Raw genomic sequence first — 56968 nt, 5'->3', positions numbered from 1 at the left:
TCGATATCAATGTCGCCATCGATATCGGCGATGTCCAGGAGTTCTTCCAGGTAGTCGGCGGCAACATCGCCTTCTTCCTCAAGGCGGCTGGCAGCCGATCCTTTCGGGGAAGTGGCATCAGTCACGGACTCGTCGCGATCTTCGGTGACCTCGTCGGAAAGGGCGTGTTCGGTGCTCTCGGCTGACATTACTTCTTCTTCCTGTTCTTACGCTGTGGCTGGTTGCGCTGGCCCTTGGCCTCGATGATTGCCGCTGCCGCGGCGGCCTCTGCTTCCGCGTCCGCCTTCTTGCCTCCCAGAATGGGGAGGACCGGCAGGCCCTTGGCGGCACGGCGTTCGGCCAGTGCCTTGGCGGCGGGGGATCCCGGCGTCGGCATGCGGCGGATGACGAAGAACTGCTGGCCCATGGTCCAGAGGTTGGTGGTAGTCCAGTAGATCAGCACGCCGATGGGGAAGTTGATGCCACCCACACCGAATACCAGCGGCAGGATGTAGAGCATCATTTTCTGCTGGCGCATGAACGGGCTGGCCATGGCCTCTTCGGACATGTTCTTGGCCATGATCTGCTTCTGCGTGATGAACTGCGACGCCGTCATCGCGAGGATCATGACGATCGACAGGATCCACACGGACATCTGGTTGCCGCCGCCGCCATGAAGCAGCGAGGCCGACAGCGGAGCGCCGAAGATGCTCGAGGAGTCGAACTGAACCACCTGCTCATGGCTCATGGCTCCGATGCCCTTGCCCTGGTCCTTCGCGGCGGTGATACCGGAAAGCACCTGGAACAGGGCAAAGAAGAACGGCATCTGGATCAGCATGGGGAGGCAGGCCGAGAACGGGTTGGTCCCGTGCTTCTTGTACATGGCCATCTGTTCCTGCGCCATGGCCTGGCGGGACAGCTGGTCGGTCTTGCCCTTGTACTTGTCCTGGAGCTTCTTCAGGTCCGGCTGCAGCAGCTGCATGCCGCGCTGGGCCTTGATCTGCTTGACGAACACGGGAATCAGGGCGGCACGGATGACCAGCACCAGCCCGATGATGGACAGCGTCCACGTCCAGCCGTTCGCGGCAGGCAGGCCAATGGCGCTCAGGCCGTCATGGAAGCCCACCATAATGACGGAAACCAGCCACTTGAACGGAAACATGATTGTTTCAAAGAAGTCCATACGATATCCCTACTCGTCAGGCCGCAAGGCGGCCTTCTCCATCAGTCTGAGCAGCCAGGTACTTGTCCGGGTTGTTCAGCACAACAATTGTGGGGGTCCGGTTTTCAGGCCATTCCCGGTGGCCGGCGGGGACATGGTCCACACCGCCGGCATTCCATGGGTGGCAGCGCGCGAGGCGGCGGACGGCAAGCCAGCTCCCCTTGACGGCACCATGGACGGTGATCGCTTCAAGGGCATACGCCGAGCATGAAGGGAAAAAGCGGCATACCTGGCCGTACAAGGGGGAAATCACCTTGCGGTAGGCCATAAGCAGCAGAATGAGGATATTGCGGGGCAGGTTCCAGACGGCCTTGCCCAGGGTGACGGCAACAGGCTGGAGGAAATGGACGACGGCGGCAGTCACGTTATGCACGCTGTGTCCCTTCCTGTGTTGTGCCGGTTGAACCGATAACAGCAGCCCGCGGAAGGCGGCTGCCCAACCGGCTCATGGTCGATTCCAGCGCGGCGTTATAGTCTGCCGACAACTGATCCCAGCTCGCGGCCGCAGACGCAGGCAGAGCCCGGACCACTATGGCGAACCCTGTGCCGTACTCGCGCAGCGAGGCAGCACCGGCTTCCCTCAGTCTCCTCTTAACGAGGTTCCTGACCACAGCGTTCCCGACACCTTTGGAAACGATGAACCCGATCCGGCTGGGTTCGTCGGCAGCAATAGCTGCCGCATATAACACTACGTTCCGGCGTCCATTGCGGACACCGGAACGTACGGTTGTTGAAAAATCGGATGCAGTCCTCAAACGGTTGCGGGTGGCCAGCACCTTAAACTCGCAAAGAAATGTAAACCGACGAGTCAGTTATTTAGGCCGACAGTTCGGTGCGGCCCTTGCCACGACGGGCTGCCAGGATGGCACGGCCGGCACGGGTACGCATACGAAGGCGGAAGCCGTGCTTCTTGGCTCGACGGCGGTTATTCGGCTGAAAAGTCCGCTTGCTCACGTTAGTTACTCCAGTGGATCAAAGGTGCGCCCACCCGATCAAAAAAGGGGAAGAACTGGCCGACGCTAAGTTTTGTATGTGCACTCGCTTCCCCCGGCTGCTCGAACGCGGTGCGTTTGAGAGATTCAGATGGGGCCAAAAAGCGGACACAAAGGACTTCACAACGTTAGGGCAAATTAAGCCCCTGAGTCAAACCGGGACGGCGCGCGGTCCTTGTCCCCAGCTGTGGTTAACCGTCCCCACCAGCCTGTGGATGAAGTGCCTCACAGGCCCGGTTTCAGAACCACAACGGTGTAATTATCCACAAGCTACTTCCCAGCTATCTTCTGGCGTTTTGATCCCCTAGAGTGGCTCAGTAGCCGATTATCCACGGACTGTGCATAACCCTGTGGATGAAGCTGGACCAGCATCCTGGTTCCGGACTTGGGGCTGCAGGTAATGCAGGCAAAGCAAGTTTTGAGGAACTGATTGATGACAGTAGACGAAGCCAACCACGCCAATACTGTCGGAAGTTCCTGGCGGCGCGTTGTCAGCCTGCTGGAACAGGACGACCGCGTTTCACCACGGCAGCGGGGCTTCGTCATCCTGGCCCAGGCCCAGGGCCTGATCGGTTCCACCCTGCTGGTGGCCGTTCCCAACGAACTCACCCGCGAAGTCCTGCAGACGCAGGTCAAGGACGCCCTGGACGACGCCCTCCACAACGTCTTCTCCGAAGACATCCGCTGCGCCATCGATGTCGACACCGATCTGGTGCCCATCCATGAAGAGCCGGAGCTCGTCGTCGAACCGTCCTTCAGCTCGGACCAGCTGATCGAGCAGAAGCCGCAGCCCATGCTGCCCAGCACCTCCCACGAATTCGGCCGGCTGAACCCCAAATACGTCTTTGACACCTTCGTCATCGGCTCCTCCAACCGGTTTGCCCACGCGGCCGCGGTGGCAGTGGCCGAAGCGCCCGCCAAGGCCTACAACCCGCTCTTCATCTACGGCGACTCCGGTCTGGGAAAAACCCACCTCCTGCACGCCATCGGCCACTACGCCCGCCGCCTCTACAGCGGCATCCGCGTCCGGTACGTGAACTCCGAAGAATTCACCAACGACTTCATCAACTCCATCCGCGACGACGAGGGCGCCAGCTTCAAGACCACGTACCGCAATGTTGATGTGCTGCTGATCGACGACATCCAGTTCCTGGCCGGCAAGGACCGGACGCTGGAGGAGTTCTTCCACACGTTCAATTCCCTGCACAACAACAACAAGCAGGTTGTCATCACCTCGGACCAGCCGCCCAAGCTCCTGGCGGGTTTCGAGGACCGGATGAAATCACGCTTTGAGTGGGGCCTGCTTACCGACATCCAGCCGCCCGAACTGGAGACCCGCATCGCCATTCTCCGAAAGAAGGCCCTCAGCGAAGGCCTCTCCGCCCCGGACGACGCGCTGGAATACATCGCGTCCAAGATCTCCAGCAACATCCGCGAACTTGAAGGCGCCCTCATCCGGGTCACGGCATTCGCCAGCCTGAACCGCCAGCCCGTCGACGTCGCCCTGGCCGAGATGGTGCTTAAGGACCTCATCACCGACGACGGCGCCCAGGAGATCACCTCCAGCCAGATCCTCACGCAGACGGCCGAGTACTTCAAGCTCAGCATGGAAGAACTCTGCAGCAAGTCACGCACCCGGACCCTGGTGACCGCCCGCCAGATCGCCATGTACCTCTGCCGTGAACTCACGGACATGTCGCTTCCCAAGATCGGCCAGGAGCTCGGCGGCCGCGACCACACCACCGTGATCCACGCGGACCGCAAGATCCGCGAGCTGATGGCCGAGCGCCGTGTGATCTACAACCAGGTCACGGAGCTCACAAACCGGATCAAGCAGCAGCAGCGCGACTCCTGACCCGCCGCCTCTATACCTTATTAACAGGTGCATGTGGATAACCCTGTGGGCAGTTAAGGGGACAAGTGCGGTTAATGGGCTTAAAACCCTTAAGCCGCCTGTGGATCAGCGAAACCGCCAAAATTCTTATCCCCATCCACACCCTGTTTAAAACCTGCGTCGCCCACAGTCCATGAACAGGGCTTAACCGCCGGATCCTGCGGCGAAACAGGGTTATCCACAGTTTCCACAGCAGTTATTAACACTACTAATCCCAAAAAATTGAATTCCCTCAAACAACAATCTCGATCCGCACGACGAACCTGCCAGGGGCCGGCGGCCCCGGAGGGCCGGGATCCTTGCCGGGGATGGGTTAATCCCGGATCTTCCGGCTAAGCTGTCAGCAGCGCTCCCATCCCTGGGTTTCTTTGTGGTTCAGCAAGCACGGACCATGCAGGTTCAGGAGTTTGGGGCACCCACTTTTGGAACTCCACGATGGAGTTTCCGGTTCAGACATGGCAGCAGCAATGAAAGGCGGCACCCTTCCGTGAAGTTCAGAGTCGATCGGGACGTCCTGGCAGAAGCCGTCACCTGGACAGCCCGGTCGTTGTCTCCGCGGCCGCCCGTACCGGTCCTTTCCGGCCTGCTCCTCAAGGCTGAAGCCGGCACCGTAAGCCTTTCGAGCTTTGACTACGAGACCTCGGCAAGGCTTGAAATCCCGGCCGATATCGCCGTCGAAGGAACCATCCTGGTATCGGGCCGTCTCCTGGCCGACATCTGCCGCAGCCTGCCTTCCGCACCCGTGGAAGTCGAAACCGACGGCAACAAAGTCACGCTCACCTGCCGCCGCAGCAGTTTCCACCTGGCCACCATGCCGGAAGCGGAGTACCCGCCCCTGCCGGCATTGCCCACCATCAGCGGCACCGTCCCTGGTGATGCCTTCGCACAGGCCGTTTCCCAGGTGATCATCGCCGCCAGCAAGGACGACACCCTGCCCATCCTGACCGGCGTCAGGATGGAGATCGAGGACGACCTCATCACCCTCCTTGCCACCGACCGGTACCGGCTGGCCATGCGTGAAGTGCCCTGGAAGCCCGTCACTCCCGGAATCTCCACCAGCGCCCTGGTCAAGGCCAAGACCCTCAACGAGGTCGCCAAGACCCTGGGCAACAGCGGCGACATCAACCTGGCCCTGGCGGATGACGACAGCCGCCTGATTGGCTTCGAAAGCGGCGGACGCACCACCACCTCCCTGCTGGTGGACGGTGACTACCCCAAGATCCGTTCGCTGTTCCCCGACAGCACCCCCATCCACGCCACCGTGCAGACACAGGAACTGGTCGAGGCCGTGCGCCGCGTGTCGCTGGTTGCCGAACGCAACACTCCGGTGCGCCTCGCGTTCACCGACGGACAGCTGCACCTCGACGCCGGCACCGGCGAGGATGCCCAGGCCTCCGAAGAGCTTGAAGCGCAGCTCTCCGGTGAAGACATCACGGTTGCGTTCAACCCGCACTATCTCGTGGAAGGGCTGAGCGTCATTGAAACCAAGTACGTCCGGTTCTCCTTCACCACAGCGCCCAAGCCAGCGATGATCACCGCCCAGGCTGATATCGATGGCGAAGACCAGGACGACTACCGCTACCTGGTGATGCCCGTCCGCCTGCCCAACTAGTCCCCGCCGGCTCCACGGCCAGGGAATCCTGGCGGCGTGGGCCCAGACAGCTGTTGTCGTTCTGGGCCGGCCATGATGACACCCGCTCCCCCGCGCAGAAAAGAGTTCCACCGTGCATATCGGACTGATCGGCCTTGGCAAAATGGGTTTCAACATGCGCGAACGCCTGCGCAAGGGTGGAATCGAGGTCACCGGCTTCGACCGGAACCCGGACATCACCGATGTCTCGTCCATGGACGAACTGATCGCCGCCGTTCCGGCACCCCGGCTCATCTGGGTCATGGTCCCGTCCGGAGACATCACGGATGCCGTCATCACTGAGCTCGGGAACAAGCTCGACGCCGGCGACCTGGTGATCGACGGCGGCAACTCCCGTTTCACCGAGGACCAGAAACACGGTGCCGCGCTGGCCGAAAAAGACATCCGGTTCGCCGACTGTGGTGTTTCCGGCGGTGTGTGGGGCCTCCAGAACGGCTACGGCCTGATGGCCGGCGGCGATGCAGCCGACATTGAACGCGCCCTCCCGGTCTTCGACGCCCTTCGCCCGGAAGGTGAACGGGCCGACAGCTTTGTGCACGTGGGCGGAGTCGGTGCCGGACACTACGCCAAGATGGTCCACAACGGCATCGAGTACGGGCTGATGCAGGCCTACGCCGAAGGCTACGAACTGCTTGCTGCCAAGGACATCGTCAACGATCTTCCCGGCACCTTCCGTGCCTGGCAAAAGGGAACGGTTGTCCGGTCCTGGCTTCTGGACCTGATGGTGAAGGCACTGGATGAGGATCCCGGCCTGGCCACCATTGACGACTACGTCGAGGATTCCGGTGAAGGCCGCTGGACGGTGGAAGAGGCGATCGCCAACGCGGTGCCGGCTCCCGCCATCACGGCGGCACTTTTTGCCCGCTTCTCCTCGCGGGAAGACAATTCCCCTGCCATGAAGATGGTTTCCGCGCTGCGCCACCAGTTCGGCGGGCATGCCACCCGTCCTGCCAAGTAGCACCAATCCCCGAGACCCGCGGGTCCCGAGAAACCTGAAGACCGCGTGTACCTAGAACACCTCTCGCTGACTGACTTCCGCAGCTACGCCCAGGTTGACCTTGCCCTGGAACCCGGCGTTACGGTGCTGGTGGGATCGAACGGAATCGGCAAGACCAACATGATGGAAGCCATCGGCTACCTTGCGACGCTCAGCTCGCACCGTGTCAGTGCGGACGGCCCGCTGCTGCGGTTCGGCACCGACCGGGCGCTGGTCCGGGCCCGGCTGGTCCGCGGCGGGCAGACCACCGTCCTCGAACTGGAAATCAATGCCAGCCGGGCAAACCGCGGCCGCATCAACCGCAGCAATCCGGTGCGTGCCCGCGATCTGCTGGGGATCTGCCAGACCGTACTCTTTGCGCCCGAAGACCTGGCCCTGGTCAAGGGAGATCCGTCCAACCGGAGACGGTTCCTGGATGAACTGCTCGTCAGCCTGATCCCGCGGCACGCGGCAACCCGCAGCGACTACGACCGCGTCCTGAAACAGCGCAATGCCTTGCTGAAATCTGCCCGGACTGGAAAATTCACGGCCGGTCATGAGGCCACCCTGGATGTGTGGGACCAGCACATGGCCCGCGCCGGCGCCGAACTGCTGCACGCACGGCTGGAACTGGTGGAACGGCTGCGCCCGCACCTGGCCGGCGCGTACGCCCAGCTCACCGACGGGTCAAAGGCTGCCGATGCGGCCTACCGCTCAAGCCTCCAGAACATGCTGGACGACGACGGCGGCGCGGCACCGGGTGCAGCCCTTCCGTCCTCCGACGGCGAACCTGCCCAGGAGGATCTCCGGACGCTGAGCGTCCAGGAACTCACGGACGCGTATGTCCGGGCTTTCGCCGCCTCCCGCCGGAAGGAACTGGAACGGGGCATTTCGCTGGTGGGCCCGCACCGGGACGAACTGGAACTCGTCCTGGGCGAAGCGCCGGCCAAGGGATATGCCTCGCACGGCGAAACATGGTCCATGTGCCTGTCCCTGCGGCTGGCGTCCTACTACGTGATGCTCGACGACGCCCGGACCGGCGGATCAGCTCCCATCCTGATCCTGGATGACGTTTTTGCCGAACTCGATGTCCAACGGCGGCGTAAACTGGCGGCAATAGTCTCCGGCGCGGAACAGGTCCTGGTGACCGCCGCCGTCGACGCCGATATTCCGGAGGAACTCTCCGGCCGGCGGGTGAAGGTCATCCCGGGAGGAATCGATGAATAAGGACGAAAACGGCGGGCTTCAGCCCGGCCGGGATCCTGACAGCATCGACGCGCCCCAGGCCGCGCTGAACCGGATGCGCGAAGCCGCGGCCGCCCGCGGCGAAATCCGCCGCAAGGCACCGCCCGCCGCCGGTGCCGGCAAGAAAAAACGGGGAATCAGCGATACCCGGGGCTTCAGCCAGTTCCACTCCACCGGCCGGGACCCGCTGGGACTTGGCAAGGTCGTGGGACGCCTGGTGGCCGAACGCGGATGGACGTCCCCGGTGGCCGTCGGATCTGTGATGGCCGAATGGGCCACCCTGGTTGGCCCCGAGATCTCCGCGCACTGCACCCCGGAAAGCTTCACCGACACCACGCTCCATGTCCGTACGGATTCAACCGCATGGGCCACGCAGCTTCGGCTGCTGAGCATCAGCCTGCTGGAAAAATTCCGCACCGAACTCGGCGACGGCGTGGTCACCAGCATCCAGGTGCTGGGGCCCTCGGCCCCCAGTTGGCGCAAGGGCGGCCGGACCGTGAACGGCCGGGGCCCCCGCGACACCTACGGGTAACCGCGACAGCCCGGGACGCCGCCGTCGGACTCTTGAATATTCGCCCAACGGCGTGTAGGGCGCTGTAACGCCCCGCGGGCGTATAGGAACCCAAAGACCGGACCGCTGGGGCGCCCTAGGCGGGGTCAATGGCCTCACATGGGCACATTCGGTGCCGCCGAGGGCCCTGGAATGCGGGTTTACGCCCTGATTCACGATAGAATCACATCAGATAACTGGGCGCCGGTGAAACGTTGACTGAGTCCGTTTTCCGCACGCTGACAGCCGAGCGGAACGCGGTTCCGCATGTCTTCCTACTCGCCAGCGCCATCAGTTTGTGCCTGTTGGCCGAGGCAATTCCTTGCGGAACTGCCTCGGCCGGCCATCATCGAAAACAGAGGAGTCGACAGCGCCTGTGGCTAACGACAATACAGATATCCAGGCAGTGGAACCCGCAGTTGAGGATGCCCGTACCCCCGACACCCCGGCAGACGCTGCGACGCCCCGTGAATACGGTGCAAGCGACATCACCGTCCTCGAGGGCCTGGAAGCCGTACGGAAACGTCCCGGCATGTACATCGGCTCGACCGGTCCCCGCGGACTCCACCACCTTGTCTATGAAGTGGTGGACAACTCTGTTGATGAGGCCCTGGCCGGATACTGCACGCACATCGAGGTAGTGCTGCAGGCCGACGGCGGCGTCAAGGTGGTTGATGACGGCCGCGGAATCCCCGTGGACATGCACCCCACCGAGCACAAGCCCACTGTCGAAGTTGTCATGACCATCCTCCACGCCGGCGGCAAGTTCGGCGGCGGCGGCTATGCCGTGTCCGGCGGCCTGCATGGTGTGGGCATCTCCGTGGTGAACGCGCTCTCCAGCCGCGTTGACACCGAAGTCCGGCGCCAGGGACACGTCTGGCGCATGTCCTTCGCCGACGGCGGCAAGCCCCAGGGCGGCCTGCTCCAGGGCGAGGCAACCGACCGCACGGGAACCACCCAGACGTTCTACCCGGATGCCGGCATCTTCGAAAGCACCGATTTCGACTTTGAGACGCTGCGCGCCCGCTTCCAGCAGATGGCGTTCCTGAACAAGGGCCTGCGCATCACCCTGACCGATGAGCGAACCTCCGTTGCGGACAACGACGGCGACCTCGACCTGGATGCCGTGGTCACCGAAGGTGAAGTCACCGCTGAGCACCGCACCGTGGTCTACCAGTACGACGACGGCCTGCTGGACTACGTGAAGCACCTGAACTCGGGCAAGAAAGTGGATGTGGTCCACGAGGACGTCATCGCCTTCGAGACCGAGGACAAGGACCGCCGCATCGCCCTCGAAATGGCCATGCAGTGGACCAATGCGTATTCCGAAAGCGTCCACACGTACGCCAACACCATCAACACCCATGAGGGCGGAACGCACGAAGAGGGCTTCCGCGCCGCCATGACGTCGCTCATCAACCGTTACGCGCGGGAGAAGAGCATCATCAAGGAAAAGGACGACAACCTCACCGGTGACGACATCCGCGAAGGTTTGACCGCCGTGATCTCGGTCAAGCTCGCCGAGCCGCAGTTCGAGGGCCAGACCAAAACCAAGCTGGGCAACTCCGAGGTCAAGGGCTTCGTCCAGCGCGTGGTCACCGACGGGCTGGGTGACTGGCTGGAAAGAAACCCCGGACCCGCACGCGACGTCATCCGTAAGGCCATTTCCGCCGCCCAGGCGCGCATGGCTGCCCGCAAGGCCCGCGACAACGCGCGCCGCAAGAGCCCACTGGAATCCTTCGGCATGCCGGGCAAGTTGTCGGACTGCTCCTCCAAGGACCCGGCCAAGTGCGAGGTGTACCTCGTGGAGGGTGACTCCGCCGGCGGTTCCGCCAAGCGCGGCCGTAATCCCGAAACCCAGGCCATCCTGCCCCTCCGCGGCAAGATCCTGAACGTGGAACGGGCACGCCTGGACAAGGCCCTGGGTAACGCCGAGGTCCAGTCCATGATCACCGCCTTCGGTACCGGCATCGGCGAGGACTTCGACCTCAGCAAACTGAGGTACCACAAGATCGTCCTCATGGCCGATGCCGACGTCGACGGCCAGCACATCACCACGCTGCTGATGACGCTCCTCTTCCGCTACATGCGGCCGCTCATCGAGAACGGCTACGTCTACCTGGCGCAGCCGCCGCTGTACCGGATCAAGTGGTCCAACGCCCCGCACGACTACGTTTTCAGTGACAAGCAGCGCGATGCCATGCTGATTTCCGGCCAGGCTGCGGGCCGCCGCATTCCCAAGGACAACGGCATCCAGCGGTACAAGGGCCTCGGCGAGATGGACTACACGGAACTGTGGGACACCACCATGGATCCGGACCACCGCACCCTCCTGCAGGTCACCATGGACGACGCCCTGGCAGCCGACCAGATCTTCTCTGTCCTGATGGGCGAGGACGTGGAATCGCGCCGAAACTTCATCCAGCAGAACGCCAAGGACGTCAGGTTCCTGGATATCTAGACGGTTTCCCCCGACTGATATTCCACAACTGACATATACCTGAAACGGAAAATATAGACGATGAGTGACGAGACACCAGAGAACCAGGCGGAATCCGCCGATCTTCCGGAAACCGTACTTGAAGGCGATGTGCTGGTAGACCGTGTGGAGCAGGTGGACCTGCAGACGGAAATGCAGCGCTCCTACCTGGACTACGCGATGGCCGTTATTGTGGGCCGCGCCCTTCCCGACGTGCGCGACGGACTCAAGCCCGTCCACCGCCGGGTGCTGTACGCGATGTTCGACGGCGGCTACCGCCCGGACCGCTCGTTCAACAAGTGCGCCCGCGTGGTGGGCGAAGTCATGGGCCAGTACCACCCCCACGGCGACACCGCCATCTACGACGCCCTGGTCCGCCTGATCCAGGACTGGACCATGCGCTACCCGCTGGCGCTTGGACAGGGAAACTTCGGCTCCCCGGGCAATGACGGCGCGGCCGCCCCGCGTTACACCGAAACCAAAATGGCCCACCTCGCCATGGAGATGGTCCGGGACATCGACGAGGAAACCGTCGACTTCCAGGACAACTACGACGGCAAGAACCAGGAACCCACCATCCTGCCGGCACGCTTCCCCAACCTGCTGGTCAACGGTTCCTCCGGCATCGCCGTCGGCATGGCCACCAACATCCCGCCGCACAACCTCCGCGAAGTGGCTGATGGCGTCCAGTGGTACCTGGCCAACCCGACCGCCACCCGCGAGGAACTGCTGGAAGAGCTGCTGCTCCGCATCAAGGGACCCGATTTCCCGACCGGGGCAACCATCCTGGGGCACAAGGGCATCGAGGATGCGTACCGGACCGGCCGCGGCTCCGTCACGATGCGTGCAGTGGTCAACGTGGAGGAACTCCAGGGCCGCACCTGCCTGGTGGTCACTGAACTGCCGTACCAGGCCAACCCGGACAACCTGGCCATCAAGATCGCCGAACTGGTCAAGGACGGCAAGATCTCCGGCATCGCCGACCTCCGCGACGAGACCTCCGGCCGCACGGGCCAGCGCCTGGTCATCGTGCTCAAGCGCGACGCCGTGGCCAAGGTAGTGCTGAACAACCTCTACAAGCACACGGAGCTGCAGAGCAACTTCTCCGCCAACATGCTGGCCATCGTGGACGGCGTTCCCCGGACGCTGAGCCTGGACGCCTTCATCCGGCACTGGGTCACCCACCAGTTGGACGTCATCGCCCGGCGCACCCGGTACCGCCTCCGCAAGGCTGAAGAAGAAGCGCACATCCTGCGCGCGCTGCTCAAGGCACTGGACATGCTGGACGAGGTCATTGCCCTCATCCGGGCGTCCAACACCACCGAAGCGGCCCGCGACGGACTGATGCAGCTGCTGGACATCGACGAACTGCAGGCCCGGGCCATCCTGGACATGCAGCTGCGCCGCCTGGCCGCTCTGGAACGCCAGAAGATCCAGGACCGGCACTCCGAACTTGAGGCCCTGATCGCCGAGTACAACTCGATCCTCGCCTCAGAGGAGCGCCAGCGCGAGATCATCAGCACCGAACTGGCGGAGATCGTGGCGAAGCACGGCGACGACCGCCGCACCAAGATCCTGATGGGCTTCGACGGCGACATGTCCATGGAGGACCTGATCCCCGAAGAGGAAATGGTTGTCACCATCACCCGCGGCGGCTACGTCAAGCGGACCCGCAGCGACAACTACCGTTCGCAGCAGCGCGGCGGCAAGGGCATCAAGGGTGCCCAGCTGCGCGGCGACGACGTCGTGGAGCACTTCTTTGTGACCACCACCCACCACTGGCTGCTGTTCTTCACCAACCTGGGCAGGGTCTACCGGGCAAAGGCCTACGAGCTGGTCGAAGCCGGCCGTGACGCCAAGGGCCAGCACGTCGCCAACCTGATGGCCTTCCAGCCGGACGAGCACATCGCCCAGGTACTGGACCTCAAGGACTACCAGCACGCGCCGTACCTCGTCCTCGCCACCAAACGCGGCCTGGTCAAGAAGACCCGGCTGGAGGACTACGACACCAACCGCTCCGCCGGCGTCATCGCCATCAACCTGCGTGATGAAGACGAGCTGGTGTCTGCGCAGCTGGTCTCGGAGACGGACGACATGCTGCTCGTGTCCCGGAAGGGCCAGTCCATCCGGTTCACCGCCACCGATGACGCGCTGCGGCCGATGGGCCGGGCCACGTCCGGCGTCACCGGCATGAAGTTCAGGGAAGACGACGAACTGCTGGCCGCCAACGTGGTGACCGACGGTTCCTTTGTCTTCATCGTGACCGAGGGCGGCTACGCCAAGCGCACAGCCGTGGAGGAATACCGGCTCCAGGGCCGCGGCGGCCTCGGCATCAAGGTCGCCAAGCTGGCAGAGGAACGCGGAGACCTGGTGGGCGCACTGATCGTCCAGGAGGAAGACGAAGTCCTGGTGGTCATGGAAGGCGGCAAGGTGGTCCGTTCCTCCGTGTCGGGCGTCCCCGCCAAGGGTCGCGACACCATGGGCGTCATCTTCGCGAAACCGGACAAGAACGACCGGATCATCGAAGTGGCCCGGAACAGCGAACGCGGACTTGAGGGCGATGAATCCCTGGAGGATGACGTAACGTTGGCTGAAGAGGCTGGATCCGCCGAGGGTTCCGCAGGGTCAGAAGAAGTGGCAGAGACAGCACCGGCCGTTGAGTCAGAGGACGCCTCCGGCGACGCTGAGCCGAACGAAGACTACACCGGAGGTAACGAGTGAGTAATCCCGACTCATATCCCAAGCAGAACAGCAATGTTCCAGGTGGAACTGGCCAGCCCGCGGCCGCTCCCCGGGTGAACGCCCCCGTTCGTCCCCAGCAGCGTCCGGCGGCTCCGGCGGGCCTGCCCGGCCAGCGCCCCGCCGCAGCAGGCCAGCGTCCGCAGGTCCAGCCCGGACAGGGCCAGCGGCCTGCCAGCGCGGGCCAGCGTCCCGCACAGGGCGGCCCCGGGCTGGTCAAGCCCGCCCCCAAAGCCAAGGTCAGGCGGGCGCGCCTGCTGGTCAGCAAGGTCGATCCCTGGTCCGTCCTGAAAATGGCGTTCCTGCTCTCCGTAGCTCTGGGAATTGTCACAGTCGTTGCGGCCATCGTCCTCTGGACTGTCCTGGACCTCACCGGCATCTTTGACCAGGTGGACAGCCTCCTCGGAACCCTCGCGGGGTCCGAAGGCGGCGGGTTTGAGCTCAAGAAGGTCGCTTCGCTGGGACAGGTGGCCTCCTTTGCCACCATCATCGCGGTGGTGAACGTGGTCCTGCTGACGGCCCTGTCCATGCTGTCCGCCGTGCTGTACAACATCTCGGCCACCCTCGTGGGCGGCATCGGCGTTACCCTGACGGACGACTGAAAATCCCATATTTCCGGCGGAAATTTCCGCCGGAGGGCCTCGATTTGAGATCGGGCCGGGATGTGCTGTAAAGTCATGTCTCGGCCCGATGAGGCATCGGGGCGTATAGCTCAGGCGGTTAGAGCGCTTCGCTGATAACGAAGAGGTCCCAGGTTCAAGTCCTGGTACGCCCACGGAACCTGTGCAGGTTCCAGTAAAGGTCCAGCCCGGCTGGCCCGGAACGGGGTGCATGTGAAGAAGTTGCTGGTTCTTGCAGCTGCGATCGCAGGCGTCCTGCTCTACCGGAAAGCACAGGAATCCGAGGCCCGGAAAACGGTCTGGAGCGAGTCAACCGATACGGTTGATTAGCCCGGATTCCCGGAGCGGGAGCTGGCAAAAGGCTTCCCGGTTCTAGGGTATGATTGACGGGTTGCTTCTTATGGGGGCATGGCGCAATTGGTAGCGCACCTGCTTTGCAAGCAGGGGGTTCGGGGTTCGAGTCCCCGTGCCTCCACCATAAGGAAGGTCCCGGACAGCGGAAACGCTGTCCGGGACTTTTTGGTTAAGTTGCCACAGTAGGGTTTGGACAGTGAACTTCTTCATCGCGGCACTCGGTGTGCTGGGCGTTGCCTCATCCGGTCCGCTGATCGCCGCCACCCTGGGTGCCACCACGGTCAGCGCCCTGGCCATCGCCTTCTGGCGCAACGCCATCGGTGCCGCGGTCATGGCGACCCCCACCCTGGTGCGCGAGCCGCGTCAATTCGGTCAGGTCTCCTGGCGGGAGTTCCGCTGGTCCGCGCTGGCCGCCGGCGCCCTGGCCCTGCACTTCGCCTGCTTCATCACCTCGCTCCAGCTGACCTCCGTGGCCGCCGCCACGGCCCTCGTGTGCCTCCAGTCCGGCTGGATCGCCGTCTTCCAGCTCTTTCGCGGCACCAGGCACCGCTGGCCGGTGCTCGCCGGCTTAGGCATCGCTTTCGGCGGCGTGGTGGCCATCACCGGGTTTGATATGGGAAGCTCGCCCGGTGCGCTCCTCGGCGACGTACTGGCGGTCGCCGGCGGAGCGCTGGCGGGACTGTATACCCTGGCGGGCGGCAAGGCCCGTCAAAGCATGACCACAGGGACCTACACCACGCTGTGCTACGGAATGTGCGCCGCCCTGGTGGCTGTCCTGGCAGTGTTCAGCGGCCAGCCATTAACAGGTTTCGACGCCGGCGGCTGGCTGGGCATTACCGCCATCACCGTCTGCGCGCAGCTGGTGGGCCACACGGCGTTCAACCACCTGCTGGCCACGATGAGCCCGCTGCTGGTCTCGATGATCATCCTGCTGGAGATCCCTGGCGCCGCCCTGTTGGCGGCCGTCTTCCTGAACGAGACCCTGCCCGTGGGAACCTATGCCGGACTGGCGCTGATCCTGGTGGGACTCGCCGTCGTTGTCCTGGGGCAGCGGTCAGGCTCTAAAAGGAAGCAGCGTGAGGCCTCAGCGGCGGGCACCCGTGGGGACGAACCGCCGTCGGACCGCCTCGCGGAGCTGGGGACTGACTGAACGCTGCTACTGGCCGCCGCGGCGGACCGGCTGGGCCGTGTTGACCGTGTGGATCGCCCGCAGCAGCTTGGCCGGGAAGTAGACGGAGAAGAAGACCACCATCGGGGCCTTGAGGGCCATTTTCTTTACGTTGTGGGCCTTGTACGTCCGGTCGAAGCGCGTGACGTAGTAGCGGTAATCCCGGGGTGAATCCTCGAGCCGTCGCGCGGACATTCCGGACACCATCTGTGGCCAGTACTGCACCTTGAGCTCGTGGTCGGCAAGGTGAAGGGAAAGATCGATGTCCTCATGCATCTCATCCTTCTCGTCACGGCACGTCTCGGACCGGATGGTTTTCCAGGCCGAAGCACGCAGGGCCATGTTGGAGCCAAAGAGGAAATGGTACTGGTGCTTGGCGAGCTTCAGCATCAGCTGGCGCATCTTGTCGTCGGCCTTCAGGCCAAAGCGGCGCATGGGCATGTCGTAATAGACAACGGGTCCGGTGGCGGCCTGGACTGACTGGTCCGCGAACGCCTTCTGGACTTGCTCCACCCAGTCCGGCTCCACGACGGAATCGGCGTCGATCCGGCCCAGGACATCACCGGTGGCGTGGTTAAGGCCAAAGTTCCGGGTGGGGATCAGTCCCTGGTCGCGGTCCTGGCTCAGCAGGATGATGGGGCTTTCCGGGTACTCCAGCTGCATCTGCTGCACGATGGCTGCGGTGCGGTCTGTGGAGAGGTTGTCCACCACGATGATTTCGTGTGCCGGGACCGACTGGTAGACGGCAGCGATGAGGCACTGCCGGATCACACTTTCCTCGTTGTACGCCGGGATGACAATGGACACGCGCGGCAGCTGAGCTGCGTCGTTCAAGGCATCCCCGGAGGATTTATCGGCTGACATCAGTTCAAATTTAGCACCGATCGGTGTCCGCCCTGCTGGGAGGCGGCGGGAGTCCGGACAAACACTGGGAAAACACTGAAGGGGCCCCGCACCAGGCGGAACCCCTTCAGCTGACGGCGCAAAGCGCCTGGAACTGCTAGACGCTGTCCTTGTCCGCGGATCCGTTCATGTTCGATGCGATGTTCTTCATCGCGGTCTTGGCATCCGTTGCAGCCTTCGCAGCGGCGTCCTTGGCATCCTCGGCGACATGCTTGGCCGTCTCGGCTGCGTCTCCAACAGCCTCCTTGGCATCCGATGCGACATCCTTGGCCTTGTCCGCGACGGCGCCCGCAGCGGACGAGGCAGCAGCTGCCGCGTTGCTGACGGCGTCGGCCGCGGTTTCCTTGATGTCGTTCACCGTGGTGGCGGGAACCGGGGCGGGAGTGGGCGTCACCGGGGAAGGGGTCTTCCACGGATCTTCAACCGGCTTGGACGCCTTCCACGCGGCAACACCTGCAGCCACGGCGGCGGCAATGATGCCGAAGACCAGCCAGCCGCGCTTCTTGGGCTTCTCGGGCTGGGCAATCTGCACGCCCACGGCCTTGCCTGCTTCATGGGCTGCTGCCTTGAGCTGGGTGCCTGCGGTGTGGGCCTGTTCCTGGATGGAGTGCACTACGCCGGAATCGGCAAGCCTCTGGGCTACGGCGTCCACGTGGGACGGAGCATTTTCCAGGGTGCGGTGAACCGCCTCCGAAGCCTGGCCGATCTGGTCCGAGAGGCGCGGCAGGTACTCCACGACGACCCGGTCGCGGGCGTTGAGGATGACCGGTGTGGCTTTGTCCAGCGCTTCGTGGAGGCGCGGGGTGGTGCCCTCAACAGCGTCATGGATCTTCGGAGCAAGGTGGGCCAGGCCATCCTGGATGCGCGGCGTTACCGTGGCGACGCCGTCGGCGAGGTTGTGGGCGGCACTCTTGAGCCCCTCCTGGATCCTGGGAGAAGCGGTATCCAGGCCATGCTGCAGGCGGGGAACTGCCCAGTCCACGGCTGCTTCCACGCGGGGGGCTGCCCAGTCCTTGGCGTTCTCTACCGCGCTGTTGACTGACTGCTCAAGGTCACGGGCAATACGATCCGATTTCTTCACAACTACCTCCCGATTAATGTGACGGTTCTATTGGTAGCCTACGTGGATTGACCTTCACCGGCTATTCTCCGCCCGGAATTCAGGCTGATTTCACCCAGCGCGGAACTGCCGTCCACACCAGTTCCGCTTTGGCCGGCCATGAAAGAATGGGCGGTATGACTGCCATCGCAACCGCAAAAGCAACCATCCACACCAGCCTCGGCGACATCGTCGTGAACCTCTTCGGGAACCACGCCCCCAAGACGGTCAAGAACTTTGTCGGCCTCGCCACCGGCGAGCAGGCCTGGACCCACCCGGAGACCGGCGAGGACAAGACGGGAACGCCGCTGTACAACGGCACCATCTTCCACCGGATCATCAAGGACTTCATGATCCAGGCCGGCGATCCCCTGGGCCGCGGCATCGGCGGACCGGGCTACAAGTTCGACGACGAAATCCACCCCGAGCTCAGCTTCAACCAGCCCTACAAGCTGGCCATGGCCAACGCAGGCATCCAGATGGGCAAGGGCACCAACGGCTCCCAGTTCTTCATCACCACGATCCCCACCGACTGGCTGCAGGGCAAGCACAGCATCTTTGGCGAGGTGGCTGACGAGGACTCCAAGAAGGTTGTCGACGCCATCGAGGGCGTACGCACCGGCATGGGTGACCGCCCCGTCGAGGACGTCACCATCAACAGCATCGACATCGAGCAGCTCTAGCCACAACGCATGAGTTACGGAATCCCGGCGGCGGAGCCGTCCGCGCAAATTCCGGTCTGCCCCAGGCACCCGGACCGGCCCTCCTATGTGCGGTGCCAGCGCTGCGGGCGCCCTGCGTGCCCCGACTGCCAGCGGGCGGCCGCCGTCGGGTTCCAGTGTGTTGACTGCGTCAACGAAGCAGCGCGTTCGACGCCGGCAGTACGGACCGTCTATGGCGGTGCCGTAACTACCGGCAAGCCCGTCATCACCTACGGCATCATTGCGGCGTGCGTATTGATATACGTGCTGCAATTGCTGGTGCCGAATGAGGCCGTTTTTCAGAACCTCGCCTTTGCCAATGTTTACGCTGAGCCGCGCTGGGGGGAGCTTGAGCCCTGGCGGATGTTGACAGCTGCTTTCCTGCACTCGCAAGGTTCCTACCTCCACATCATCTTGAATATGTACACGTTGTGGATTTTCGGGCAGGCTCTTGAGCCGCTCTTGGGCCGTGTCAAGTTCCTGGCGCTTTACCTGATTTCCGCCGTTGGGGGCTCCGTTGGTTACCTCATACTCACGCCGCTTTATGTCCCCGGCCAGCAGTTGGCCGGCGTCGTCGGCGCTTCGGGTGCCATCTTTGGACTCTTCGGCGCGATGCTCCTGGTCCAGCGGCACCGTGGCGGGGAAACCCGCCAGCTGTGGGTCCTGATAGCCATCAACGGCGTTATCGGCTTCCTGATCCCCCAGATCGCCTGGCAGGCCCACCTCGGCGGCCTTATCACCGGTGCTCTGTGCGCTGCGGTGGTGGCGTACACTCCGCGCGGACCGCGGCAGGGACTGCTGCAGGCTGCAGGATTGGCTGCCGTCTTTGCCCTGCTGGTGCTGGTGAGCTGGATCAGGGTTTCTGCGGGCTGATTCCAGGCGCTGTAACCACACATACTTAGACCCCGGTGTCTCTCTGGACACCGGGGTCTTTTGTGTCTCCGGAAGGCTCCCGGGTTTCCTTCGTAGGGTACTGAAAGTTTTCCACAGGGGTTATCCACATTGTTGGTAACTTACATGGCTGTAGTTCGAAGACGGCATCGGGCGCAGGCCCGCAAACGCGGCGCTGTTTGAATGAGGAGGCGGCCGGTGTCCACAATTGTGGATAACTCCTGGGGATGGCCCTGTGGTTAAGTGGACAAACACGGCGATTATGTCTTCAGCTGTGGATATCCCTGTCGTTTCACTGCCAAACAGGCTCCCAGAGGCTGTCAGACCCGGGATTTCAACATGGTTATTCACAGTGTTAATAACTTTCAACCGTGTAGTTCAAGGACCGTCGGGGGCCCTGCTGTGCCGATGCAGCGGATTATCCGCGTGTACCGGCGCGTGTTGTCCACAACTGTGGATAAGTTGTGGGTAGTCGTGTGTTAGCAAGTGGATAACCGTTCGGATCGGCAGCCGGATTCAGTACAGCGCCGATGCCAGCCAGAATGCAGGAGGACTCATGAGCGCCACCACGGAAAACATCTTCCTTGATAAACAGCACCCGGCCATGTGGCGGTCGCTGAACGGCCTGGGGCTCAAGGCACGCGAAGCCGCGGCAGCGGCCGGCGTGGAGGGCACCATCATTGAGCTGATGTACGTCAGGATTTCCCAGATCAACGGCTGCGCATACTGCCTCGATCTGCACGTGGGCGACGCCGTGGCCAATGGCGAATCCCCGCAGCGGCTGGCGGTGCTTCCCGCGTGGCGTGACACGGCACTTTTCACGGACAGGGAGCGTGCGGCGCTTGCGCTGGCCGAGAGCATCACGGAACTGCCGGACCAGCGCTCACGGGAGCGCGAGGAGGGCTACGCCCGGAGGCACCTCACCGCAGACGAATTCTCGGCTGTCAGCTGGCTGGCGATCACCATGAACGCTTTCAACCGCGTTTCCATCACCAGCCACCATCCGGTGCGGCGCCAGGAGTGAGCATGGGGCGGCGGTCACCGGGGGGCCGGCAGGCTGCTAAACGTGCAGTCCAACGGGGCAGTCCAAACGTGCAATGGAACCGTTCAGGCCTTTATCCACAGGTAATCCACACTGTTAATAACTGCCGCCAAAACCACGCCGTCCACAAAGGCCCTGATTCCGGGCATCTAAGGGCCACCGAAGGCGAATCGCGGGACAGTAGTTATGCACATTGTGGATAACTTTAAGAACAGCTGGGGAGAACCCGGGCGGGACTCAGGCTCCGGCCGCCGGCCACACCCCTGACGTTCCGCGGCGGTGGCTGTCCACAAGGTGGGTATCCACCATGCCGATCGCTTCCATGAGCGCGAACATCGTGGTGGGCCCGACGAAGGAGAAACCTTTTTTTCGCAGGGCCTTGGACAGGGCCACCGATTCGGGCGATTGCGTGGGGATATCGGCATGCAGGAGCGGCTGGGGCGTGTCAGCGGGCTGGAAGCTCCACACAAAGTCCACGAGGCCGCCCTCGCTGCGCAGGGCGATCACAGCTTTGGCGTTGGTGATGGCGGCACGGATCTTCAGCCGGTTGCGGATGATGCCCGGATCCTGGAGGAGGCGCTCCACGTCGGCTTCGGTAAAGTCGGCCACGATGTCCGGGTTGAAATTGTGGAAAGCTTCACGGAAGGCAGGGCGCTTGCGCAGGATGGTGGCCCAGGACAGGCCGGCCTGGAAACCCTCCAGGCTGATGCGCTCGTAGAGGCCCTGTTCATCCCGGACGGGCAGGCCCCACTCCGTGTCGTAATACTCGCGCAGGAGCGGATCGGCGGATGCCCACGGCGGACGGGCGAGGCCGTCGTCGCCCAGAACGGTGCCGTTGGCGCCGGGGATCATGCGCCGTGGCTAGGAACGCCAGCGGGTGGTCATCAGGAAGCCAACAATGGCTATGCCAAAACCGGCCACGATGTTCCAGGATTCCCAGGCCTGGACGGGAAGCCGGCCTTCACTGATGTAGAAGGTGATGATCCACAGCAGGCCGATGATCATGAGGCCGAACATGACGGGCTTGAACCACACAGGATTGGGCTTGTAGGCCTGCGTTGACGCAGCCGGCTGGGCCGAGATGGAAGTCTTCTTGCGTGGCTTGGACTCGGGCACGTGCTCTCCTTGGCGGCTGAGGCAAGCTCGGCGACCCGGGCTTGATATCCTGCAAGAAGGAAATTGCCAGCGGTCTGCGCGATCTTGGTCAAATCTGGATTCTTACTAGCAGCCAATTCTAGCCGTAGTTCAGGGCCAACCAGCGCCCATGGTGACCGCCCCGGAGGAGAACGCGTGGTATTGCAGGAGAAGGCGAGGGCCGGCACTGCGCCGGGCCCCGGCGTCGTGATTCTGCGTGGAACTGTCCAGGTGCTCGGCGAGCTCCTCATCACGGCGGGCATCATCCTGCTGCTTTTTGTGGGCTGGCAGCTCTGGTGGACCAACGTGGAATCGGACGCCAAACAGAGCGCCATCATCAAGGAATTCGCCCAGGACCTCGGCACGCCGGCCCCCAGCCCTGAGCCCACCGGAACCGCCGCCACGCCTGGTGCCCCCGTGGACTACGGCCCACCCGTGGTGTCCGCCGCGCCCGGGCACGCGGGAACCATCGGCATCATGTACATTCCGCGGTTCGGCCCAAACTACACCCGGCCCATCGTCCAGGGCACCACCGGGGATGTGCTGGACACCCTGGGGCTGGGCCATTACAGCAACACCGCCATGCCCGGCGCGGTAGGTAACTTTGCGGTCGCCGGCCACCGGCAGACCCACGGTGCCGTGTTGGACAACATCCACACCCTGGTCCCCGGAGACAAAATCTACGTCCAGACCAGGGACGGCTTCTACGTCTACGTTTTCCGGAACAACCAGATTGTGCTGCCGTCCCGGACCGATGTGCTGGAGCCGGTGCCTACCCGGCCCGGTGTCACTCCCACGGAAAGCTTCCTCACGATGACCAGCTGCAACCCGCGTTTCGGTTCCCAGGAACGGATCATTGCCTATGCGCTGCTGGAAGGCTGGCAGCCTGCCTCCGCCGGTCCGCCGGCTGAAATAGCGGCCCAGGTGGCCGCCGCAACCGGAGGGAGCTAACGATGTACGGCTGGATATTCCGGCACCTGCCGGGCCCCTTGTGGCTTCGGATCCTTACGTCCGCGGTCCTGATCTCCGCTGCCCTGGTCCTGATGGTCCAGTTCCTGTTCCCCTGGATGTCCACTTTTACCCAATTCACCGACTCAACGATTGGTTCCGCAACCCAGCCATGACCACAACCAAGATCCTGGTCGTAGACAACTACGACAGCTTTGTATACACCCTGGTGGGCTACCTCCAGGAGCTCGGCGCCGAAACCACGGTGGTACGCAACGACGACGTCACGCTGGCCGAAGCGACGGAGATGGCAGGAACGCGCGACGGCGTACTGATCTCGCCCGGGCCCGGCAACCCTGCGGAGGCCGGTGTCTGCATCGAGCTGATCAAGTGGTGCGGGGACAACAGCAAGCCCATGTTTGGCGTCTGCCTGGGCCACCAGGCGTTGGCCGAGGCCTATGGCGGCACCGTGACCCACGCACCCGAGCTGATGCACGGCAAGACCTCACTGGTGGAGCACCACGGAACGAGTGTTTTCCAGGGCCTCCCCTCCCCCGTCACCGCTACGCGCTACCACTCGCTGGCGGCCGTCCGGGACACCATCCCGGAGGTCCTGGAGATCACGGCCGAAACGTCCACCGGTGTGGTGATGGGCCTGCAGCACCGGACGGCCCCGCTGTGCGGCGTGCAGTTCCACCCGGAGTCCGTGCTCACCGAAGGCGGCTACCAGATGCTGGGCAACTGGCTCGAATCACTGGGAATGGCCGGTGCCGCATCGCGGGCCTCGAAGCTGAGCCCGCTCATCCAGCACTGAGGCGCCTGCCTGGCCCTCAGCCCTTTTTGGTGGCTGTCGGGGTGGGTGTCGGCGTGGGGGTCACCGGCGGGGCCGGCTCTTTGGCCACCACAATGTTGATGGTCTTGCCCTGTTCGACGGCGGCGTTAACGGGATCGCTCTGATCCGTGACCCGGCCTGCCTCCACCTGGGAGTTCTCCACTTCCTGGACGTTCGGGACGAGGCCCAGTTCCTTCAGCGCCGCCTCGGCCTCGGCGCGGGTGCGGCCGCGCAGCTCCGGCATGGCCACCTTTCCGGTGGACACCACGATCTCCACGGTGCTGCCCGGGGCCACCATCTGGCCGGGGGCCGGGCTGGTGGTGATCACAATTCCGCCGGGTACGGTGGAGCTGTTGGCCATGGTGGTGGTCGGAGCACCCACAAGGCCATTTTGGCGCAGTACGTCCCGGGCAGCGGCTTCAGTCTTGCCGGGCAGGCTCTCCGGCACCTTGACGGCACTGGGGCCCTCGGAAATGTTCAGGACAACTTCGGAATTGGGATCCAGCGACGTTCCGGCGGCGGGGTCGGTTCCGATGGCTGTCCCTTTGGGAACCGTGTCGTGTTGGGCACGCTTGATCTGCGGGCGCAGGTTGGCACCATAAAGTTCCTGCAGCGCGGCGGACTCCGTCATGGCGGCCACCACCGGGATCTGCACCTTGGGCGCCACGGGGGCAGGCCTGTTGACGGTGTTGTAGAGCCACAGACCGCCGCCGGCCAGCACCAGCAGGGTGAAGATCACGAACGTGGCGATCCAGGCACGACGGCGGGACTTCTGCCGTGTGCTCCGCTCCCGTTCCGGCGGAAGCCCCAGCGGGAGTTCGTCAGCTTCGTGTGGTTCATAGAGGGCTGCCGCGTCGCCGCGCAGCCCGTTGCCGTCGGCGTGGTTGTTTACCGGGGTCCGCAGCCGTCCGGTTGGGGCGTCGTCCAGGAAACTGGCACCGGTGAAAGCGAAGGCTTCGGTGGCGGGACTGCGTTCAGGCGTCGGGACGTGGTCGTTCGGATCCGTGGGTGCCTCGTTGGCCGGAACGTCCGGGACTGACACGCCGGCGCGGGCCGCGCGAAGGGCGCGGCGGAAGGCCGCCGCGTCCTGGAACCGGTCAGCGCGGTTCTTCAGCAGCGCCTTGGCCAGGACACTGTCCAGCGCCGGCGACACCTCGGGATTCACGCTGCTGGCCGGCTCCGGGATCTCCCGGACATGCTGGTACGCGACCGACACCGGGCTGTCGCCAATGAACGGGGGCCTTGCCGTGAGCATTTCGTAGAGCAGGCACGCGGCGGAGTACAGATCACTGCGGGCGTCCACGGTTTCACCCCGGGCCTGCTCGGGCGACAGGTACTGTGCCGTGCCCACCACGGCCTGGGTCTGCGTCATGGTGGCCGAGGAATCGGCGATGGCCCGGGCGATCCCGAAGTCCATCACCTTGACGGCGTTGGTACCCTCACAGCACATCACGTTGGCGGGTTTGATGTCCCGGTGGACGATGCCGGCCTTGTGGCTGTACTCCAGGGCCGCGAGCACGCCCAGGCAGAACTCGATGGCCTGGTCAATGCTGACTTCCTTGGCCCTGATGAGGTCGCGGATGGTCTTGCCTTCCACAAACTCCATCACGATGTACGGAACCCGGACGCTGTCGTCCGTACCGTCGGGCACCGTGTGCTCCCCGGTGTCGTAGATGGCCACGATGGACGGATGGTTCAGCGCAGCCACAGCCTGGGCTTCGCGTTTGAACCGTGCCTGGAACTGCGGGTCCCGGGCCATGTCGGGGCGGAGCAGCTTGATGGCCACGGTCCTGCCCAGCCGCTGGTCCACCCCGCGGTGGACGTCCGCCATCCCGCCGCGGCCGATCAGCCCGCCCAGCTCGTAGCGTCCGCTGAGGACACGCTGGTTATCCACCGGGAGGCTGTCCTCACGGTGCGACGGTGTACGGGGCGTGTCAGTCACTGCGTGTCCCGGCGGCTACGGCTTGCAGGTGGCGGGCACGCCCGGCAGCTGTCCGGTGGTGCAGTTGGGCAGGGCGGACTGGCTGGCAGTGGCCGACGGCGAACTCGAGGCAGGAGCGCTGGTGGCCGTCGGGAGCGGCACGGCGTAGATGATGGTGACTGCTGTCCCCTTCGGCACGGTTCCGGTCGGATTGATTTCCAGTACGGTGCCTGCCGTCTCCGCGCTTTGCTGCGGAAGGACTGTGACCGAGAGGCCCATCGTCTCCAGGGAGGACTGGACCTGGCGGTAATCCTTGCCCAGGTAGGCCGCGGAAATGATGTTCACGGTTTCGGGCGTCGGGGTCGGCGTGGGGGTGGCGCTGGTCCGGGTGGGCGTGGGCGTGGCCGACGTCGACGAAGCCGACGGGCTGCTGCTGGTGGCGCTGGTGCTGGCCGAGGTCTGCCCGGACGTTTTGCTGCCGCCGGAGGGGAACAGGATTCCCTGCTGTGTCAGGAAGAAGCCAACAAGGGCGAACAGCACCAGCAGGACCAGGGCGATGAGGGGCCAGGTCCAGGGGCTCCGCCCGCGGCGCTGGGGCTCGTCGGCCGGTTCGTCGTCGTACGTTTCCTCTTCCTGGACCCACGTGCGTTCCGCAGCCAGGGCATCCGCCCGCGACAACGTACTGGCCGCTCCAGTGCCGGTGCCGCCGGCGTTGGCTGCCGCAGCGCCTGCAGCCATGCCGGCGGCCGCACCTGCGGCGCCGGCGCCGAGCACCGGCAGTGCGGAGGTGGATGTGGCGGAGCTGTCCTTGTGCCCGCCGATGATTCCAGTGGGTGCGGTGGCGACATTCACCGGAGCGGTGATGGGGCCGGTGGCAGCTTCGAACAGGAGCATTCCGGGGACGGCGGCGTGGGCAGCGCTGATGTCGCCGTTGCGGATGGCCTCGGCGGCCTCGGACAGCTTGATGGCGTTCGCCGGCCGGTTCTTGGGATCCTTGGCCAGCATGGACATCAGCAGGGCGCGGACGGGCTTGGGAAGGGTTTCGGGCAGCGGCGGCGGGGCGTCGTTGACCTGGGCCAGGGCGATGGCGATCTGGGATTCGCCGGAGAACGGCCGGTGCCCGGTCAGGCACTCGTAGCCGATCACGCCCAGGGAGTAGATGTCGGAGGCGCCGGTGGCGGTCTGGCCCGTTGCCTGCTCCGGGGCAAGGTACTGGGCGGTGCCCATGACCTGCCCGGTCTGGGTCAGCGGCACCTGGTCGGCCAGTCGGGCGATGCCGAAGTCGGTGACCTTGACCCGGCCGTCGGGCGTGATCAGCAGGTTGCCCGGCTTGATGTCGCGGTGGACCAGCCCCTGGGCGTGGGCAACTGAAAGTGCCCGGGCGGTCTGCGCGATCATGGACAGCGTCCGGTCCGGCGACAGCACCTGCTCGTGCTCGATGATGCTGCTCAGCGGCTGGCCGGGGACGAGCTCCATCACCAGGTAGGCTGAGCCCTCCTCCTCGCCGTAGTCAAAGACATTGGCGATGCCCACGTGGTTCAGGAGTGCGGTGTGGCGTGCCTCGGCGCGGAACCGCTGGAGGAAGCCGGGGTCGCCGGTGTATTCCTCCTTGAGCACCTTGATGGCGACGATCCGGCCCAGGACCTGGTCCTTTGCTTTCCAGACCTCTCCCATGCCGCCGATCGCAATCCGCGTGGTCAGCTGGAATCTGCCGCCGAGGGTGATTCCTGTTGTAGGCCTCACTTATTCAACACCGCCTCAAAAATCTTCTTCGCATTCGGACTGGTTAGCTGTGCGCCGGTAGTGATGTCCACGCCTTCCATGACGATGGTCACCGCTACCTGCGGGTTGTTCGAGGGGGCAAAGCCCGTGAACCAGGAGTTGTTCAAGCCGTTGCCCAGTTCCGCGGTGCCCGTTTTGCCGGCCACCTGGACGCCCGGCACAGCCGCACCGCGGGCGATGCCCTGGCTAACCGCACTGGTCATCCACTCGGTGATCTGCTTGGCGATTTCCGGCGTGGTGGACGTTCGCAGCGCCGTCGGTTGCGGTTCGTCCAGGACACGGAGGTCCGGTGAGCGAAGGGTCTTGACCAGGCTGGGGCTCATCTGCACCCCGCCATTGGCAATCGCCGCCGTCATCAGTGCGATCTGCAGCGGGGTGGCCCGGACATCCTTCTGGCCAATCGCAGACTGCGCCAGCCCGGGTTTGTCCAGGTCATCGGGGAAACCCTGCAGGGCGTAGTCGAGCTTCAGCTGATCCCCCAGGTTTTCGCCGAAACCGAACTTCTTCGCCTGTTCCGCGATGGCATCCCGGCCAAGGTCCAGGGCGATGCTGGCGAAGGGCGTGTTGCAGGACTGCTGCAGGGCAAAGGCGAAGCTCGCGGTGCTCTGCGTGTAGCAGTTGCCGCCGGCGTAGTTGGGGAGCTTGTACGAGATTCCGTCGAAGGGCATCTCGGCCGGGTTGGGGAGTTGGCTGTCTTTGTTGTACTTGCCCGAACTCAGCGCCGCCGCCGTGTCGACGAGTTTGAAGACGGAACCGGGGGCGAGCAGCTCACCGGTGGGTCCGCTGACGGACTGGTTCAGGTTGATGCCGGGAACCTTGACCAGCTCGTTGATGTTGGTGCTCTCCGCCGTGGGATCCTGCGTGGCGATGAGGTTGGGGTTGTAGGACGGTTTGGACACCATGGCCAGGATGGCGCCGGTCTTGGGATTGGTCACCACGATCGACCCGCGCTGCCCGTCCGGAATCAGGCCGTAGGCGAGCTGCTGGATTTTTGGATCGATGGTCAGTTCCACCGAGGCCCCCTTGGGCTGGTTGCCCAGGAACAGCTGGCCTATCCGGTCCAGGAACTGCTGGTCGGAGCTGCCGGCCAGCTGGTCATTCATGGCAACTTCCAGGCCTGTGGCGCCGTAGTTCTGCGAGAAATAGCCAGTGATGCCCGCGTACAGCTCAGGCTGGGAGTACGTGCGCTGGAATTTGCACGTCTCCGAGCCTTCGACGGATTCTGCGACCGGAGTGCCGCCCACAATAATGGCGCCCCTGTCATTGCAGTAGTCCTGCAGGATGGCGCGCTTGTTCCACGCGTTGGCCTTGAGGTCGTCCGCGCCAACCACCTGAACGTAGCTCAGTGCGCCGAAGATCAGCGCGAACATGGCGATCGCGGCGACCCATGAGTTTCGTATTGCCTGGTTCACAGGTGCTTCACCGCCTCGGTTGGTGTGTCAATGCCCTTGGATTCGGCGCCTTTGGCCGGCGGCAGTGGCGTGGTGTCCACCGGGCCACGGGCGGTGTGCGAAATCATCAGCAACAGGCCCACGATGATCCAGTTGGCCAGCAGCGAGGAGCCTCCGGCCGCCATGAAGGGAGTGGTGAGCCCGGTCAGCGGGATGAGCCGGGTGACGCCGCCGATCACCACAAAGCACTGCAGGGCGATGGCGAAGGACAACCCGCAGGCAAGGAGCTTGCCGAAAGCGTCCCGGGTGCCCAGCGCTGCCCGGAAGCCGCGGGTGAACAGCAGCAGGAACATCATGACGATGGCGAACAGGCCGATCAGTCCCAGCTCTTCGCCGAACGAAGCGATGATCATGTCGCTGTTGGAAAATGGCACCAGGTTGGGCCGGCCCTGTCCGAGTCCGGTCCCCACCAGGCCGCCGTTGGCCATGCCGAAGAGGCCTTCCACGATCTGGAAGCTGCCGCCGAACTGGCGGCCGTAGACCTCGTCGGTGAAGGCGTTGAGCCATCCGTCGATGCGCAGGCCGACGTGGGAAAAGACCTTGGAAGCCACAAAGCCGCCACCCAGGATCAGGGCTACGCCGATCACCACCCAGCTGATCCGGCTGGTGGCCACGTAGATCATCACGATGAACAGGCCGAAGAACAGCACGGAGGAGCCGAGGTCGCGCTGGAAGATCAGGACGCCGATGCTCACCAGCCAGGCGGTGATCATCGGGCCCATGTCCTTGAACCGCGGGAACTGCAGCGGGCCGATTTTCCGGCCCGCCAGGAGTATGAGGTCCCGGTTGGAGGACAGATAGCCGGCGAAGAAAATGGCGAGCGTGATCTTGGCGATTTCACCGGGCTGGAAAGTCATGGGGCCGAGTCTGATCCAGACCCGGGCACCCAGGATTTCGCCGGCGGAAATGCCCGGAATCAGCGGGAGGACCAGCAGGAGTGCACTGGCGGCCAGGGAGATAAAGGTAAAGCGGCGGAGGATCCGGTGGTCCTTGAGGAACCAGATGACGGCGATGGCCACGGCCATGGCGATCAGGGTCCAGCGGAGCTGGTTGTTGCCAGTGTCGTCCCCCGGCGCGTCCAGCCGGTGGATCATGGCGAGGCCGAGGCCGTTGAGTGCGACGACCAGCGGAAGTATTACCGGATCGGCATATTTGGCCCGGATCCGCAGGACCACATGGAACACCAGGGCGGCGACGGCCAGCAGGCTGGACTGGAACCAGAAGTCGGTGTCAAACGCCTTCTCCTGGTCCACGCCCACCAGCATGTTGGCGCCGATGCCGACAGCCAGCGCGAGCAGCAGCAACAGCAGCTCCACGTTGCGCCGTGGTTTGGGTATGGTGCTCAACTGGCTCATGGGGCCCCCTCGCAGGTGACTGTGGGACTTGGTGAGGGGGACGGTGAGCTGGGTACTGCCGCCGGATCCGACGGAGCGGGGGCAGGTGCCGCCGAGTCAGTTGGCGCAGGAGTGGCCGCGGGTGTTGTCGCCGCGGGAGTGGTGGACGGTGCCGGGCACTCGTCCGCTGGGGAGGTGGTGCCCGTGCGCTCCAGGTTCTTGACGATCCGCTGGGCATCGTAGAGGTCCCGGGCAGGGACCGTCTGCCGGACACGCTGCTGAGAGAAGGGCGGGAGCGAGTCCATCCGGATCTCCGTCACCGCTTCGAGGCTGGAAAGCTGGATGGGGCCAAGGCGCTGGGAAACTCCGTTGTAGATAGCTACCCGGGAGTCGAACTCCCCGATGTAGTAGCGCGTCTGCGTCCATGCATACCCAAGCCATAGCCCGACCGTGAGGACCACCAGGACGGAGGCGGCGATGGACCAGGTGACCCAGCGGCGTGGCCTCGGAAGCTGCGGCGAATCATCTGCCTCTGCGCCCGGCTGGTCTGCTTTGTGGGTGAGCACCGTGGCCGCGCGCCGGGCGACAGTGCGGCCGGCGATGGTGGGAATGGAGCCGGATTCGGCGGCCGAAGCCGCGGCGCCCACGAGTTCGTGCGGGCGGGATGCCAGTTCCTGCCGGAGGACCTCGGCGGAGAGGTGTTCGCCGAGGTGTGGGTCGGTGGAATCGGAGGGTTCCTTGCCCTGCTGTTCGGCGTCAGCCTTGCCGGCGTCAGGTTGGCCAGCACCAGGTTGGCTGGCGTCGGGTTTTCCGGCGGCCGGCTTTCCTGCGTCCATTGGTTCGCCGCTGGTGTTCTGCGCGCTGGTCTTTTCCGCGCCGGGCTCGGTGGCGTCCGGAGCCGCTGCTGCGTCCGGTCCGGCTTCAGCCGCCGGCTTCGTCGCGCTCGGCCCCGGAGCATCGGCAGCGGTGACCGGCACCGCCGGTACGATTTCGACAGCGGCGGTGCTGACGTCGTCGGGCGTTTCCTCGACTATCTCGACCATTACTACGGTGACGTTGTCCGGCGAACCGGCTTCCAGCGTCAGGTTCACGAGCGTTTCGACGCATTCGCGCAGGTCCTTGGTTTCCCGGACCGTCCGTTCCACCACGTGCCCGGCAACGTAGTTGAGGCCGTCCGAGCAGAGCAGCCAGCGCTCCCCGGGCTTGACCTCAAGCGTGTCGAGGTCCAGCTCCGGGCTGGCATCGACGTCGCCAAGGACGCGCATCAGGACGTTTTTGTGCGGGTGGGTCTCGGCTTCCTCGGGCCGGAGCCGGCCTTCGTCGATGAGCCGCTGCACAAAAGTGTGATCGATGCTGACCTGCTCGAAGACGCGGTCGCGCAGGCGGTAGGCGCGGGAGTCGCCGATGTGGGCGAAATGCAGTTTGCCTTCGGCCAGCAGCAGCGCCGTAACCGTTGTGCCCATCCCGGCGAGCTTGGGATTGATGTGCACCAGCTCGGACAGAAGCGAGTTGGCAGTCTGGATTTCATCGGCAAGGACCGTGCCGGCGTCGCCGTCGTAATCCCCGTGATCCAGGTGCAGCATGTCCAGGACAGTGGCGGCAGAGGCCACATCCCCGCCCGCGTGGCCGCCCATGCCGTCGGCGACGACGGCGAGATGGCGGCCCACATAGGCGGAGTCGTCATTCTTGGCGCGGATGCGGCCCACATCGGAGCGCGCTGCGTAGCGCATGATCAGGGGCCGCTGAGCGGGCTGGGCCTCGTCTGCGGGAATTTCGGCGGCGGCCATGGCTACGGCCTCAATTCGATGACCGTCTTGCCGATCCTCACGGGTACGCCAAGCTCAACGGGCAGGGCGCGGGTAAGTTGCTGGTCCGCCAGGTAGGTCCCGTTGGTGGAACCCAGGTCCTCGATGAACCATCGGCTGCCTTGGGGGAACAGCCGGGCATGGCGGCCGGAGGCGTAATCGTCTTCGAGTACCAGGGTGGCTTCCTGGGCCCGTCCGAGCAGGATGGGGCTGGCCGCCAGAGGGATCGTGGTGCCTTTGAGGGGCCCTTCGACGACCACAAGCTGGTGGGCCTGCTGCTTGACCGGCTGCGGCGGTGCCTCGGCCAGTTCCGGGTTTTTCCTGACCTGGCGCGCCGTGGGTGTTCCGACGGCGGCTTTGCGGCCCACCATCAGGTCCCGGCGCATGGCCGACACGATGCTGAAAATCAGCACCCACAGCAGGAGCAGGAAACCGAAGCGGAGGGCGGTAATGGTCAATTCGCTCATGGGCGGCCACCAGTGTTGGCGGGGAGCAAGCGGAAGATGATCTTTGTCCGTCCCATCGTGATGGTGGAGCCGTCGGTAAGTTCGGTGCTGCCGGAGACTTTGTGCCCGTTGACGTAGCTGCCGTTGGTGGAACCCATGTCCACGGCGCTGGTCACCCCGTTGGTCGTGCGGATCTCAAGGTGGCGGCGGGAAACTCCGGTGTCGTCAACCAGGATGTCGGCCTCGGAGGACCTGCCCAGGATGATCGAGGGCGCATTGAGCGAGTAGCGCTGGCCGTCGATGTCCAGGACGGGCTGCAGGCGCGTGGGCTGGCGGCTCGGTGCTGCCGGGAGGTTGGGGCGGGAAGGCGCGGTGGCCGGGGCCCCGCCTGACTTTTCCGTGGACGACTTGATGTCGAAGTCGCCGGCGCGCAGCTCTTCGGACCGGCGGAATGAGATCCGCACGGACCCCTGGAGGGTGTAGCCCTGGCTGCGGACGTGGTTGATGACCACGTCGCACAGTTCCTCAGCCAGCGGAGTGCCCCATTCCTGCGCCCGCTTGAAGTCGTCGTCGCTGAGCAGGACGTCGAACACGTTGGGCGCGAGGGTCCGGCCAGCGGCGATGGTGATGGCCTTGTGGTCCACCTCGCGGCGAAGCCGGCTTGCGATCTCAACCGGTTCAACCTGCGCCTTGGAACCCGTGGAGAAGACACCGCGGACGGCCTTTTCAATGCCGCGCTCGACCTTGTCCAGCAAACCCATGGTCCTTCTCCTTTCCCCCCGGCTGCGGGGCAGTTTTCGTTCCGGAACTCAACCAGCAACAGAGTTCACTGCGGATCGGCAGGCCGGCCGGTGGCAGGCACTACTACATCAGATACTACTGGGCAGGCCTGTGAATGACCTTAATCCACAACGGCCCGGCCCGCGGAAAAGTTCGGTCCCGGACGTCTTCCGGGGTTCAGGCACGGTTCCGCCGAGGGCCCGGCGGGGTCCGCCGATTCGTGTGTCCAATGACCGTGTGGCAGGGGCCGCGGACGCCAATTGGTGTTTTGCCGCTGATGTCCGTTATGCTTGATCTCGCTGCTTTTACATAGTTGAGGATCCGGGAAACCGGCCGCAATTCATGGAAAAGAAGTTGCGCGCGAGTGGCGGAACGGCAGACGCGCTGGCTTCAGGTGCCAGTGTCCGAAAGGGCGTGGGGGTTCAAATCCCCCCTCGCGCACGCAAATGAAAGAGCCCCGGTCTTAGGACCGGGGCTCTTTTGTGTCTGGGCGGGAATCGGGGCGCAACGACTAATCCCCGCCACGCGGTCTTTTCCCCTGGCAATGCCTGGGGGAGTTGACCACGGGGCGGGGAAAAGCCGTTCAGACGGGTGCTTAGCCGGATGTGGCCGGCTGGAGGGCGTCGCCGGCGGCAGCGTGGCCTGACTCCTGTCCGGATGCGTGCTCCGGTTTTGCCGGGCCCCGGCGCTCCTTGAGGAAGTAGACGAGTCCGGCCGCAAGTGTGGACGCTGCAGCGAGGGCGAACAGGCCTGGAACTACGCTGCCGGTGGTCTCCTTGATGATGCCGAACCCGAACGGGGCCCCAAAACCGCCCAGATTGCCCAGTGAGTTGATGATCGCGATGGCCGGGGCCAGGACCAGCGGGTGAAGGCCGGACTGCGGGATCGTCCAGAACAGCGGCGACGCGCTCTTGAAACCCATGGCTGCGATGGCCAGGAAAACGAGGGCCAGGACCGGCGTAGCGATCGCAGCGGCGAGGGTTCCGACGGCGGCGACGAGCAGCGCTGCCACCAGCAGTGGCTTCTTGGACTTGGCCTTGTCCTGCCACTTTGCGGCGAAATACATGGCGAAGACGGCGCAGACCCACGGGATCGCCGACAGGAAGCCGACGCTGAGGTCGGTGGTTCCGGGAATCTGCTTGACGATGGTGGGCAACCAGAAGGTGTTGGCGTAGATGGAGAGCTGCACGGAGAAGTAGATGCCGCAGAGCAGCAGGATCTGCGGGTTGAGCAGCATCTTCCACCGGTTGACCTTTGCCCCGGAAATGCCGGCGTGCTGTGCGTCCTCGTCCGCGATGGCCTTGGCCAGGGCCGTCTTTTCGCCGGCAGAGAGCCATTTGGCATCCTGGATCTTGGCGTCCAGCAGGAAGAAGACAATAATTCCAACGACCACTGAGAGCAGGCCCTCGAAGCCGAACAGCCACTGCCATCCACGGATGCCCAGGACGTTGTGGAGGCTCAGGAGCATGCCTGCGATGGGTCCGGACAGTGCTGCGGCGATAGAGGAGCCGGCTATGAAGATGGCGGTTGCCTTGCCGCGCTGCCCTGCAGGGACCCAGCGGGCGAAGTAGAAGATTACTGCCGGGAAAAACCCGGCTTCGGCGGCGCCAAGCAGGAACCGCAGCACGTAGAACATCATTTCGTTCTGCACGAACGCCATCAGGAAGGACACAATGCCCCAGCTGACCATGATGCGGGCCAGCCACACCTTGGCGCCGTACTTCTCCATCATTACGTTGCTGGGGAGTTCGAAGATGGCGTAGGCGATGAAGAAGAGTCCTGCCCCGAAGCCGTAGGCGGCCGCGCCGATCCCGACGTCCGCTTCGAGGTGCTCGTGGGCGTAGCCGATGTTGGACCGGTTCAGCTGGTTGCAGACCAGCATGACCAGCATGATGGGCAGCACCCGCTTGAAAAACTTTTTCGTGGCCAGGGCCACATCCGTGACAGCGGTGTCGACAGACTGCATGGGGAAATTCCTTAGGCATTGCGGTGGGGGTCCGGAGAACCGGTTCAAGTGCTGTGGTCCGGACCACAGCGAGAGAATCCACCTTATTCAGAAATTTCGATGCGCGTCCAACACGCGTATGGCATTGTTTGATGCCCTCAGGGCATTATTGCGGCTCGACGGCGACTGGAGCCTCGGCCAGCGGGCGCACCGAGGCCTTGAACCGGCGTCGGGAGTTTGCCAGGTGGCTGCGCATTGCGGCGGCAGCTGCCGTCTCGTCACCGTCGGCAATCGCCGCGGCGATGGACCTGTGCTCGTGGATCACCTGGTCGAAGTGGTCGCGGGCGTAATGCTCGACGCCGGTCATCAGCCGGGAGCGCGGCATCGCGATCATCGTTTGGCCCAGGGCCGCCAGGCAGTCCGAGTAGAACGGGTTGCCGCTGGCTGTGGCGATGGCGCGGTGGAACTCAAAATCGAACTTCATCGCGTGCCCTGGATGGTCTGGGCTGTTGGTGAACTGTTCCAGGGCCGCGTTGACGGCCCGAAGTTGTCGGTCGGTGTGGTTGCGGGCCGCCAGGGCGGCAGCTTCGGCCTCCACGCCCATGCGGAATTCCAGCAGGTGGAGGCGGTCCTCGACGCTGGCCACCGGCCGGCTGCCCGGCACTGGCTGGGGGCCGTCGTCGGGCGGGGTCAGTGCGAAGCTGCCCCGCCCCCGTTCGGTTTCCACGAGCCCTTCCGCCTGGAGCCGCGTCAGCGCGGAGCGCACCACAGTACGGCTGACGCCGAATTCGCCCATCAGGGAGTTTTCGCTTGGCAGCTTGTCCCCGGGCTGGATGACGCCGTCCACAATGCGGGTGCGAAGGTCGGCGGCGAGGTCCGCGGTCAGGTTCCGGCTCATGGGTTCAAGGTTACGCGCCGAACTCCACGGATTCGGTGGTCCAGGCGCGGGCCTGGTCGCTCAGGGTCACGCCCAGGCCGGGGCGGTCCGGAACCAGCATGCGGCCGTTCTTCGTCTCAAGGCGTTCGTTGAACAGCGGATCCAGCCAGTCGAAGTGCTCCACCCACGGCTCCCGCGGGTAGGCGGCGGCGAGGTGCAGGTGGATCTCCATGGCGAAGTGCGGCGCCAGCCCCAGCCCGCGCTCGTCCGCGAGGGCGGCGAGGCGCAGGAACTGGGTGATACCGCCGACGCGCGGAGCGTCCGGCTGGATGATGTCGCAGCCGTTGGCGTTGATGAGGCCCTTGTGTTCGGCGACGGACGCGAGCATCTCGCCGGTTGCGATGGGGGTGTCCAGGACGTTGGCCAGGTGGGCGTGGCCCTCAAAGTCGTATGCGTCCAGCGGCTCTTCGATCCAGACGAGGTTGAATTCCTCCAGTTGGCGGCCCAGGCGCAGCGCGGTGGCACGGTCCCACTGCTGGTTGGCGTCCACCATGAGGGGGACGTCCCAGCCGATGTGGTCGCGGATGCCCGCGACCCGGCGCAGGTCTTCTTTGCTGTCCGGCAGGCCAACCTTGATCTTGATGCCGCCGATGCCTTCGTCGAGGGACTGGGTGGCGCGGGCCTTGACCTCTTCCAGTGAGGCGTTGAGGAAGCCGCCGGAGGTGTTGTAGGTCTGGACAGAGTCGCGGTAGGAGCCAAGGAGCTTGGCCAGGGGCAGTCCGGCCCGCTTGGCCTTGAGGTCGTAGAGGGCGATGTCGATGGCCGCCAGCGCCTGGGTGGCCACACCTGAGCGGCCCACGGAGGCGCCTGCCCACAGGAGTTTGGTGTAGATCTTGCCGATGTCGTTGGGGTCCTCGCCGATGATGCCCTCGGCGACCTCCTTGGCGTGCGCGTACTGGGCGGGGCCGCCGGCGCGCTTGGAGTAGCTGAAGCCGATGCCGCTGTGGCCCTGCTCCGTGGTGATCTCGGCAAAGAGGAAGACTACCTCCGTCATGGGCTTCTGGCGCCCGGTGAACACCTTGGCATCGCTGATCGGCACGGCGAGAGGAAGCCTCGCGGTGGAAAGTTTGACGTGACGGATGAGGTCTACGGTGCTCATGGGTGCTCCTCGAAAGCAGGCTGTCCGGGCTGCATTGCCCTCCCACTTAGAATACAAGTAAAGAACTTGTATTACAAGTGATTGGTCCGGACGGCATCCTTCTCACACCAAAATCTGACCTGCAAGGATCCCTTACGTCTGGTGGTGGTTTCGTTGGGGTTTTTGGCGGGGGTCGATGTGGGGTGGCGGGATGAACCAGGGGATGCCGGTTTTGACCTGGATTTGCCATTGTTCTTTGTGGACGAGGTGGTGGTGATTTGTGCAGAGCAGGGTGCCGTTGTCGGTGCTGGTGGTTCCGCCGTGTGACCAGTAGGTGATGTGGTGGGCTTCGCACCAGGGTGCGGGGATGGTGCAGCCGGGGAAGGCGCAGCCTTGGTCGCGGGCGGTGATGGCTTTGCGGATGTGGGGCGGGAAGATCCGGGTGCTGCGGCCGACGTCGAGGATGCGTCCTTCGCTGCCGAGCAAGACGGGGATGATGTCGGCGTCGCAGGCGATCTTGCGGACCGTGGAGGGTGTGACGGGGCCGGTGAACGCGAATGATCCGGTGCCGGGGATCCTGCCGGAGCCCGAGCCCGAGCCCGAGCCCGAGCCTGAGTCCGAGCTCAGGTCCAAGCTGGTTCGTGGAGTGCTGTCGGGTTCGGGGGCGTGGCCGGCGCTGTTGCGGGCGGCTTGGGTGGGGTCGGTGCTGCTGCCGGGGTCTGGGGTGGGGTCGGTGCCGTTGCCGGGGTCTGGGGTGGGGTCGGTGCCGTTGCCGGGGTCTGGGGTGGGGCTGGCTGTGTGGTGGCGGTAGCGGGGTCCTTGGGCGGTGGTGTGTTCGAGGCGGTTCAGGAGGTCGCGGTAGTCGATGGTGACCATGACCTGGGGCCGGAGTCCTCCCGCTGCCGGGAGGGTGCCGGTGGTGAGGGCTGCCTTGCAGGCACCGACGAGGCCGTCGAGGAGCTGCTGCGGCCGGGTCCGCCGGTCCAGGCTGACATCAGGGTCACCGGCCACATCGGCTTCGCTGGCCCTACCTGCCTCGCCGGCTTCAGCTGCCAACCCGGTTTCTGTTGTGGGGTGGATGCGGGGGTTGGTGGCGGTGTTCATGGCGGTGAGGAGGTGTTCGTATTGGTCGGGTGTGGCGAAGATTTCGATGTGGTTGAGTCCGCGGCGGGCCGGGCGGAGGAACGCGCCTTGGCGGTGGCGGAGTTCGTGTTCGGTGGGTTCGGCGCCGTCCTGGTCGATTGCTTCGGTCCAGCGGCGGGCGATGCGGGTGAGGAAGTCGGTGTCGTTTTCCGCGGCGGTGCGGGTCAGGGCGTGTTCCATCCGGGCGGTGGTGTCCTCAGTGGCGTGGTGCCGGACCCGGTCCACCGCGAGCGTGATGATGGTCGCGGCGCGGGACGCGACGGTCCCCGCGGCGAGGGCGGCAGCGAGCTCGGGGCGTTCGGCAGGCTGGGTGTGGCCGGTGATCCCGGGCCGGGGAAGCAACGCGTGTGCGAGTTGGATCCGGCGGTGGGCCTCGCTGACGCTGATCCGGAGCCGGGCGCGGAGGAACTCGGCAGTGTTCCGGCACCCGTCATCGGCAGGCGAGGTCAGCGGCGTCGAGACAGGCGCAGCGGGCAGCACAGGCGAAGCTGGAGCGTCAGGCTGGACAGCCGGAGTTGTGAAGCCGGCGGCGCCAGCGGTGGCGGGCTCGGCACTGCCGTGAGGCCAGGCGGCGTCGGTTTCGGTGAGGGTTTCGGTTCCGTTGTCCCACCCGGTGATCCACGTCCGGCCGTTCCTGGTCCGGGCGGCTGCTGCGTCGGTGATGGCCTGGCTGCGGGTGCGGTCCACCGCGCCGGCACCGAGGATCTGCAGGTACTCAACGGTCCGCGACAGATCCTCGACCTGGCCGGCGTACTCGGCAGCTTCGGCGTAGCCAGCCAGGGCAAGGACGTCCGGAGCGGCCGCGGCGGCCGCCTTCACCACGGCGATAGCGTGCGCGAGCCCGGCGGCGTCCGGGACCGCTGCCGGTTCAGGCAACGGAGTGCAGAGTGGATCTAAGCGAACACTCCTGGCACCGCTGTTGAAGTCCCTGCTGATGGAAGCCCCGCGAACAGGCGTGCCGGTGCGAGTGAGCAAGGTGGCCTGATCGACGTGCCCCGCTGGCTGAACTCTAAGAGCGTCCATAGGAATACTCTCTCAAGGGGGTATGACATTTAAGGTTCGAGGCCTGTCGGGGCCCGAAAAGCAGTTGGCGATCCGCGCGAAACCGAAGCCAGCGCAGGCGGACCGGCCAGGCGCCCGTAGCGCGCACAAAATGGCGGGCGGGCCGGCTCGCCCACGCGTCGCCGTCGGACGCAAAGGCGTCCTGATGCGGTGGGTACCCGAGAACATATGACGGGCGGAAGTAGATAGCCGTGAGTTTGGCCCACGGCGTCGTCCCTCCAGCGCTCAGAATCCCGTTGGCTTCCATGGCAGAACTCTGCCAAAGGGGTCTGACAACGGGCGTTGTGTGCCCACTGCCCCAAGTGGCTAGACCAGCCAGGCCACGACCAGCAATGCGCCGATGCTTAGCACGGTGGTGCACAGGATGACGTCCCGGGCCACGCTCATGCCCCGGCCATAGGGGGACGCGAAGAGGAAGACGTTCTGGGCAGTGGGCAGCGCGGCCATGATGACGCTGGCGAGAAGGTGTTGCCCGTCGAGCCCAAAGACAAAGCGGCCCAGAATCCACACCACGAGCGGCATCCCGGCAATTTTGAGGAAGGTGGCCACGAGGGTCTCCGTGCGGCCGTCGCCTTTCTGCAGTGGAGCACGGCCCGCCAGTGAGAGGCCAAAGGCCAGTAGAACCATGGGTACGGCACCACCGGCCAGCATGTCGATGGGCTTCTGTAACAGGTCCGGCGCGGTCCAGCCCGTAAGTGCCACGACAACACCCAGCCCCGACGCGATGATCATCGGACTGGCGAAGGGCTGCAGCAGCACCTTCTTCCACGAGACTTTGGATCCCGAGGCCAACCCCAGGACGGTGAGGTAGAACGGCGCCAGCACCAGGAGCTGGACCAGCAGCACGGGCGCGACGTGCTGGGCCGTGCCAACGGCGTACAGGGAAACCGGGATGCCGATGTTGTTGGCGTTCGCGTAGCTGCTGGCCATGGCGCCGACGGCGGTCTCCGCCACGGGCCGCCGAAAGAACAGGAAACTGGCCAGCCAATAGAGAAGCCCCACTATCGCTGCAGAGAGCAGCGCCAGCGGGGCATCGGTTCCCAGGGCGGCACGGATATCACTGCCCGCAACGACCGTAAAAAGCAGCGCCGGGTTGGTGATGTAGAAGGCCGTCCGGGTCAGCGCGCCCTGTACCTCAGGTCCGAGGATTCGCAGCCGGGCGGCGAAATAGCCCACAGCAATGACCGCGGAGACGATGAGTATTCCGGAGACAACGCCGCCCAAAGTGCGCCCTTCTATTTAACTGTTGGGATTCCGCACGGCCGTCTCCCGTTGCGAAGGGAGGGCCGGCCGTGCGGAAGCTGGGTGGTGGAATGTCCTTAGCGGACCAGGCAGGGCCGCTTCGGGTCGAAGGACCAGCCGTCGATGTAGTACTGCATTCCGATGCTGTCGTCGCGGGCATCGAGCCCGTGCTGCAGGTACAGCTCGTGGGCTTTGTCCAGTGCGTCGCGGTCCAGTTCGATGCCCAGCCCCGGACGGTCCGGGACCTCGATGGCGCCGTCGCGGATCTGCAGCGGGTTCTTGGTGAGCCCCTGTCCGTCCTGCCAGATCCAGTGCGTGTCCAGTGCAGTGATTTCGCCTGGTGCGGCCGCGCCGGTGTGCGTGAACATGGCCAGCGAGATGTCGAAGTGGTTGTTCGAGTGCGATCCCCAAGTGAGCCCGAACTCGTTGCACAGCTGCGCCACGCGGACGGAGCCGGACATGGTCCAGAAGTGCGGGTCCGCCAGCGGGATGTCGACGGCGTTGCTGCGGATGGCGTGGGACATCTCCCGCCAGTCCGTGGCGATCATGTTGGTGGCGGTCTTCAGGCCGGTGGCGCGGCGGAACTCAGCCATGACCTCGCGGCCGGAGAAGCGGCCTTCAGCGCCGCACGGGTCCTCCGCGTACGCCACGACGCCCTGCATCCGTTTGCCGAGGCGGATTGCTTCGTCGAGGAGCCAGCCGCCGTTCGGATCAAGCGTTACCCGTGCCTCGGGGAAGCGTTTGGCGAGGGCGGTGACCACATTGACTTCGTCGTCCCCGGACAGCACGCCGCCCTTGAGCTTGAAGTCGCTGAAGCCGTAGCGTTCCTGGGCGGCTTCGGCCAGGGCCACAACAGCCTCGGGAGTCATGGCCTCCTGGCGGCGCAGCTTCTCCCAGCGGTCCGCTGGCGCGTCCTCCACCAGGTAGGGAAGGTCGGTCCGGGCGTGGTCACCAATAAAGAAGAGGTATCCGAGCATCGGCACCGAGGTGCGCTGCTGGCCGTCGCCCAGCAGTTCAGCGACGGGGACGCCGAGGAACTGGCCGTGCAGGTCCAGCAGGGCGGATTCGACGGCGGTGACGGCGTGCACGGTGGTCCGCAGGTCGAACGTCTGCAGCCCGCGGCCGCCGGCGTCACGGTCCGCGAACTTTGCGGCAATCCCGCGGAGCAGTGAACGGTAACGGGCCACGGGCTGGCCGTTGATGAGCGTTCCGGCTTCCTCGATGGTGGCCTTGATCTTTTCGCCGCCCGGGACCTCGCCGAGGCCGGTGCGGCCGTCAGAGTCGGTAATGATGACCACGTTGCGGGTAAAGAAAGGTCCGTGGGCGCCGCTGAGGTTCATCAGCATGCTGTCGTAGCCGGCGACGGGAACGACTTCAACCTTGGCGATGGTTGGCTGGGTGCTCATGCGTTGACCTCGTCCTTCAGGTCGGCTGCCGCTTCAACGGTGCCATCGATACGGCGGTTCAGGTGCCAGGGGTTGGTGTCCTGCAGCGGTGCGGGCAGGAGTTCCTGGGGGATGTTCTGGTAGGCGACGGGGCGCAGGAAGCGGTTGATCGCAAGGGTGCCTACCGACGTGGTGCGGGTGTCCGACGTGGCGGGGAACGGGCCGCCGTGGACCATGGCGTGCCCTACCTCTACGCCGGTGGGCCAGCCGTTGATGATGATGCGGCCCACTTTCTGTTCGAGGGCGGGGATCAGGGGCGCCGCCGTCGGGTAGTCCTCTTCGGTGAGCTGCAGTGAGGCGGTGAGCTGGCCCTCGAGCCGGCCGATCGCTTCAAGAAGTTCGTCGGTGGAGGAGTAGCGGATCACCAGGGACGCGGCGCCGAAGATTTCCTCGTGCAGAACGTGGTTGGTTACGAAGTCCCTGACCTGGGTGCCGAAGATCGTGGGGGCGGGTGCGTTTTCAGTCGGGCCCGCGGTGCCCTGTCCGACGACGGTGACGCCGTCGGCGGAGCCGAGTGCCTCCGTGCCGGCCTGCCAGGACCCTGCGATGCCTTCGGTGAGCATGGTCTGGCCCGCGCAGGCTGAGATGGCGCGGCCGACGGCGGCAGCGAGTTTGTCGCCCAGTTCACCTGTGGGGGCGAAGAGCAGGCCGGGGGAGGTGCAGAGCTGGCCTGAACTGCCGGTGACGGCTGTGACGTACTGCTGGGCGAGGGCGTCGACGTCTCCCTTGAGGGCGCCTTCGAAAACGAACACGGGGTTGAGGGAGGACATTTCCGCGTAGACGGGGATGGGTTCGGGGCGGGCGGCGGCGGTGCGCATCAGCGCGATGCCGGCGCCCTGGGAGCCGGTGAAGCCCACTGCCTTGATGGCGGGGTCGGCTACGAGGGCCTGGCCGATGCTGCTGCCAGGGCCGTAGATCAGGGAAAACACGCCGGGGTGCAGTCCGAAGTCCCTGACCGCCTTCACGATGGCCTGGCCAACGAGTTCGCTGGTGCCGGGGTGGGCATTGTGGGCTTTGAAGACGACGGGGCAGCCGGCGGCGAGGGCCGAGGCGGTGTCGCCGCCCGCCGTCGAGAAGGCCAGCGGGAAGTTGCTGGCGCCGAAGACTGCGACCGGGCCGAGCGGGATCTGGCGCTGGCGGATGTCGGCCCGGGGCATGGGCGAGCGGTCCGGCAGGGCCGGGTCGATGCGGACGCCGCGGAAGTCGCCCTGCCGGACAACGTCGGCGAAGAGCCGGAGCTGGCCGGTGGTGCGGGCCTGTTCGCCCTGCAGCCGGGCGGCGGGCAGGCCGGTTTCCTGGCCGGCACGGACGATCAGCTCGTCGCCGATGGCCTCGATGTTGGCCGCGATGGCGTCAAGGAACGCGGCATGCGTCTCCGGGTCCAGGGTGCTGAAGGACGGGTAGGCCCCGGCGGCGGCGGTGGTCGCCGTCGTCAGCTGGTCTTCGGTGATCAGCGAGTAGGCGGGGTCGAGCTGTTCGTTTGTAGCGGGATTGAAACCAAAAGCGGTCTTGCCGTCGCCGACGACGGGCTGTCCAGCAATGAGGGAATGTCCGGTGAGTGTCACTGTGGTTACTCCTAGGAGAAAGTTGATCAGGAGACGGTGGCGATGAGGGCTTTGAGGTCCGCGAGGTCCTCGGGTGCCAGGTTCTGCAGCGGCGGCCGAACGGGCCCGGCGGAGCGGCCGATGGCGTCCAGGCCGCCCTTGACGATGGAGACAGAGTAGCCCTTCACGCGGTCGCGGATGTCCAGGTACGGGATCACGAAGTCGTTGAGCTTCTTGTTCACGGCGACCCGGTCGTTGTTGCGGACGTCCTGGTAGAAGTCCAGGGCGAACTGGGGGACGAAGTTGTACATGGCGCTGGAATACGTGCTCATGCCCAGCTGGAGCAGCGGGAGGGCGAAGGTTTCCGCCGTGGGAAGGCCGCCGAGGTAGAACAGGCGGTCGCCGAGCTTGGCGTAGACGCGGGCGTCGTGTTCGAGGTCGCCCACGCCGTCCTTGAAGCCGATCAGGTTTTGGTGGCGGTCCGCGAGGGTGGCGACGGTGGTGTCCTTGTAGATGGCGTTGGCGCGGTTGTAGATGATGACACCGAGCGAGGTGGCGCTGCAGATGGCGCTGACGTGGTCGATCAGGCCGCCCTGGTCAGCTTCGGTGAGGTACGGCGGGAGGAGCAGGAGTCCGTCGGCGCCGGCGGACTCGGCAGCCTTGGCGTTTTCGATGGCCTGGGCTGTGGAGCCGCCGGCGGATGCCAGCACGGGAACCAGGTTGCCCACTTCCTCGACGGCGGTGCGGACCACACGCTCGGATTCCGCCGGAGTGAGGGAGAAGCCTTCGCCGGTGCCGCCCGCTGCGAAGAGTCCGGCGACGGGGAAGCTGGCCTGCCACGCGAGGTGCTTGCGGTAGTTCTCCTCATCGAACTGCAGCTGGGCATCGAACGACGTCACCGGGAAAGACAACAGGCCTTCCTTGAGGGTGTCTGCCAATTCCTGGGGGGAGTACTTTGCCACGATGTTGTCCTCTGTGTGAATGCCGCTGCCGGCTGGGAGTGTTGGTTCGTGTCCAGAGTAGGCAGTCCAAGTGATGCCTGTCTAAGTGCCTTTTCGTATTGATTGATACCCAATGTGCATCGATATGCGGAGGGTGGTGGCTCCCCGATGCGGTCCTACTCCGTCCTGAATTCGAAGTCCTGAAGGAGCCGCCGCAATGCCGGGTTGGCAACCTTGCGGTTCCAGATGGCATGCAGCTCAACCGGATCATCATTGCTGCTGCCGGCCAGCGGCAGGAATTCGACGCCCTTGATCGCAAGGAGTGTGGCCGAATGGGGGACAAAAGCCACGCCCCGCCGGGCGGCAACCAGGGAGACCATGGTGAGGATCTGGCTGACGGTATGGATGACGTTGCCGTGCTGGATATCGTGCATGCGGATCACCAGGTCGTAGAAATAGGCGGCCTGGGTTGGGGAGTGCATAATGAGCGGTTCGTCCCGAAGGTCGGCGTCGTCGATGGGCCGGGAGAGGCCCGCCAGGCGGTGGCCGGTGGGCACCGCCAGCACCATGGCCTCCTTGTAGAGCAGGTGCGAATCGAAGACCTCCCGGTCGAAGGGCGGCCGGGCGAGGCCCATGTCGAGCTCACCCGTCAGCAGGCCCTGGATCTGCTCCCCTGTCACCAGTTCCTGAAGGTCTATGTCCACGTCAGGGAGAATTTCCGCAATCTCTTCCAGGAGCGGCCCCAGGATGCTGAACCCGCTGGCCGCCGTGAACCCGACCCGCAGCACTCCCGAGCGACCTGTGGCGATTCTTCGGGCGGTGAGGGGAGCGCGGGTGGCGAGTGCCATAAGCCGTTTGGCTTCTTCCAGGAACGCCTTCCCGGCGTGAGTGAGCTCGACTTTGCGGTTGTCGCGCTCCAGCAGTTCCGTGCCGATGCTCTTCTCCAGTTTCTGGATCTGGCGGCTCAGCGGCGGCTGGGTCATGTTCAACCTCTCCGCTGCCCGGCCGAAGTGGAGCTCCTCTGCGACTGCTATGAATCCGGCCAGCTGGTCGAAAGTAAACATGATGCCTTTCTGGTATCACCCGATGCATTTTAGGGCTTAGACATGCATCATAGCGGCTCCCTACACTCGTCAAGCGAGCCACAGTGATTCGGTTCACAACAGCAGCCGGTACCCGATCCGGAGATTTCCCCAAGGAGTTCCAATGATGCACTTCCCCACGCGCCGCACAGTTCTCGGTGCTGCCTCCGCCCTGACGCTTCTGGCCCTGACCGCGTGCGGCAACGTGGCCGGTGGCAAGGCAGACTCCGCCAAGTACCCGTCAGGCCCCATCAATTTCACGGTGGGCCAGGCAGCCGGCGGCAGCACGGACCTGATCGCCCGGGCACTCGCTGAAGGTGCTTCCAAGTCCCTCGGCCAGCCGATGCCTGTAGTGAACAAGCCAGGCGCCAACGGCGCACTGGCCACCAAGGAAGTGGCCGGCAAGCCGGCCGACGGCCAGGAACTGGTTCTCCTCACCGCGTCCCTCATCACTATTACTCCCCTGGCCGTCAGCCAGGACGAAGCCGTGAACATCGACGACCTGGACATCATCGCGGGGCTGTCGCAGGACGACTACGTCCTGGTGGCCAGCACCCAGTCAGGATTCAAGACGTTCGACGACGTGGCCGGCGCCGGCCGCAACGTCACCTTCGGAACGACAGGTGTTGGCACCGGAAGCCAGCTCGCCCAGACCGTGCTCTTCAAGCAGGCCGACGTCAAAGGCACCGACATTCCCTTCGACAGTGGCAAACCCGCCCTGACGGCGGTCCTCGGCAACCAGGTTGAGCTCGCCACCATCCAGCTCGGCGAGGCGATGCCGCAGATCGATGCCGGCAAGGTGACGCCGCTCCTGGTCTTCTCGGAGGAGCGCAACAGCTTCCTGCCGGACACCCCCACCGCCAAGGAAGCGGGCTACGACGTCCCCGTTGCGCAGTACCGGGCCGTCGCGGCTCCCAAGGGCACTCCCGCCGACGTCAAGGAAAAGCTGCTCGCCGCCTTCCAGGACACCTTCAAAACGGAGGCCTACAAGGAATTCAACAAAAAGAACCTGCTGACGCCGAAGGAGATTTCCGGTGAGGAAGTTGTCACCGAGTGGAAGGAATACGCAGCGAAGTACAAGGAACTGGTGGAGAAGTACGACATCAGCCTCAGTGGAAATAAGTGATTTCCGTGAAGGAAACCCCCACCGAGTCCACCGGCGAAGTGGATGACCTGACGCCAGAGCAGCTCGCCGCCCAGTGGGAGGAGGAAAAGCCTCCCGCGGCCGGTTCCTGGGCCAATGCGTCCTCGTCCCTGGTAGTCATCGGTGTTGGCGTCGGCGCCACCATCCTGTCTGTAGCCATGGGGCTGGGCACGCCCGACAAGCCCCAGCCCGGCCTGTGGCCGTTCATCATCAGCCTGGTCATGGTTGCCCTCGGCGTTTTCCAGCTGGTCCTTGGCCGGCACAACAGGGATGCGGAGAAGTTCACCCGCATGTCCACCGCGCCGCTGACCGGCCTGGTGACGCTCGCCGCCATGGTTGCCCTGATGCCGCTCGTTGGCTTCGAGCTGCCGGCCCTGGTGCTGTGCGTCATCTGGATGCGGTTCCTCGGCGGCGAAACGTGGCGATCCACACTGCTGGTCAGTGCCGCCGTCGTGATTGCCTTCTACGCAATCTTCGTCTTCGCGCTCAAGACCTCCATCCCCCACCTCTTCTAGGAGACCCCCGTGGATTTTCTGAATCCCGTTATTAACGGATTTGCGGTAGTCCTGGAGCCGACCAACCTCCTTTACTGCCTGATCGGCGTCGTGATCGGCATGCTGATCGGCGTGCTGCCAGGCCTGGGGCCCGCGGCAACCATCGCCATCCTCCTTCCGCTCACCTACAACGTCGAGCCCGTGACGGCCATCATCATGCTGGCCGGAATCTTCTACGGCGCACAGTACGGCGGCACCATCACCTCCGTGCTCCTGCGGCTTCCTGGTGAAGCATCCTCGGTGGTCACCGTGTTCGACGGCTACCAGATGGCAAAACAGGGCAGGGCCGGCACGGCCCTGGGCCTGGCGTCCATTGGCTCGTTCATCGGTGGAACCGCCTCCATCATCGGCCTGACCTTCCTCGCCCCCATCGTGGCCAGTTTCGCCCTGGACTTCGGCCCGCCCGAGTACACCGCGCTGGCGATGCTCGGCATCCTGCTGGTGGCCACCATCAGCAGCGGATCGAAAACCAAGGCGCTCATCGCCGCGGCCCTTGGACTCCTGCTCGCCACAGTTGGCCGGGACATCTTCACCGGTGAGAGCCGCTTCACCTTCGGCAGCCTGCAACTGGCCGACGGCATCGATTTTGTGCCGATCGCCATGGGCATCTTCGGCCTCGGCGAAATCCTCTACAACCTTGAGGAACGGCACCGGGCCGCCAAAGCGCCGTCGAAAGTCACGAATGTCTGGCCTTCCCGCCAGGACCTCAAGCAGGCGTCCGGAGCCATCGGCCGCGGATCCGTGCTCGGCTTTTTCCTGGGAATCCTTCCGGGCGGCGGCGCCACCATTGCGTCGATGGCCTCCTACGCCATGGAGAAGAAACGGGCCAAGCAGCCTGAGCGCTTCGGCAAGGGCGCCCCGGAGGGCGTCGCCGGACCGGAAACCGCCAACAACGCTGCCGCGACGTCGTCTTTCATCCCGCTGCTGACGCTTGGCATTCCGGCCAACGCCACGATGGCGCTGATGTTCGGTGCGCTGCTGATCCAGGGCGTCACGCCCGGACCGCAGCTGGTGGAACAGAACCCGGAGCTCTTCTGGGGCGTGGTGAACTCCATGTATATCGGCAACATCCTGCTGCTGATCATGAGCCTGCCGCTCGTGGGCATCTTCGTGAAGATCCTCCGGGTCCGGGCCGCCATCCTGGCGCCGGTCACGGCCCTGATCACGCTGTTGGGCGCCTACACCATCAACAACAGCATGTTCGATGTCACCCTGGTGGTGGTGTTCGGCATCATCGGCTACCTCATGAAGAAGTTCGGCTTCGAACCGGGTCCTTTGGTTCTGGCCTTTGTGCTCGGCGAACTGCTCGAGAGCTCGATGCGCCGCTCACTGCTGGTCTTCGGCGGAGATCCCCTCGGTTTCTTCGACCGCCCTATTTCGGCGACCCTGCTGGCGGTCTTCGTGCTGGTAGCGGTCCTCCCGGCCATCCGCGGGGCCCTCACCAGGCGGAAACCCATTGCCACCACGGCCGTCACGCCTGAAATCAAGGAGAAGGTATGAGCATCATCGTCGGATTCGTCCCCACACCCGCAGGAGAAGCCGCGCTGACGGCAGGCATTGCGGAAGCCAGGCTCCGCAACGAGGACCTGGTGATCGTCAACTCGGCCAGGGAAGGCGCGCTGGTGGACAAGTCAGTGGCTGCCGACGACGTCCTGGAACAGGCAGCCCGCCGTGCTTCGGACGCCGGCGTCAGGGCGACGGTGATCCAGCCGCCTTACCAGCACGATCTGGCCGACGAGTTCCTGGACGTCGCCCGCGAGGCTGACGCGTCCCTGATCGTCATCGGGCTAAGGCACCGGACCCAGGTGGGCAAATTCATCCTCGGCAGCCACGCCCAGCGGATCCTGATGCAGGCCGACCGCCCCGTTCTGGCGGTCAAGGCCGACGGAGCCGGCTTCTAGCCCCAGGCGGTGAGTCCCGCCGTCGTGGGGCACTTTGGGCAACACAACCCGGGCACCAGGCCGAAACCGCGGCGTGTCCGTGCCAATGTGCCCCACTTAGGCGTGGCCACGCCTTGGAATGCCGTCAGCGCCGCAGTGCCCCGAGCCCGGTGATGAGGGCCTCAAGCCCCAGGCCAAAGGCCACGTCCGCAGGACGCTCGTCACCCCGCGCCGCCAGGCTTCGCACCGCCGCCGTGAAGTGCGGGGTGGCACCGGCCATGCTGCCGGCGTCGAAAATGTCCGCGGGGGCCGTGACGTCGTAGGCGGAGCCGAAAATGAACGACTCCAGGGCCACGATGGCCGACACTATCCGTTCCTCCGGGAAGCCTGCCGCCAGGAACCCGCCGCTCACGGTCTCGTACATGGCCAATGTCTGCGGCGCGTCCGTCACGGGCAGCACTGCGATGACCGGGATGAGCGGCGTGTGCTGGGCAAAAACATCCCGGTAGCTCCATGCCCACGTGCGCACCGCATCCTCCCAGGACCCGGCCCCGAATCCCGAAACGTCCACCAGCGCCGCGAGATGGTCCTCGACGAGCAGGAGCACGTCCCGTTTGGAGGCCACATGGTTGTAAAGGGCCGACGGCGCCACGTCCAGCTGGCGTGCCAGGGCAGCCATGGTGAGGCCGTCGTAGCCCTTCCTGCCAATGAGTTCCAGTGCGGCTGCCGTGATCCCGGCCTGGTCCAGCAGGGCCGCGGAGGGGCGGCCCGCCCGGCGTCGAACGCCTTTTGACGCGTCAGTGGAGTCGGCCGTAGTGCCGGCCGTTCCGGCGGTGGTTCCTGGGGCGGCGGCTGCCGGCATGGTGCGGGCCTTTCGTGGGGGTTCCCCAGTATTATTCCACCCGCCTCTTCCGGAGCCGCGGACAAACCGCTATAGTTCTAATAAATGAATGACATTCATTTAGTGATGCGCATCACCCGCGCAGCCGCAGAGAGGACATCATGCTGAACCTAAACCGCGACGTTGTGGTCGTGGGAGCGGGACCCTCCGGGTTGACCGCAGCCCGTGAACTGAAAAAAGTCGGCCTGAGCGTGGCCGTGCTGGAAGCCCGCGACCGCGTAGGCGGCCGGACCTGGACGGACACCGTTGACGGCGCCGTGCTGGAGATCGGCGGCCAGTGGGTCTCGCCGGACCAGACGGTTCTGCTGGACCTGCTGGACGAACTGGGCCTGAAAACGTACTCCCGCTACCGCGACGGCGAGTCTGTCTACATCGGTGCCGACGGCAAACCCGTGCGCTACACCGGCGACTCCTTCCCGGTGGACCCGGCCACCGCCGTCGAAATGGACAAGCTCATTGCCCTGCTGGACGGCCTCGCCGCCGAAATCGGCGCCACCGAGCCGTGGGCACATCCGAAGGCCCGCGAACTGGACACCATTTCCTTCCACCACTGGCTGCGCGCCAACTCCGACAATGAGGAAGCCTGCAACAACATCGGACTGTTCATCGCCGGCGGGATGCTCACCAAGCCCGCGCACGCCTTCTCCGCCCTCCAGGCCGTGCTGATGGCCGCGTCCGCCGGGTCGTTCACACATCTCACCGACGAGGACTTCATCCTGGACAAGCGCGTGGTGGGCGGGATGCAGCAGGTCTCCCTGCTCCAGGCGCGGGAGCTGGGTGACGACGTCGTCCTTAACAGTCCGGTGCGCACCATCAACTGGACGGAAGGCGACGACGGCGGCCACAGCGTCAGTGTGGTCTCCGAGCGGGCCACCGTGAACGCGCGGTTCGTGATCATGGCCGTGCCGCCCAATCTGTACTCGCGCGTGTCCTTCAATCCGCCGCTGCCGCGCCGCCAGCACCAGATGCACCAGCACCAGTCACTGGGCCTGGTCATCAAGGTCCACGCCGTCTACAGCACGCCGTTCTGGCGCGAAGACGGCCTGTCCGGCACGGGCTTCGGCGCCGGATCGCTGGTCCAGGAGGTCTACGACAACACCAATCACGGCGATGCCCGCGGAACGCTGGTGGGTTTCATTTCGGATGAAAAGGCCGACGCCGTCTTCGAGTTGGGTGCCGACGAACGCAGGCGCGTGGTGCTGGAGTCGGTCGCCGGGTTCCTGGGGGACAAGGCCCTTGAGCCCGAGGTGTACTACGAATCGGACTGGGGCTCCGAGGAGTGGACCCGGGGTGCCTACGCCTCCAGCTACGACCTGGGCGGACTCCACCGCTACGGGAAGGACCAGCACGCACCGGTTGGCCCCATCTACTGGTGCTCCTCGGACCTCGCCGCCGAAGGCTACCAGCACGTGGATGGCGCCATCCGGATGGGCCGGCTGACCGCAGCCCGCATTGCCGAGCTTTCGCGCGTGCGGGAGCCCGCCGGAGTGTAGCGGGGCGGGGTTGCTGCAGCTCTACTAGAAAATAAGCATGCTTACCAATAGGCTGGCACAGGGGAGCTTCCCCTTTTGACCAGAACGAGGTGAGGGCATGACGGACACTGAGAACATCAGCAAAGTTACAGACATCATCAACGGTTCCCGGATCGGGATGTTGACCACCATCAACGAAGAAGGCGCCCTGGTCAGCCGGCCGCTGGCCGTCCAGGACGTCCTGGACGACGGCGACATGTGGTTCTTCACGGGCCTGGGCACCTCCCAGGTGTCCCATGTCCGGGCTGATCCGCGCGTCAATGTTTCCTTTGGCAGGCGCACCGAATGGGTTTCCGTGGCCGGCACGGCGGAAGTGGTGACGGACCGCGCCAAGATCCGCGAGATGTGGAACCAGACCGTTGAGGCGTGGTTCCCCGACGGCCCCGACACCCCTGAGGTGTGCCTGCTCCGGGTGGATTCGGACTCGGCCGAATATTGGACCAGCCCCGGCGGGACGGCCGCCACGGTCCTGCAGTGGGTGAAGTCAAAGGTCACCCATAGCCGGATGAGCGTGGGCGAAAGCGGCACCGTAGAGCTGTAGTGTGCCTGGAGGACCGGGCCCGGGCAGCCGCGCTGGCGGCTGCCCGGGGTTCACTGCAGGAACCGGGCTTCACCGCAGGAAAAAGTAGAAGACCAATGCCAGGCCTGGACCGAGTGCCTGTCCGATGGCACTGGTGAGCAGGCGTTTCTCGGTGATCCACAGCCAGATGCCAAGGATGAACTGGCTCGCGCAGCAGAAGAGCACGATCGCTGACCCACTGGCGGCGTTGCCGGAAAAGTTCACCATCCAAAGTCCCGAGGCGATGCCCAATGCAAAGGCGATGTTGTAGGCACCGACATTCATCGCCCACATGCGAACGGCCGGAACATCTTCAGGTTTGATCAGAAAGATCCTGTAAAAGCGGCGGTCGCCGTGACGGAAGATCTCCAGCAGGCCGACGCTGACCAGGGCCAAGGCCGTCGTTCCGGCGAAAATCTGACTCAGAAGATTCATCCTCACCCTCCACCAGGCAAGGCCGGTACACCCCGCGGCCTTCCTGTGCAGGTTACGCCGCGGACACCGGGGCCATCAAGAGGTCTGATGGCTGCCTCCGATCCTGGCGCGTCAATCGACCCCGCCGCGTAAGCCGTCACTGACGTGCCGCTTCGCTGCACGCCGGCGGCCCCTGTTTTCCAGTCCGCAAGTTGACTAGGATAATCAGGATCATCTTTTGAAACGATGCAATCCCAAGGAAGTCCAATGACGCACGCTCCCGTCCTCCTCAACAACAACGGCGCCTGGTGCTGGTTCCAGGATGAACGGGCGCTGATCGATCCAGTGAACAACACCCTGCTGGTGGGATCAGTGGCCGCCCCCGAGGGGCCCGGCGGCGAAAGCCGCGGCGGGAACATCGAGGTGGCGGTCCTGGACTTTGCCACAGGTGAAAGCAAGGTCCACGTACTCCATGAGCAACTCGAATCGGATGACCACAACGCGCCCGCCCTGCTGATCCGGCCGGACGGCCGCTACCTGGCGATGTATGCCAAGCACAAAACTGACAACTACTCCCGCTGGCGTGTTTCGGTCCGGCCGCATGACGCCAGTGAGTGGGAGCCGGAGCAGGTTTTCGACTGGACCGAGCTCGCGGACGGCCGCGGGGCCACCTATTCCAACCTGCACCGCCTCGCCGCTGAGTCGCGGACCTACAACTTTGTCCGCGCCATCAACGATGACCCCACCCTGATGGTTTCCGACGACGACGGCAGCACCTGGAGCTACGGGGGCAAGCTCTTCACCCGGCCCAAGGTGGGCTACGTCAACGGCTACACCCGGTACAGCTCCGACGGCACTGAGCGGATCGACCTGATCACCACGGACCACCACCCCCGCGATTTCAACAACAGCATCTACCACGGCTACATCCAGGGCGATGCACTCCACGACGCCGCCGGCCAGGTCATCAGCAAGCCCCTGATCGGGTCCGCCGGAGTCAGCCAGGTAGGGCTGACCACCATTTTCGCGGCCGGCACCGAGCTCGACGGCGACGTCCTCACCCACGGCTGGACGGCGGACCTGCGGCGGCAGGGAACCCAGCTCGCCGCGATCATCACCTGCCGGGCAAACGACGTCACTGGAGTCCTCCAGCGGGTCCAGCAGCTCGACGTCGACGATCACCGCCTGCTGTACGCGCGCTTTGACGGCTCGGAGTGGACCCTGCACCCGCTCGCCGTTGCCGGCCCCGGATACCTCCCGCACGAGCAGGATTACACGGGTCTGGGCGCCGTGGACCCGTACGACCTTGACCATGTGTACATCTCGGCCCCGGTGGATCCGCGCTCCGGCGAGCCGACGGAGCACTACGAGATCTACTCGGGGCGGACGTCCGACGGCGGCGCGGGCTGGGAATGGGATGCAGTCACCGCGGATTCCGCTGTGGACAACCTGCGGCCGATGGTGGTTCCCGGTGACGCCGGTGTGCACGCCGCCTGCTGGTTCCGCGGGTCCATGCGGTCATCGCAGGCGTATGAAACGGAGATTGTCGTCGTCGTCGGGGAGAACCCGGCTGCCGGGTAGCGGGCGTGCGGCCGCTACCCGGAACTGGCTATTTGCCTGTGGTCAGCGCGGCGAAGACAGCCGGCAGCAGGACGTCGTTCCGGCCCCAGGCGGGGTCCAGGATCTCCACGTACCAGGAGTCGGCGAGCAGCAAAGCGAGGCTGTCGTTGGTTTCCTCGGCCCAGTCGCGGATCTGGTCCTCGGTGACCGGGTTCTCGCTGGAGCCCAGGACGGTGACCACCTCGCCGCCGTCGAGCGTTACGGGGATGGACGCGCTGCTGGCCTCGCCCGGGGCGTGGGCCACGGCCACCAGTTCGGACCGGGCAGACAGGGCCAGGAGGGCGGCAGCCGTTTCGGAGCTGCAGAACCCTGTGACGTACTGGCGCTGGGCGGTGCCTTCTGACTGGAGGCCGGGCTGGGATTCCTTGGTGAAGAGGCCGCTTCTGTTGAGGGCTGCGAGTTCGACGGCGATGGGTTCTGTTTCGTCGTCGTAGCGGGCGGTGAAGGTGGCTGGCTGATACTCGCTGTTGCCCTCGAGCCAGCGGGCCGTCAGTTCCCCGGCGGCGTCAAGGGTGGTTGCCTGCCGCCAGGCGCCCTTGTCCTCCAGGTTCCTGCCGAACTGGTCACGGACTTCCGCTTGTGTGGGTTCCATCCTCGGATGCTACCGGCGCCCTGTCACCGCACTCCAGCCGCCGCGACACAGCACTTAACCTCCGCCGGTCCGGCCATGCATCAAAAACCCGCGGCCCCGGAATGGGAGCCGCGGGTTTTTAGTAGGCGTGGATCGGCTATTAACCGACCGGCGGCGTCAGGGTGAACGTGGCTGCCTTGTCGCCGAAGTCGTCGCTGATGTTGATGGTGGTCGGTCCGTTCTTGATGTCGAACGCGATGACGCCGCTGTGGACCTGTCCCGCCGTGCTGTCTTCGGCCTGCAGGCCCCCCGTCTCCATGTAGATCCCCTCGCCTTCCTTGCCGTCTGCATCGTAGGCCTCGAAGTTTGCAGGGTTCGGGGAACTGGTTCCGGTCAGGGTCTCCCACGAGACCTCCACCAGGAGGAATCCGCCGTTGTTCGGCTTCATGTAGGACATGGTGGGAATCTCGGTGACGTAGAGGGAGTCGATCACGGTGACCTTTACCGTGTTGCCCTCGGATACGGTGATGTCAAAGGCGTTTCCATCAGCGGTGCCGGGCGCCGGAGCGGACGCCGCTTCGCTGGCCGCAGTGTCCTCAGCAGCGGCCGACTGGGTGGTCGACTTCTGAAGTTCATTCACTACGGCGGCAGTGGACGCAATGGACGCCAGGGTGACCACGGTTCCCACCACCATGCCGAGGACCCAGACGACGCCCGTGATGATCCAGGCCTTGACCTTGTGCTCGGGGTACCCTTCGAGCGGGCGGCCTTCCTTGTCCCGCGTATTTCCGGTCAGGGTCATGATCAGGTCCACGATGGACCAGATGCCGAGCCCGCCGCCGGTCAGCAGCTTGGCGATGCCGGTGCCGATCTTGCCCAGGTAGAAGCGGTCCACACCCAGGTTGCCCAGGAGGAGGGACAGGAGCCAGGTGGTGAGGAAGGACTTTCCCGGACCGGTGGCGTAGGGAACGTGTCCGTAAGGGCCCTGGCCGGGACCTGGCTGGTATCCGCCCTGCTGCCCACCCTGGTAGTACTGCCCTCCGAAGGTGGACGGTGCATCCGGGATCGGCGGAGCTCCTGCTCCGGTGTCATTCTGGGGCGGGTGAGGGTAGCTGGGGTGACTCATGGTTCGTGGATCCCGTTTCTGTTGGCCTGAGGCGCTCACAGCATGGGGGATCCATGATCGGCTGCCCCCAGTACCGATGATGCTCCATAGAGTCTAGACGACGGCCCGGCTAGGCGGGCTTGGGCCGCGCGCGAACGTGCATCCGCTCGCCCTGCTGTCCAAAAAGGCTGATGAACTCGACGGGCCTGCCGTCGGCGCTGGCGAACCAGTGCGGTGTGTGGGTGTCGAATTCCGCGGCTTCGCCAGGGCGAAGTTCAAAGTCTTTGTCGCCCAGCACCAGGCGCAGCCGTCCGTTGAGGATGTACAGCCATTCGTAGCCTTCGTGGACGCGGGGGTCTGGCTCGGCCCCGCGGCTATCACCGTCGAGCACCATCTTGAAGGCCTGCAGTCCTCCTGGGCGGCGGGTGAGCGGAACTGCTGTCATGCCGGCATGGGTGATGGGCCGGAGGTGGATCCGCGGATCCCCGGTGGGCGGGGCGCCGACCAGATCATCGAGGGGAACACCGTACAACCTCGCGAGGGGCAGCAGGATTTCGAGGTTTGGCCGGCGCTGGCCGGATTCCAGCCGGGACAGGGTGCTCACCGAGACCCCGGAGGCGGAGGACACCTCGCCGAGGGTGAGGTTCCGTTCAGCACGGAGGGCCCGCAGCCGGGGGCCGACCGCCCCGAGAACGTCGTCAAGTTCATTCGCCATTCCTCCATTTTGCCATAGTGGCAATAATGTTTGCCGGTAATTGGTGGTGCGTTGAAAGCTAGTTAAACCGCCCACGGAACGCTGGGGGCAACTTTCAGGACGCGACGAAGGACGAATTTGTATGGACACCACACGGTATGACGTTGTCATTATTGGCGGCGGCGCGGCGGGACTCAGCGCGGCCACAACGCTGGGCCGGGCGCTGCGCCCGGTGCTGGTCATCGATGCCGGAACTCCACGGAACGCACCCGCGGCCGGTGTGCACGGTTATCTTTCGAGGGACGGCATGAACCCCGGGGAACTCATCTCCGTCGGCCGCAGCGAAGTGCACTCCTACGGCGGAACGGTCATCGACGGCGAGGCCGCCTCGGCACGCCTGACCCCGGATGGGTTCGAGGTGACTCTCGGGGATGCGCGCCGGTTCTCCGGCAGGCGCCTCCTCGTCACCACCGGCCTGACAGACGGGCTGCCTCCCCTCGACGGGCTGCGGGAACAGTGGGGAAAGGGCGTGGTGCACTGCCCCTACTGCCACGGCTGGGAAATCCGCGGGCAAAAGATTGGAGTGCTGGGCACCGGCCCGCTGTCCGTCCATCAGGCACTGTTGTTCCGTCAGTGG

At 64.8% G+C, this 56968-nt stretch carries 54 protein-coding genes and 3 tRNA genes (2 of these 57 running past the window's edge); 27 read left to right on the top strand and 30 right to left on the bottom strand.

What is annotated here, in order from left to right:
* The 5 genes in view from J2X42_RS06120 to rpmH are tightly spaced (at most 40 nt apart) and all read right to left on the bottom strand, a layout consistent with a single transcriptional unit that may run on beyond the window.
* A protein-coding gene (locus tag J2X42_RS06120) for a R3H domain-containing nucleic acid-binding protein (RefSeq protein ID WP_310163258.1) crosses the window boundary here: on the bottom strand, positions 1 to 188 show its beginning. Its footprint begins 376 nt before the window's first position; 188 of the gene's 564 nt are visible here — the first part of the coding sequence; the start codon lies at positions 186 to 188; its stop codon lies off the left edge, out of view.
* Positions 188 to 1162, bottom strand: a complete 975-nt coding sequence (gene yidC, locus J2X42_RS06115) for a membrane protein insertase YidC (RefSeq protein ID WP_310163256.1) — start codon at positions 1160 to 1162, stop codon at positions 188 to 190. The genes J2X42_RS06120 and yidC overlap by 1 nt, the downstream gene beginning before the upstream one ends.
* Positions 1163 to 1178: 16 nt before the next feature.
* Positions 1179 to 1574 carry a membrane protein insertion efficiency factor YidD gene (yidD, locus tag J2X42_RS06110; RefSeq protein WP_310163254.1) on the bottom strand — a complete coding sequence of 132 codons (396 nt, stop codon included), beginning with the start codon at positions 1572 to 1574 and terminating at the stop codon, positions 1179 to 1181.
* Entirely contained in the window at positions 1567 to 1977 is a 411-nt protein-coding gene (gene rnpA, locus J2X42_RS06105; RefSeq protein WP_131132033.1) for a ribonuclease P protein component, read from the bottom strand. Before rnpA ends, yidD begins: the two co-directional genes overlap by 8 nt.
* A 40-nt stretch (positions 1978 to 2017) precedes the next feature.
* Positions 2018 to 2155: a 50S ribosomal protein L34 gene (rpmH, locus tag J2X42_RS06100; protein WP_003800212.1), complete on the bottom strand. Its 138-nt coding sequence runs from the start codon at positions 2153 to 2155 to the stop codon at positions 2018 to 2020.
* 471 nt (positions 2156 to 2626) lie between these two features.
* Here rpmH and dnaA point away from each other — a divergent pair, with 471 nt between their 5' ends.
* The 12 genes from dnaA (at position 2627) to J2X42_RS06040 (ending at position 15851) form a co-directional block, all read left to right on the top strand.
* Entirely contained in the window at positions 2627 to 4048 is a 1422-nt protein-coding gene (gene dnaA / locus J2X42_RS06095; RefSeq protein WP_310163251.1) for a chromosomal replication initiator protein DnaA, read from the top strand.
* Between the two features lie 526 nt (positions 4049 to 4574).
* Positions 4575 to 5699 (top strand): DNA polymerase III subunit beta, encoded by a 1125-nt coding sequence (dnaN, locus tag J2X42_RS06090; protein WP_131132035.1) that lies wholly within the window; start codon positions 4575 to 4577, stop codon positions 5697 to 5699.
* A 112-nt stretch (positions 5700 to 5811) separates the two neighbouring features.
* The gene (gnd, locus tag J2X42_RS06085) at positions 5812 to 6696 is read left to right on the top strand and encodes a phosphogluconate dehydrogenase (NAD(+)-dependent, decarboxylating) (RefSeq protein ID WP_310163247.1); all 885 of its coding nucleotides are present in this window, start codon (positions 5812 to 5814) and stop codon (positions 6694 to 6696) included.
* A gap of 45 nt (positions 6697 to 6741) precedes the next feature.
* Positions 6742 to 7941: a DNA replication/repair protein RecF gene (gene recF / locus J2X42_RS06080; protein ID WP_310163246.1), complete on the top strand. Its 1200-nt coding sequence runs from the start codon at positions 6742 to 6744 to the stop codon at positions 7939 to 7941.
* A complete protein-coding gene (locus tag J2X42_RS06075) occupies positions 7934 to 8491 on the top strand; it encodes a DUF721 domain-containing protein (protein WP_131132038.1) in 558 nt (185 codons plus the stop codon). The genes recF and J2X42_RS06075 overlap by 8 nt, the downstream gene beginning before the upstream one ends.
* A gap of 394 nt (positions 8492 to 8885) precedes the next feature.
* Positions 8886 to 10970 carry a DNA topoisomerase (ATP-hydrolyzing) subunit B gene (gene gyrB / locus J2X42_RS06070; RefSeq protein ID WP_310163237.1) on the top strand — a complete coding sequence of 695 codons (2085 nt, stop codon included), beginning with the start codon at positions 8886 to 8888 and terminating at the stop codon, positions 10968 to 10970.
* 60 nt (positions 10971 to 11030) lie between these two features.
* The gene (gene gyrA / locus J2X42_RS06065; RefSeq protein WP_310163234.1) at positions 11031 to 13709 is read left to right on the top strand and encodes a DNA gyrase subunit A; all 2679 of its coding nucleotides are present in this window, start codon (positions 11031 to 11033) and stop codon (positions 13707 to 13709) included.
* Positions 13706 to 14329: a DUF3566 domain-containing protein gene (locus J2X42_RS06060; RefSeq protein WP_310163232.1), complete on the top strand. Its 624-nt coding sequence runs from the start codon at positions 13706 to 13708 to the stop codon at positions 14327 to 14329. Before gyrA ends, J2X42_RS06060 begins: the two co-directional genes overlap by 4 nt.
* A 99-nt stretch (positions 14330 to 14428) precedes the next feature.
* Positions 14429 to 14502: transfer RNA gene (locus tag J2X42_RS06055), tRNA-Ile, on the top strand.
* A 52-nt stretch (positions 14503 to 14554) separates the two neighbouring features.
* Positions 14555 to 14677 carry a DLW-39 family protein gene (locus tag J2X42_RS06050; protein WP_396134026.1) on the top strand — a complete coding sequence of 41 codons (123 nt, stop codon included), beginning with the start codon at positions 14555 to 14557 and terminating at the stop codon, positions 14675 to 14677.
* 72 nt (positions 14678 to 14749) lie between these two features.
* Positions 14750 to 14825, top strand: a tRNA-Ala gene (locus tag J2X42_RS06045).
* A 72-nt stretch (positions 14826 to 14897) separates the two neighbouring features.
* A complete protein-coding gene (locus J2X42_RS06040; RefSeq protein WP_310163228.1) occupies positions 14898 to 15851 on the top strand; it encodes a DMT family transporter in 954 nt (317 codons plus the stop codon).
* 6 nt (positions 15852 to 15857) lie between these two features.
* Here the strand turns inward: J2X42_RS06040 and J2X42_RS06035 are convergent, their stop codons facing one another.
* Positions 15858 to 16733: a glycosyltransferase family 2 protein gene (locus tag J2X42_RS06035; RefSeq protein ID WP_131132043.1), complete on the bottom strand. Its 876-nt coding sequence runs from the start codon at positions 16731 to 16733 to the stop codon at positions 15858 to 15860.
* 136 nt (positions 16734 to 16869) lie between these two features.
* Entirely contained in the window at positions 16870 to 17853 is a 984-nt protein-coding gene (locus J2X42_RS06030; RefSeq protein WP_310163222.1) for a hypothetical protein, read from the bottom strand.
* Positions 17854 to 18008: 155 nt separating this feature from the next.
* Between J2X42_RS06030 and J2X42_RS06025 the strand changes: the two genes are divergently transcribed.
* From J2X42_RS06025 to J2X42_RS06015, 3 genes are all read left to right on the top strand, one after another.
* Positions 18009 to 18554, top strand: coding sequence for a peptidylprolyl isomerase (locus J2X42_RS06025; protein WP_310163220.1), 546 nt, complete (start codon positions 18009 to 18011; stop codon positions 18552 to 18554).
* 9 nt (positions 18555 to 18563) lie between these two features.
* The gene (locus J2X42_RS06020; RefSeq protein ID WP_310163217.1) at positions 18564 to 19445 is read left to right on the top strand and encodes a rhomboid family intramembrane serine protease; all 882 of its coding nucleotides are present in this window, start codon (positions 18564 to 18566) and stop codon (positions 19443 to 19445) included.
* A gap of 574 nt (positions 19446 to 20019) precedes the next feature.
* Complete coding sequence (locus J2X42_RS06015; RefSeq protein WP_310163214.1) at positions 20020 to 20487, top strand: carboxymuconolactone decarboxylase family protein; 468 nt, start codon at positions 20020 to 20022, stop codon at positions 20485 to 20487.
* 255 nt (positions 20488 to 20742) lie between these two features.
* Here J2X42_RS06015 and J2X42_RS06010 read toward each other — a convergent pair whose 3' ends face one another.
* Both J2X42_RS06010 and J2X42_RS06005 read right to left on the bottom strand, forming a co-directional pair.
* Positions 20743 to 21357 (bottom strand): DNA-3-methyladenine glycosylase I, encoded by a 615-nt coding sequence (locus J2X42_RS06010; RefSeq protein ID WP_310163211.1) that lies wholly within the window; start codon positions 21355 to 21357, stop codon positions 20743 to 20745.
* 9 nt (positions 21358 to 21366) lie between these two features.
* Positions 21367 to 21621, bottom strand: a complete 255-nt coding sequence (locus J2X42_RS06005) for a cell division protein CrgA (RefSeq protein WP_310163207.1) — start codon at positions 21619 to 21621, stop codon at positions 21367 to 21369.
* Positions 21622 to 21795: 174 nt separating this feature from the next.
* Between J2X42_RS06005 and J2X42_RS06000 the strand changes: the two genes are divergently transcribed.
* From J2X42_RS06000 to J2X42_RS05990, 3 genes are read left to right on the top strand one after another with little or no spacing between them, the layout of a single operon-like run.
* Complete coding sequence (locus tag J2X42_RS06000; protein ID WP_310163205.1) at positions 21796 to 22590, top strand: class E sortase; 795 nt, start codon at positions 21796 to 21798, stop codon at positions 22588 to 22590.
* A gap of 2 nt (positions 22591 to 22592) precedes the next feature.
* Positions 22593 to 22763, top strand: a complete 171-nt coding sequence (locus J2X42_RS05995) for a hypothetical protein (RefSeq protein ID WP_165478256.1) — start codon at positions 22593 to 22595, stop codon at positions 22761 to 22763.
* Entirely contained in the window at positions 22760 to 23401 is a 642-nt protein-coding gene (locus tag J2X42_RS05990) for an aminodeoxychorismate/anthranilate synthase component II (RefSeq protein ID WP_310163203.1), read from the top strand. The genes J2X42_RS05995 and J2X42_RS05990 overlap by 4 nt, the downstream gene beginning before the upstream one ends.
* Positions 23402 to 23417: 16 nt before the next feature.
* Here the strand turns inward: J2X42_RS05990 and pknB are convergent, their stop codons facing one another.
* The 7 genes from pknB to J2X42_RS05955 are packed head-to-tail and all read right to left on the bottom strand — an operon-like array spanning position 23418 to position 32919.
* Positions 23418 to 25361 carry a Stk1 family PASTA domain-containing Ser/Thr kinase gene (gene pknB, locus J2X42_RS05985; protein WP_310163201.1) on the bottom strand — a complete coding sequence of 648 codons (1944 nt, stop codon included), beginning with the start codon at positions 25359 to 25361 and terminating at the stop codon, positions 23418 to 23420.
* Positions 25362 to 25376: 15 nt separating this feature from the next.
* Complete coding sequence (locus J2X42_RS05980; protein WP_310163199.1) at positions 25377 to 27083, bottom strand: serine/threonine-protein kinase; 1707 nt, start codon at positions 27081 to 27083, stop codon at positions 25377 to 25379.
* Positions 27080 to 28534 carry a penicillin-binding protein 2 gene (locus tag J2X42_RS05975; RefSeq protein ID WP_310163196.1) on the bottom strand — a complete coding sequence of 485 codons (1455 nt, stop codon included), beginning with the start codon at positions 28532 to 28534 and terminating at the stop codon, positions 27080 to 27082. The genes J2X42_RS05980 and J2X42_RS05975 overlap by 4 nt, the downstream gene beginning before the upstream one ends.
* Complete coding sequence (locus J2X42_RS05970) at positions 28531 to 29928, bottom strand: FtsW/RodA/SpoVE family cell cycle protein (RefSeq protein ID WP_310163194.1); 1398 nt, start codon at positions 29926 to 29928, stop codon at positions 28531 to 28533. The genes J2X42_RS05975 and J2X42_RS05970 overlap by 4 nt, the downstream gene beginning before the upstream one ends.
* Entirely contained in the window at positions 29925 to 31694 is a 1770-nt protein-coding gene (locus J2X42_RS05965; protein ID WP_310163190.1) for a protein phosphatase 2C domain-containing protein, read from the bottom strand. The genes J2X42_RS05970 and J2X42_RS05965 overlap by 4 nt, the downstream gene beginning before the upstream one ends.
* A 2-nt stretch (positions 31695 to 31696) precedes the next feature.
* Complete coding sequence (locus J2X42_RS05960) at positions 31697 to 32179, bottom strand: FHA domain-containing protein (protein ID WP_310163189.1); 483 nt, start codon at positions 32177 to 32179, stop codon at positions 31697 to 31699.
* The gene (locus J2X42_RS05955) at positions 32176 to 32919 is read right to left on the bottom strand and encodes a DUF3662 and FHA domain-containing protein (RefSeq protein WP_310163188.1); all 744 of its coding nucleotides are present in this window, start codon (positions 32917 to 32919) and stop codon (positions 32176 to 32178) included. The genes J2X42_RS05960 and J2X42_RS05955 overlap by 4 nt, the downstream gene beginning before the upstream one ends.
* Positions 32920 to 33296: 377 nt before the next feature.
* On the opposite strand from J2X42_RS05955, the gene J2X42_RS05950 reads away from it, so the two are divergent.
* Positions 33297 to 33379 (top strand) — tRNA-Leu (locus tag J2X42_RS05950).
* A 154-nt stretch (positions 33380 to 33533) separates the two neighbouring features.
* Here the strand turns inward: J2X42_RS05950 and J2X42_RS05945 are convergent.
* The 9 genes from J2X42_RS05945 to J2X42_RS05905 all read right to left on the bottom strand — a co-directional run bounded on the left by J2X42_RS05945 (position 33534) and on the right by J2X42_RS05905 (position 45339).
* A complete protein-coding gene (locus tag J2X42_RS05945; RefSeq protein ID WP_310163186.1) occupies positions 33534 to 34904 on the bottom strand; it encodes an MFS transporter in 1371 nt (456 codons plus the stop codon).
* A gap of 145 nt (positions 34905 to 35049) precedes the next feature.
* Positions 35050 to 35781, bottom strand: a complete 732-nt coding sequence (locus J2X42_RS05940) for a FadR/GntR family transcriptional regulator (RefSeq protein WP_310163183.1) — start codon at positions 35779 to 35781, stop codon at positions 35050 to 35052.
* A 10-nt stretch (positions 35782 to 35791) separates the two neighbouring features.
* The gene (locus J2X42_RS05935; RefSeq protein WP_310163182.1) at positions 35792 to 36919 is read right to left on the bottom strand and encodes an L-talarate/galactarate dehydratase; all 1128 of its coding nucleotides are present in this window, start codon (positions 36917 to 36919) and stop codon (positions 35792 to 35794) included.
* Positions 36920 to 37051: 132 nt separating this feature from the next.
* Complete coding sequence (locus tag J2X42_RS05930; RefSeq protein WP_310163181.1) at positions 37052 to 38917, bottom strand: DUF222 domain-containing protein; 1866 nt, start codon at positions 38915 to 38917, stop codon at positions 37052 to 37054.
* Between the two features lie 492 nt (positions 38918 to 39409).
* Positions 39410 to 40327, bottom strand: a complete 918-nt coding sequence (locus tag J2X42_RS05925) for an AEC family transporter (RefSeq protein ID WP_310163179.1) — start codon at positions 40325 to 40327, stop codon at positions 39410 to 39412.
* 95 nt (positions 40328 to 40422) lie between these two features.
* Complete coding sequence (locus J2X42_RS05920) at positions 40423 to 41751, bottom strand: enolase C-terminal domain-like protein (protein ID WP_310163177.1); 1329 nt, start codon at positions 41749 to 41751, stop codon at positions 40423 to 40425.
* The gene (locus J2X42_RS05915) at positions 41748 to 43355 is read right to left on the bottom strand and encodes an aldehyde dehydrogenase (NADP(+)) (RefSeq protein ID WP_310163175.1); all 1608 of its coding nucleotides are present in this window, start codon (positions 43353 to 43355) and stop codon (positions 41748 to 41750) included. Before J2X42_RS05915 ends, J2X42_RS05920 begins: the two co-directional genes overlap by 4 nt.
* 26 nt (positions 43356 to 43381) lie before the next feature.
* Positions 43382 to 44296 carry a 5-dehydro-4-deoxyglucarate dehydratase gene (gene kdgD / locus J2X42_RS05910; protein WP_310163173.1) on the bottom strand — a complete coding sequence of 305 codons (915 nt, stop codon included), beginning with the start codon at positions 44294 to 44296 and terminating at the stop codon, positions 43382 to 43384.
* Positions 44297 to 44451: 155 nt separating this feature from the next.
* Positions 44452 to 45339 (bottom strand): LysR family transcriptional regulator, encoded by an 888-nt coding sequence (locus tag J2X42_RS05905; protein ID WP_310163172.1) that lies wholly within the window; start codon positions 45337 to 45339, stop codon positions 44452 to 44454.
* A gap of 142 nt (positions 45340 to 45481) precedes the next feature.
* Between J2X42_RS05905 and J2X42_RS05900 the strand changes: the two genes are divergently transcribed.
* From J2X42_RS05900 to J2X42_RS05885, 4 genes are read left to right on the top strand one after another with little or no spacing between them, the layout of a single operon-like run.
* A complete protein-coding gene (locus J2X42_RS05900; protein WP_310163171.1) occupies positions 45482 to 46483 on the top strand; it encodes a tripartite tricarboxylate transporter substrate binding protein in 1002 nt (333 codons plus the stop codon).
* Positions 46480 to 47016, top strand: coding sequence for a tripartite tricarboxylate transporter TctB family protein (locus J2X42_RS05895; protein ID WP_310163168.1), 537 nt, complete (start codon positions 46480 to 46482; stop codon positions 47014 to 47016). The genes J2X42_RS05900 and J2X42_RS05895 overlap by 4 nt, the downstream gene beginning before the upstream one ends.
* A 9-nt stretch (positions 47017 to 47025) precedes the next feature.
* Positions 47026 to 48555, top strand: a complete 1530-nt coding sequence (locus tag J2X42_RS05890) for a tripartite tricarboxylate transporter permease (protein WP_310163166.1) — start codon at positions 47026 to 47028, stop codon at positions 48553 to 48555.
* Positions 48552 to 48956 carry a universal stress protein gene (locus J2X42_RS05885; protein WP_310163164.1) on the top strand — a complete coding sequence of 135 codons (405 nt, stop codon included), beginning with the start codon at positions 48552 to 48554 and terminating at the stop codon, positions 48954 to 48956. The genes J2X42_RS05890 and J2X42_RS05885 overlap by 4 nt, the downstream gene beginning before the upstream one ends.
* A 124-nt stretch (positions 48957 to 49080) precedes the next feature.
* Here the strand turns inward: J2X42_RS05885 and J2X42_RS05880 are convergent, their stop codons facing one another.
* Positions 49081 to 49797: a TetR family transcriptional regulator gene (locus J2X42_RS05880; RefSeq protein WP_310163163.1), complete on the bottom strand. Its 717-nt coding sequence runs from the start codon at positions 49795 to 49797 to the stop codon at positions 49081 to 49083.
* A gap of 140 nt (positions 49798 to 49937) precedes the next feature.
* Here J2X42_RS05880 and J2X42_RS05875 point away from each other — a divergent pair, with 140 nt between their 5' ends.
* Together J2X42_RS05875 and J2X42_RS05870 are read left to right on the top strand one after the other, a co-directional pair.
* Positions 49938 to 51329, top strand: coding sequence for an NAD(P)/FAD-dependent oxidoreductase (locus tag J2X42_RS05875; RefSeq protein ID WP_310163161.1), 1392 nt, complete (start codon positions 49938 to 49940; stop codon positions 51327 to 51329).
* 97 nt (positions 51330 to 51426) lie between these two features.
* The gene (locus tag J2X42_RS05870; protein WP_310163160.1) at positions 51427 to 51909 is read left to right on the top strand and encodes a pyridoxamine 5'-phosphate oxidase family protein; all 483 of its coding nucleotides are present in this window, start codon (positions 51427 to 51429) and stop codon (positions 51907 to 51909) included.
* Between the two features lie 69 nt (positions 51910 to 51978).
* On the opposite strand, the gene J2X42_RS05865 is transcribed toward J2X42_RS05870, so the two are convergent.
* Positions 51979 to 52362, bottom strand: a complete 384-nt coding sequence (locus J2X42_RS05865) for a DUF1304 family protein (protein ID WP_310163369.1) — start codon at positions 52360 to 52362, stop codon at positions 51979 to 51981.
* Between the two features lie 246 nt (positions 52363 to 52608).
* Between J2X42_RS05865 and J2X42_RS05860 the strand changes: the two genes are divergently transcribed.
* Positions 52609 to 53922: a BNR-4 repeat-containing protein gene (locus J2X42_RS05860; RefSeq protein ID WP_310163159.1), complete on the top strand. Its 1314-nt coding sequence runs from the start codon at positions 52609 to 52611 to the stop codon at positions 53920 to 53922.
* Positions 53923 to 53950: 28 nt separating this feature from the next.
* On the opposite strand, the gene J2X42_RS05855 is transcribed toward J2X42_RS05860, so the two are convergent.
* The 3 genes from J2X42_RS05855 to J2X42_RS05845 all read right to left on the bottom strand — a co-directional run bounded on the left by J2X42_RS05855 (position 53951) and on the right by J2X42_RS05845 (position 56352).
* Positions 53951 to 54553 carry a DUF6919 domain-containing protein gene (locus J2X42_RS05855; protein ID WP_310163158.1) on the bottom strand — a complete coding sequence of 201 codons (603 nt, stop codon included), beginning with the start codon at positions 54551 to 54553 and terminating at the stop codon, positions 53951 to 53953.
* Positions 54554 to 54692: 139 nt separating this feature from the next.
* Entirely contained in the window at positions 54693 to 55658 is a 966-nt protein-coding gene (locus tag J2X42_RS05850) for a TM2 domain-containing protein (protein ID WP_310163157.1), read from the bottom strand.
* A gap of 109 nt (positions 55659 to 55767) precedes the next feature.
* Positions 55768 to 56352 (bottom strand): XRE family transcriptional regulator, encoded by a 585-nt coding sequence (locus tag J2X42_RS05845; protein ID WP_310163156.1) that lies wholly within the window; start codon positions 56350 to 56352, stop codon positions 55768 to 55770.
* A 121-nt stretch (positions 56353 to 56473) separates the two neighbouring features.
* On the opposite strand from J2X42_RS05845, the gene J2X42_RS05840 reads away from it, so the two are divergent.
* Positions 56474 to 56968, top strand: the start of a protein-coding gene (locus J2X42_RS05840) for an NAD(P)/FAD-dependent oxidoreductase (protein WP_310163153.1). 567 nt of this gene lie beyond the right edge of the window; the window shows 495 of its 1062 coding nt (coding positions 1–495); its start codon is at positions 56474 to 56476; its stop codon lies off the right edge, out of view.

It is taken from the genome of Arthrobacter sp. BE255 (genome assembly GCF_031457335.1).
Taxonomy (GTDB): domain Bacteria; phylum Actinomycetota; class Actinomycetes; order Actinomycetales; family Micrococcaceae; genus Arthrobacter.
Note: the sequence above shows the minus strand (reverse complement) of the source record. Positions and strands in the feature narration are given on the sequence as shown.

Excerpts from the sequence above, each read along its gene's own strand:
- J2X42_RS05955 (WP_310163188.1), bottom strand. The coding sequence starts at position 32,919 with ATGGGTTTGCTGGACAAGGTCGAGCGCGGCATTGAAAAGGCCGTCCGC.
- J2X42_RS05880 (WP_310163163.1), bottom strand. The coding sequence starts at position 49,797 with ATGCCGGCAGCCGCCGCCCCAGGAACCACCGCCGGAACGGCCGGCACT.
- J2X42_RS05850 (WP_310163157.1), bottom strand. The coding sequence starts at position 55,658 with ATGAGTCACCCCAGCTACCCTCACCCGCCCCAGAATGACACCGGAGCA.
- J2X42_RS05905 (WP_310163172.1), bottom strand. The coding sequence starts at position 45,339 with ATGTTTACTTTCGACCAGCTGGCCGGATTCATAGCAGTCGCAGAGGAG.
- yidC (WP_310163256.1), bottom strand. The coding sequence starts at position 1,162 with ATGGACTTCTTTGAAACAATCATGTTTCCGTTCAAGTGGCTGGTTTCC.
- dnaA (WP_310163251.1), top strand. The coding sequence starts at position 2,627 with ATGACAGTAGACGAAGCCAACCACGCCAATACTGTCGGAAGTTCCTGG.
- J2X42_RS05970 (WP_310163194.1), bottom strand. The coding sequence starts at position 29,928 with ATGAGCCAGTTGAGCACCATACCCAAACCACGGCGCAACGTGGAGCTG.
- J2X42_RS05865 (WP_310163369.1), bottom strand. The coding sequence starts at position 52,362 with ATGAATCTTCTGAGTCAGATTTTCGCCGGAACGACGGCCTTGGCCCTG.
- J2X42_RS06075 (WP_131132038.1), top strand. The coding sequence starts at position 7,934 with ATGAATAAGGACGAAAACGGCGGGCTTCAGCCCGGCCGGGATCCTGAC.
- J2X42_RS05960 (WP_310163189.1), bottom strand. The coding sequence starts at position 32,179 with ATGAGCGAATTGACCATTACCGCCCTCCGCTTCGGTTTCCTGCTCCTG.
- J2X42_RS06010 (WP_310163211.1), bottom strand. The coding sequence starts at position 21,357 with ATGATCCCCGGCGCCAACGGCACCGTTCTGGGCGACGACGGCCTCGCC.
- gyrA (WP_310163234.1), top strand. The coding sequence starts at position 11,031 with ATGAGTGACGAGACACCAGAGAACCAGGCGGAATCCGCCGATCTTCCG.
- J2X42_RS05990 (WP_310163203.1), top strand. The coding sequence starts at position 22,760 with ATGACCACAACCAAGATCCTGGTCGTAGACAACTACGACAGCTTTGTA.
- J2X42_RS05965 (WP_310163190.1), bottom strand. The coding sequence starts at position 31,694 with ATGGCCGCCGCCGAAATTCCCGCAGACGAGGCCCAGCCCGCTCAGCGG.
- J2X42_RS05855 (WP_310163158.1), bottom strand. The coding sequence starts at position 54,553 with ATGGAACCCACACAAGCGGAAGTCCGTGACCAGTTCGGCAGGAACCTG.
- J2X42_RS05900 (WP_310163171.1), top strand. The coding sequence starts at position 45,482 with ATGATGCACTTCCCCACGCGCCGCACAGTTCTCGGTGCTGCCTCCGCC.
- J2X42_RS06025 (WP_310163220.1), top strand. The coding sequence starts at position 18,009 with ATGACTGCCATCGCAACCGCAAAAGCAACCATCCACACCAGCCTCGGC.
- J2X42_RS05945 (WP_310163186.1), bottom strand. The coding sequence starts at position 34,904 with ATGCAGTCTGTCGACACCGCTGTCACGGATGTGGCCCTGGCCACGAAA.
- J2X42_RS06015 (WP_310163214.1), top strand. The coding sequence starts at position 20,020 with ATGAGCGCCACCACGGAAAACATCTTCCTTGATAAACAGCACCCGGCC.
- J2X42_RS05875 (WP_310163161.1), top strand. The coding sequence starts at position 49,938 with ATGCTGAACCTAAACCGCGACGTTGTGGTCGTGGGAGCGGGACCCTCC.
- J2X42_RS05940 (WP_310163183.1), bottom strand. The coding sequence starts at position 35,781 with ATGAGCCGGAACCTGACCGCGGACCTCGCCGCCGACCTTCGCACCCGC.
- J2X42_RS05885 (WP_310163164.1), top strand. The coding sequence starts at position 48,552 with ATGAGCATCATCGTCGGATTCGTCCCCACACCCGCAGGAGAAGCCGCG.
- J2X42_RS06020 (WP_310163217.1), top strand. The coding sequence starts at position 18,564 with ATGAGTTACGGAATCCCGGCGGCGGAGCCGTCCGCGCAAATTCCGGTC.
- J2X42_RS05995 (WP_165478256.1), top strand. The coding sequence starts at position 22,593 with ATGTACGGCTGGATATTCCGGCACCTGCCGGGCCCCTTGTGGCTTCGG.
- J2X42_RS05860 (WP_310163159.1), top strand. The coding sequence starts at position 52,609 with ATGACGCACGCTCCCGTCCTCCTCAACAACAACGGCGCCTGGTGCTGG.
- J2X42_RS05935 (WP_310163182.1), bottom strand. The coding sequence starts at position 36,919 with ATGAGCACCGTAGACCTCATCCGTCACGTCAAACTTTCCACCGCGAGG.
- J2X42_RS06035 (WP_131132043.1), bottom strand. The coding sequence starts at position 16,733 with ATGTCAGCCGATAAATCCTCCGGGGATGCCTTGAACGACGCAGCTCAG.
- J2X42_RS05845 (WP_310163156.1), bottom strand. The coding sequence starts at position 56,352 with ATGGCGAATGAACTTGACGACGTTCTCGGGGCGGTCGGCCCCCGGCTG.
- J2X42_RS05870 (WP_310163160.1), top strand. The coding sequence starts at position 51,427 with ATGACGGACACTGAGAACATCAGCAAAGTTACAGACATCATCAACGGT.
- J2X42_RS05920 (WP_310163177.1), bottom strand. The coding sequence starts at position 41,751 with ATGAGCACCCAGCCAACCATCGCCAAGGTTGAAGTCGTTCCCGTCGCC.